A 57,671-nucleotide genomic window follows, 5' to 3' on the forward strand; every position below is an offset into this window, starting at 1 on the left:
AATGGCGTTGAGCGCCGACAGCGCGCCGACGCTGAAGGTCACGACGGCAGCCCCCGCGCCATTCGCGCGGGCATAGCCTTCGGCGCTGAAGCCGCAGTTGAGTTCGTTGCAGCANNATAGACCTGCCGCAGCCCGTCAATTTCCAGAAGCTGGTCCAGCAGGACGAGGTTGTAATCCCCCGCGACCGCGAAATGATCCTTCAGNTCCGATCTGGGCCAGTCGCGTGCCAAGGTACCGTCCGACGGTATAGGTCATGCTTCATGCTTTCTGTCTGCGTGTTCCAGAATTCGGGGAGGATGGCACCGTATGCCCGTAGGACGACAGCGTCAGGAAACCCGAAATATATATTTGTAAGTCGCAAGTATTTATAAAAAGGACAATGACGGAATACGCATCACTCTCTTTTCCTTTTTCTTTAGGTCACGAAGGCGTCAATCCCTTTTTCGTGTGTTGCTGAATCGAGAAATGCAATTTTAAAAGCCATTTTATGATTCGCCTTCTGAAAATAATGAAGCGCGCCTATATCAATGGATTATATGATTTATACAAAATAGGACTCATGGGTTCACTTATGAGTTCCTGTTTTGCCTATTCTCCATCGCTGGCGCAGCCGTCATTTGCGAACAGGAATGTTCAGAAACCTCTGCATGCCCGTGCCGGACTGCATGATGATGGACCTGTTGTCGCGCCGGCACAGGAACCGGAGCCGGAAGCGGAACAGAAACAGGCCTCCAGACATGCCTCGGTTTCGACGCGGCTCAATACGATTTTCAGGACGGAAGGCCTGTCGATCCTGCTGAACAATCGTGAGGACGCCCTGCGGGTACGCGACCTGTCGGCAGGATATTATGCCTCGTCCGAGGCACCGGGACACATCCTGCCGCAGATCAGCGCCTTTCGCTCCCGCCTGCAACGCTATGGCGTGACGTTCCAGTTTACGTACAAGGGCGAGGCTATGGCCGATGTGGGCGGCGGCATATCACGCGGCATGGATTATGTGCATGAACTGACATTGCAGACCCAGTTCGATCTCGGCCGCCTGTTCGGGCTGAATGGCTGGACGGTGCATACGTTGCTGATGGAACGGGTGGGACGCGAAGTGTCCCATGACCGGGTTGGCGATTACAATATCAGCCTGATGGAAGTGTACAGCCTGTCCGGTCATTCCGTCGCGCACCTGACGGACATGTACGCGCAGAAATCCTTTCTGGGGAACACGGTGGACCTGGCATTTGGGCGCATGGCGCTGACGCATGTGTTTTCCACGTCGCCACTGTTGTGCAGTTTCATGATGACCTGTTCCGCACCCGTCGCCATCAAGCTTGATACGGGATTCAGCGTCTATCCCAAGGCGACGTGGGGGGGCAGGGTGCGGCTGCGTCCCACGCGCGATACGCTGCTGCAGATGGGGGCATACAACGTCAGTCCCCTTGACGAGGACATCAGCGGCTGGGCATGGGCGGGCGAGAAAAGTACGGGCCTCATGCTGCCGGTTGAATTTACGTGGCAGCCCTTTCTGGGGCCGCGCCGGCTGCCCGGCCATTATGTCCTTGGGTTTGCGCACGATACGACCCGTTATGCCGACAATCTGGGAAGTGTACCCGCCGGTACCGCGCGGGCGCATGCAGGGGAGGCGCGCGACACGTTCTATCTGGAGGCCGACCAGATGATTTATCGAAAAGGTGGCACCAACCAGATGGCGGGCGGATACGTGCTGGGTGGATACATCCATAATACGCCTGACGTTTCCGTCATATCGGATGAATTCTATATCGGGTCGTCCCTGCTTGGCATCATTCCCTATCGTCCCCATGACCGTTTCGGGGTGATGTATTCCTATTACCAGATCAGCCCCCGCACCACGGAGGGACAGCGCCTGCGCATGGATGCGGGGCTGCTGCCGGGGGGGCATGCCAATGGCGCGCAGACACATGCCGCCGTGCTGGAGGCCTATTACGGTGTCCCGGTCTATCCCGGCATCCTGGTCCAGCCAGAGTTCCAATACATGATGCGCCCGGGGGAAACCTCGCACATTCCCAATGCAGAGGTCGTGGGCCTGAAAGTCATCGGCACCCTGTAGGCAGTCTGCCGTCCGTTTCCCGCAACAGAAAGAAGATCCCGCCATGTTCGGAGCCCTGATATCCCGCCTTTCCCGCGCCCGTCACTCCAGCGGTGCGGATACCCCCTTTGTGGCGCAACTGCGCCAGATCGTGGGGGATGCGCATGTCCTGACGGACCCGGCCCGGACACTGCCATTCCGGCGGGGATTCCGCTTCGGGCTGGGAAACGCGCTTGCCGTGGTGCATCCCGGCTCGCTTGTGGAACAATGGCGCGTCATCCAGGCCTGCATGAAGGCGGACAAGATCGTGCTGATGCAGGCGGCGAATACCGGCATTACCGGCGGTTCCACCCCTGATGGCAACGATTATGACCGCGATATCGTCATCATCAGCGGCATGCGGATGAAAAAGATATTCCTGATCGGTGGTGGACGTCAGGTTGTCTGCCTGCCCGGCGCCACGCTGGACCAGCTTGAACGCACGCTGGCGCCCATCGGGCGTGAACCGCATTCGGTCATCGGATCGTCATGTATCGGGGCCGCGGTATTCGGCGGCGTCAGCAACAATTCCGGCGGGGCCTTGGTGCAGCGCGGGCCGGCCTTTACACAGATGTCGATCTTCGCGCAGGCCGATGAACAGGGCAACCTGCACCTTGTCAATCATCTGGGCATTGAACTCGGCTCCACGCCGGAAGAGATACTGGGCAACCTCGACCGGGGTGTCATTGCCGAAAAGGCGATCAACTGGAAGGCGGGCAAGGGGCATGATGACGACTATGCCACGCATGTCCGTGATGTGGAGGCCGATACCCCCGCGCGTTACAATGCCGATCCGGCGCGCCTGTTCGAAGGGGCCGGGTGCGCGGGGCGTATGGCCCTGTTCGCGGTCCGGCTTGATACCTTTCCGGCGCAGCGCAATCCGGCAGTTTTCTATATCGGGACGAACAATCCCGATGAACTCGAGGAAATCCGGCGGCATATCCTGACGTCGTTTTCCGAACTGCCGATCGCGGGCGAATACATCCATCGTGACGCGTTCGATATTGCCGAGGAATATGGCAAGGACACGTTCCTGATCATTCGCGCGATCGGCACCCGCCGCCTGCCGATGCTGTTCGCGCTGAAAAACCGCTTCGACCGCCTGACGGAACGGGTTCCTTTCCTGCCGGGGAATATGAGTGACCGGATACTTCAGTTCCTCAGCAGGCTTTTCCCAAAACATCTTCCAAAACGCATGTATGAGTACCGGGACCGCTTTGAACATCATCTGATGCTGAAGGTCGGCGCGGAACTGACGGACGAGGCACGTGCGTTCCTCGACAGTTTCTGCGCGCGAAGCGGGACCCGCTATTTTGCCTGCACACCCGATGAAGGGGCGAAGGCCTTTTTGCACCGTTTCGCGGCGGCGGGGGCGGCGATCCGTTATCGCACGACGCATCATCGCACGGTGGAAAACATCGTCGCGCTGGATGTCGCGTTGCGGCGGAATGATCGAAACTGGTCCGAAACACTGCCGTCGGAGCTTGATCGCAGGCTGATCGTGAAGCTCTATTACGGGCATTTCCTGTGCCACGTCATGCATCAGGACTATATCGTGCGAAAGGGTAATGACTGCGCCGCGATCGAGACGCAGATGCTTGGGCTTCTTGACGCAAGGGGCGCGCGTTATCCGGCGGAACACAATTACGGTCACCTGTATGCCGCGCCGCCTGCGTTGCAGCAGCATTACCGCAGCCTTGACCCATGCAACTGCTTCAATCCCGGCATCGGCAAGACCACGAAGCGCAGGAACTGGAAGGCCGAAAGCGTGGCCTGACCGGGGCGGCCGTCACCGAACGGCGCTTGCGGCGCATGGGAAACGGCCCCCCATGCGCCGTCATGGCCCGGAACGGGACAAGTCAGGAATGCAGCTGTTCCGATGGGGCGGAGGTCGCCTTTGCCGTGGCATGAAGGCGTGTCGCATCCCTGGACTGAAAATATTGCGCCAGAAGCACCAGTCCGAAGCCGATGGCGGCAAAGCATGCCGCAAGGATGGGCAGGCCGGCATAAGACCAGCGGGTGCCCACCACCACGCCGCCGGCCCATGCCCCGATGGCATTGCCGAAATTGAAGGAACTCTGGTTCATGACGGCCGCGATATTGGGCGCCGATCCGGAACAGGTCACCACATAGGTCTGTAACGGGGCCATCGGGGCGTAGATGAACACCCCCCACAGGAACAGCAGTACAAGGCAGCTCCAGACATGCAGGCTGCCGGGTGCCAGGCAAAGCTGCACCAGCGCCACGGACGCCATCAGCCCGGCGCACGAAGGCAGCATCTTCCAGTCCGCCAGACGCCCACCCAGCAGGTTGCCAAGGCACAGCCCCCCGCCGATCATCAGCAGCACGCCATCGATCACATGCGGCGTCAGGCCAGTGCGGATCTGCAGGAAGGGCGAAATGTAGGTAAACAGGGAAAACATGCTGGAGGAGGTGCACATTGACACCAGCATCATCGTCACGACCAGCGGCTGCGTCATGGCGCGGAACTGTTCACGCAGCCTGATGGGCGTTGCGGATTTTCCATCCTGCGGGATCCATATCCACATCGTGCCCAATGCCACGACGCCGATGCCGCAGATCAGCCAGAACGCCATGCGCCACGTGGTCATCTGCGCCACCACCGTTCCCAACGGCACGCCGAGGATCATGGCAAGCGTCAGGCCGATATAGACGAGGGAGAGGGCCTCGGCCCGTTTTTCCGGCACGACAAGCTGGGCCGCCATGATGGAGGCCGCGCCATAGAACGTTCCATGCGAAAATGACGTCAGGACGCGCGCCGCCATCAGGAACCAGTATCCACCTGCGATGGCGCTGCAGGCATTGCCCGCGATGAAGATGGCCATCATCAGCAAAAGCGTATCGCGACGGGAAAAACTGTTGGTCAGCACCGCCACCAGCGGGGAGGCAATGGTCACGCCAATCGCATAGCCCGAGACCAGAAGGCCCGCCTGTGCGATCGTGACATGCAGGTCGCTTGATAACTGGGGCAGCAGCCCCATGACAATGGTTTCCGTGGTGCCAAGGCCAAAAGCCCCGATTGCAAGGGCCAGCAGAGCAACAGGCAAGAACTCCATCCTTTTCGATGAGGGGCATGCAGTACGGGCGATATCCGCGTTTCATCGTTTTTCATACCGGGCATGCCTGCGCCAGTGCCGCCATGGGGCTTCTGATCTTCCTGATTTACCATTGCTGTCTGGTAAAAAACCTGAATGAACCTGCATGGCGCATGAAAAGGGAGCGATCTGCGGTATTTCTGGTTAATTCATATATAAATTCGCCTGTTCCATTGATGTATTTTATAAATACCATGCCATCTGCGATGTCCCGCCATTCAGGACAGGTCTCCGATGCCGGGCGGTCTCCCGCTGAAAGGCAAGGGGCCAGCAGGTTCGTGTCGGGGAAGGGAAATGGATTTTTAAAAATTCCTGATAGCTGTAAAAGGACACGCGGCCGGGATGCCGGATGCGGCCCCCTGGCCGTTATCGCAGGAAGCGTGAGGCCTGGTGGAGGGACGACAGATTGATGGGAATTCCCTGCTTTTATGGATGGCGGTGGCATGGTGTCTGATCCCGCGCACGTGCTGCTTGAACTGCTGTCGGGGGGCGTCGTGGGGTTTACCCTTGGCCTGATCGGGGGCGGGGGATCCATTCTGGCCGTGCCGTTGATGGTCTATGTGGTGGGGGTGTCGAACCCGCATGTGGCAATCGGGACCAGCGCGGTCAGCGTGGCGGTCAATGCCCTGGCGGGACTGGTGCATCATGCGCGCGCGCAGACCGTGAAATGGCGGTGCGCGGCCATTTTTGCGTCATGCGGCATCGTGGGGGCATTGGTCGGTGCCTCCGTCGGCAAGGCGGTCGATGGCAGGCGGCTGCTGCTGTGTTTCGCCATCCTGATGATCGGGGTGGGATTCCTCATGCTGCGGGGGCGGCATGATCGTGGATGCGCCGATGCGCAGTGCAATCGCCAGAACGCGTCAAAGGTCATGACCTTTGGCGGTCTGACCGGGCTGCTGTCCGGTTTCTTCGGGATCGGCGGCGGTTTCCTGATCGTGCCGGGACTGATCGCATCGACCCATATGCCGATCCTTAACGCCGTGGGCACGTCGCTGGTGGCTGTTGCGGCTTTCGGCCTCAGCACCGCGATCAGTTACATGATTTCAGGCTATATCGACTGGGGGCTGGCGGCGCTGTTCATTATCGGAGGAACAGTGGGAAGCTATGCCGGGATGCGGGTTTCGCGCCGGATGGCGGGATCATCCGGCGCACTGACCATATTTTTTGCCGGGGTGATTTTCTGCGTGGCGACCTACATGATCTGGCGCTGCGAAGCGGGGGGATAGCCCCTGCCTGTAGGATCGGGCCGACAGGCAGGGCCGCCATTATCCCTGTGAATGCCAGCCCAGGCCCTGCCGTCCCAGTGTCCATGCCTGACCAAGCATCTGGCGTATGGAGTTCCTTTCCTCATCCGCCAGACCCTGCCGCCACAGGACGACATAAAATATCGTCAGGCCAACCGCCGCGATCAGACAACTGACAAGATGTGAAGTATGGGGCAGCGCCAGCAGCAGGGCCCCCACGCCCGCGATCGCCGTTGGCAGCAGATGGCGTATCACCTGCGTCAGCCAGGAATACAGCCGGATGCCCAGACGGATGCGCACCAGACAGTCCATGACACTGCGGCTGGCCCATGCGAAAGCCGCGCCATTGACGCCGAACCAGTGCAGAAACAGCAGCAGCAGCGGTATATAGACGATAACCTCCACCACCGACAGCATGGCGTTCATTTCCGCCCGTCCTATGCCGTCAAGGAAACCGGCAGCCACCGCATCCATGCCGAAGACGAAGACCCCGATGCTCAGGCATTTCATGATAAGCGTGCTGTGCCGTGCAAAATCCGCCCCGACCCACAACGCCAGAATATCATGGCTGAAGATGGAGCCGATCAGGCAGAAGGGAAACAGCAGCCCCACAACCGTCAGGATGCTGTTGCGATACAGGGCGACGGTGGCGGCGGTATCCGTCCGCCAGCATGCGGCCATGGCGGGATAGGCGGTGCTGGTCACAGCCATGGTAATCATCGAAAGGCGGGCCACCACGTCAAACGCGGTGGTGTAGTATCCCGTCACTGCGGCGGACAGCACCGTCGCGATCATGAAGCGGTCCATATAGGACAGGATCGGAAACATCAGGTTGGAAATGGTCATCCACCCGCCAATCCGGAACAGCGGCCGCAACAGTGCGAATGCGGGACGGGCATGCCGCAGGGAGGGCATGATGCGCAGGCACACAAGCCCGTATCCCACCGTCATCGCCAGCCGGCATAGCGCAAGCACCAGCATGACGCCCACCAAGCTGTCCCAGACCTGAAGGATCAGCAGGGGACCAAGGTAATACATGATGGAAATGGGAATGTTGATCAGGTTCGCCGTGCGGAACGCCTGATACGCGGACATGACCCCCCACATCGCGGCGTTGATCATCACCAGCGGCGCGGTCGCGCACAGCACCCACATGGACACCATCGTCTGGTACCGCAGGTCCGCGGGAATTTTCAGACCATGATAAACCCACAGCCGCACGCACAACGCGGCGATCAGTCCCCCCACCAGCCCGAACAGGCCGAGCGTGAGGATACCGGTCAATGTCAGGCTGGCGCTTTCTTCTTCGCAGCCATCGGTAATGCGTTCGGCAATGGCGCGGGTCAGTGCACGTCCCAGCCCGAAATCAAAGATGCCGAATGTCCCGACCAGGCTGAGCGCGATGGTCAGCACGCCCCACCGGGCAAGGCCCAGCCTGTCGATGAGGGGAGGAGTGACCAGCAGGGCAACCGCGACCGGCCCGATACGGCCCAGCATGTTCCATCCTGCATTGAACAGTACCGTCTGCATGCGGGTCAGCCGCGCATGTTGCGAAGATGTCATGGAGTTATGATCCTGCCCGTTCTGCGATGGTGTGATATCGGGTCATGACGGTTCCCCATACGAATGGACCGTGCCGTGAACGCGGAATTCCAAAATCCGCGTTACGACGGGGTGGGTCGGTACGCTTCGTCCGCGATGACGGGAATGGGGAAGTCCGCGATATGCGGCGGCAGGGGGATTTGCGGGGTTTCGTGGGAAAATGCGGGCTGGGGCACGGGGGCCGCATATCCTTCCGGATGGGTCAGGCGCCAGCGGTAGGCGGTTTCGACGATATCATCAAGGGAGGCGATGCGCGGCGTCCATCCCGTTTCCGTCCGCAGCCGTTGCGAACCCGCGATCAGGATGGCCGGGTCGCCCGGCCGGCGATCGGCCCAGGACCAGTTGATGCGTTGTCCCGTGACGCGCTCGACAGAGCGGATGACATCAAGGTTTGAAAACCCTGTTGTATTGCCGACATTGTATGTGACGCTGCGTGTCTCGATCTGTTCCAGCGCGACCAGATGCGCATGGGCAAGATCGGTGACATGGATGTAATCGCGCACGCATGTTCCGTCATGCGTGTCGTAATCCGCGCCAAAAAGGGAAAGGCGTTCCCGGCGTCCCAGCGCGGTATCGATCGCAAGCGGGATCAGGTGGGTTTCGGGACGGTGATCTTCGCCCGCGCGTCCCATGGGATCCGATCCGGCGGCGTTGAAGTAACGCAGGCATGCACTATGCAGTCCGTAAATCTTTTCCGACCAGTGCAGGACACGTTCAATCAGGAACTTGCTTTCCCCGTAAGGGGAGCCCGGATTGACGTCCGCATGTTCCATGATCGGCTGCTGTTCAGGCGTGCCGAACAGCGCGGCGGTGGAGGAAAAGACAAACCGGCGGATGGAATGATATACGCACAGTTCGATAAGTTGCAGGCTGTTAAGGTAATTTTGCCGCAGGTAGGTAAATGGCGAACGCATGCTGTCCCCGACAAGGGAGAGGGCGGCGAAATGCAGTACTCCGTCGAACCTTTCGTGCTCCATGATCCCGCCCAGAAGGGCCTGATCCGAAAGATCGCCGACAATCAGAGGAACATCCGCAGGAACGGCTGCCCTGTGGCCCGTGCTGAGATTATCGAACACCACGACGGAATGACCTGCATCGCGCAGGGCAAGTACTACATGGCTGCCGACGAAACCGGCCCCCCCTGTCACAAGGTAATGCATCGGAATCTTCCTGTAATGTTGGGATGCCATCTGAACCAACCTGCCGGAATGATCCCTCTGGCTGCTTGTCGCGAACGACCGGAAGATGCAGCGGGTTCCACGGGGATGCGAAAGTCATAAAGAATTTAATATTACATTTTTCATTATATATTTTCTGATTAATATATAATCAGAGTAATATTTCATGGATGAAATGGTCGCGGAAATGTGCCGGATGCTCCTGTCATGGGGACCATGTCATTGCGTCTTGTGCAGGGACACGGAATGGAAATGACCGAAAATATTTTCCATCTTCCAGAACCGTACCGCCCGCTGGCCTGTTTCATCCGACAGATCATGTGACGGGCGTGATCCAATCCAGCACAGGGAACGGGATATGGGGGCTCCAAGACATCATTATGCGGCTCTGGATGGCGTGCGTGGTTTTGCAGCCCTTTCCGTCATGATCTTTCACCTTGGCCATTGGCTGGATGTGCCGGAACTTGCGGTCAACAGCGGACTGGCCGTGGATCTGTTCTTCTGTCTCAGCGGATATGTGCTCACGCTTTCCTACGGCATGCGCATGATGGGGCAGGGATCGCTATCCACGGGACAGTTCCTTTTTCGTCGGCTTGTCCGCCTGATGCCGGTCATCGTCGTAGCGACCATCGTCGGGGCGGCATATGTGCTGTCACGCGGCCATCTGAATGGGGAGGTCGTGTCATACGGTGTATTCCTGACTGCGGTCATGCTGTCATTACTTGACATTCCCTATCTGTCGGCACCGCGCGAGGTCGGCGGTCCGCAGGTTTTTCCCCTTAATGGCCCGCAATATTCTCTTTTCCTGGAAATTTTCATCAACCTGTTCTGGTGGGCGACACGACGCCTTGACCAGCGTTACCTGTCGCTGGCGGTCATCGTCATCTGCCTGCCGCTGGTGGGGATATACGGACTGGGGGGAGATGTTCCCGCGACATTCCTGAGTGGCTTTCCACGGGTCGGGGCTTCGTTTTTTATCGGTGTGGCCCTGTACAGGTTTGCGCCAGTCATTCCCGCTGCCATTACCGGCAGGATGACATTCGTCACAAGCCTGTCTGTCATGGCGTTACTGTTTTTCTGGCCGTATGCCGTTCCGCGTGGGGTTGAGCTGGCATGGATCGCGGTATTTTCGCCACTTCTGGTTATTTCGGGCGCGCGCGTGCGTCTTTCGCCCGGCCTGTCGCGGATGTCCCTGCTGGGGGGGGAACTGTCGTACCCGCTGTATGCGTTGCATTATCCGGTTTTCTGCTGGGTCAATGGCCTGTTTCATGCAACGATGCATGCACGCATGGCCCAGATTGAAATACCCCTTGTCTTCGTCATGGCAATTGCGATATCATTCGGTGTGCTCAAGGGAATTGACGAACCGCTGCGGCAGGTCATCTCCAGACGTTATCCGGGGAAAATCGCTGCCGTCCGCGCTCCTGCCCCGGTGGTCTATCCAGTCGGGGAAACCTCCATTGCCATCCCCGCACGGCAGGAAAGGTAGCCTTTCATTCTTCCAAGGAATGTCATTACATAGTAACGGGAAATTAAAAAATCACCTTTGATCAGGTAAAGGATGCTGCCTGCGATCGGCCGCAGAAGGAATGAAACGACCGTGGCGGGATCAAGACAGTTCTTGCGCATGACCCGCCCCATCCCGGCGCCATAGCCATAGGCGCGCGTGACGTTAAGTGCCACGGGCTTGTCCGCGTGAATGATGCGCAGGGAGGGAATATACAGTCCGGCAAATCCTTTTTTGAGTAAGCGCAGCGCCAGGTCCTGTCCCTCTGCCGATCCGAAAGGCGTTCCGGGGCCAAGGCTTTCATCGAACCCGCCAACGGCGATGAATGCCGGGCGACGGATGAAGAAATTGAATTCGATCAGGCAGGTCCAGACGGTGTGGCTGTCGATGACCGTTTCCTGCGTCTGCCATCGTCCGGAACGCCCGGCATTCCCTTCGTGCGTGATGACAGATCCGGTGATGAATTCAGGCGAGCGGACATTGCTGAACATCCGGTCAACCGTTTTCAGAACATTTTCAGTATAGATGCAGTCATCATCAGGAAAGGTAAGGATGTCCCCACCCGCGTGACGGGCGCCGAGGTTGCGGGCGTGATTGCATTGCCGGATGTCGCTGCGCAGATGCAGGATGCTCAGCTTTTCCGTAAACCGGGCGACAAGGGGAACAAGGCGGTCATCGTCATTCTGATCGACAATGATGACCTCGAACGTTTTCAGGGACTGGCGGGTCAGGGAAAGCAGAAGGTCTTGCAGTTCCTCCACCCGGCCCAGTGTCGGAATGATCAGGGAAAAGAACATGAAAAAACCCTTTTTCCGTTAAAGTGTCAGCATTTTTTCTGGGGCGACGTGACCGCGCATGGCATCGCGCAGCGCCAGCCAGTTGCCGATGACGCGACCCCGTCGGTCGATATAGGGTTCAGGCCATACGCTGCGCACGATGTTCATCGCGATGTTGCGCCCGATGCTGCGCAGGGCATGGTCAAGGGGAAATGTTCCCTTGCGAAAAAGATAAAGCGGATTGACCACCTGCGAATATCCCAGGCGACGTCCTGGCGTGCGTCCCGATTTGCTGCCCAGATGGACGCCTTTCGCCCCGTTGACGCGTACGATGCGCCCGCGCTGTCCCAGCTGGCGGGAAAAATCGATGTCTTCGTACCATGCATAAAGCGGCAGGCGTTCGTCAAAGCGCAGCCCGGCCTCGCGAATGGTGGAAAGGCGATAGGCCATGTTGCATCCATATCCGTTCCACGCCGGTTGCACGGCCGGCAGGGATGATGTGTCGTTGACGCGTGAATCCTCCAGCATGGCGCGTCCCTCGTCCACCGGCAGGCCCGGCCCTTTCGCCCCGTCCGCCAGGACACGTCCGGTTGCCACCACGATTTCCGGATCCGCGGCAAACGCGTCCGCGCAGCGTGCCAGGTAATCGGGATCGGCCAGGAAATCATCATCGAAAAACACGATGACATCCGCATCCCTGGCATGATCCAGTAGGACATTGCGCTGATGCGCCAGTCCGCGCGGTCCCTGCAGCAGGGTCACCCCGGCGGAAGCTTCCAGACCTGCTATGTCCTGTGCCGTGGGGGCGCATATGAGGATCTGCTGCGCGGGATGGGTCTGGCGACGCAGCTGGGCGACGGTTTCACGCAGGATTTCGGGGCGCCCACTGGTGGCGATCGCGATCGTGATCTTCATGTCGTGGGTGGCGGGCGCGGTATTCTCCTTCGGACTGTCAGACGCAGGCGCCCCCTGCGACAGCAGTTCACGCGACAGGGCGACATGCCGCAGGGCATAGGCGTGGGAGTTCAGCCGTGTGTGGATCCGCGCGCGTGCGCGTTCGACCATCTCCGCGCATCGATCCGGATCGCAGGCCAGCGTGACGATGGCCTGCGCCAGCGCCTGCACGTCGCCGATGGGAACATAGAATACGCACTGTTCATCGAAATAGTGGCGCAGTCCCCCGGTGTCGGTGGCAATGACCGGCAACCCGCGTATGGTCGCTTCCTCGATGACCGTAATGCCGGAGGCATGCAGGTTGCGTGTAAGCGGCACGACCACCAGGTCGGCCTGATCGTACAATGCGAACAGCGTGTCATTGTTCGTGGGGGTGATACGCGTGACATGGGGCGGAACATCAATGCGGTTGGCCGTGGCGATGGTGACGTGACACGGCACGTCATCGGGCAGGCGCGATGTCGCGGTGATGAGGGTGGTCCAGTCGCGATGGCGGTCATTGCCCAGCGACAGGACCCTGATGGGATCGCCGGACTTATGCGCCATCGGCGCATGGGGCGTCATCTCGTCCGCGCGGATGCCGAATTCCACCCATGCCATCCTCTGCCCCGGAAAGATGGTGCGTGCCCGGGCCATGTTTTCCGGCGACAGGAACGTCAGCAGGTCCGCGCGCGACAGCAGCAGGCGCATCATCCATCTGCGCCACCATGCTTCCTGGTCCCAGCGATCCATCAGCCACACGCTCTGGGCAATCAGCGGGGGATGGCGGGCGCGGGGCGTCAGGCGATACAGCAGCAGGACAGCCATGGCCTGTGCCTCGGTATGGGTCCAGACGACATCGGACGACAGGATCCCCGCCCGATTGCGCCACGCATGCACGAAGTCAAAGCCGATGAGGAACCGCACCCCGTAACGGACAAGGCGGGAGAGTGGATTTTCCACCCTGTCTTCGGACTGTTCGATGATGACATCCGGTCCCGCCGCGCGGTAATAGCCATAGGCATAGGGCTCGTTTATGCCGGGGATGACGCCCTTTTCCCATCGTGCGTGCCAGCTTGTGGCTCCATACCCGTAACTCAGCTGGACAAAGGCGCGCAAAGGGACATGCGACGGTGTTGACATGAATGTTTCTCCTGCTGCGCGGGACCTAGAAAATACCGACCGAGATAATCTGGAAATCACGTGCGGCCTGGCGGCCGATCAGGTCCGCATGGGCCGTGGCGGCGCGATGCGGCGTTGAAAATCCGTGGCAATACGCGCCCTCCAGCACCAGATGCATGCCAAAGCGCAGGTTGACGGTGCGGGCGAACCTGCCGCCATAGGCGTAAAGCGCCATGCGTGATGTCATCGGCAGCTGATAGGGATGGCTGATGAACAGCCGCTGGCTGGCGGGGTCGCTGGCGCTGCACCAGACGGACTGCGTGGGGGGGGCTGCGCGGGCGAACGGCGTGACGACCGCCAGCATGCCCATGCCAGCGCCTGCAAAGGTCATCAGGCATCGCCGGCGACACATGCCCGTGGGGCGGGCGGGCGGGCGATACCCCGTCATGCCGTTATGTCCTGCGCGATCTGCAGCAGGGCCTGCGCGGCCCTGTCCCATGTGAAGGAGGCCGCCCGCATCGTGCCTGCCGCGCGCAGTTCCTGTGCCAGGGCGGGCGTGTCAAGGATGCGCACGACGCTGCGGGAAATGTCTTCGGGGTCGGTGGGATCGGCATAGAGCGCGGCGTCGGCGCAGACTTCGTGCAGCACGGGAATGTCGGCCGTTACCACCGGACAGCCACAGGCCATGGCTTCCAGCGGCGGAAGCCCGAAACCTTCGTAAAGCGACGGGAAGACGAAGCAGGCCGCCGCGTCATAAAGCGCGCGCAGTTCCGCGTCGCTGACGCGCCCGACATAGGTGGCGGGTTTCGGCAGGACCTGGGTGCCGTTGGAATTGAAGACGGCATTGTTCACGCTGCCGCTGATGACAAGGGGGATCCCGCGCAGCGACAGGGCGCGGGCAAGGGCGTCGAGCCGCGTCAGGTTCTTGTGCGGCGCAAGGTTGCCGACCGCCAAGACGAAGCGCTGGCTTTTCAGGTCATGGCGCGCAAGGATCGTGGTGTCGGGCGTGACACGCGCGATATGGTCCGCCCCTTCGCCAATGACCGTGATCCGCGAGGCCGGAATGCGGAGATAACGCGACAGTTCCGCGCGGGAAAATTCGGAAACGGTAACCAGTCGTGTGCGGGTCCGGCACAGGAAAAAATGTAAGAACCGATACCACAGGCGGAATTTCCAAGAATAGGATTCCGGATGGCCGAATACGCCCGCGTCATGAATGATCACGATCTGGCGCCGCCCCCACAGCGGGGCCGTATTGCCAAGGTTGATCAGCACGCCATGACGCGCCGCCAGCGGGAGTTCGCACTGTTCCCATATCTGCCCATGCCGCCTGCCAACGGTGCGTCGTGGCAGGTTGGGGGCATCCTGCTCGGTAATCTGTGCATCGGGGAGCAGGATAAGCGGGGCGGGCCGTCCCTGCGCGGAGCTGACGCGGGCGAGGGCATGACAGATTTCGATTGCAAAACGCTGCACGCCGCTCAATGGCTGGGTCATGAAGCGTCCGTTGACATAGATGACTGGTCTCACCAAAACACTCCACACGTCAGCCCGGGGGCAGCAATCCATAATGGCTGTAGATCCGGAAAGGATGTTTCTCCGCCTCGCCCAGGCTGTGCGGGGGGGCCTGCGTCAGCACCGCGCCCAGCGTGCGGGCGTCATAGGTATGCAGCGTGCGCATCGCCTGTACCAGGGTGGACGCACTCGTCCGGCCCCATTTGACCACCATCACCACGCCATCGGTCTGGCGCGACAGGACGGCTGCGTCCGGGAAGGCCAGCGCCGGCGGGGTATCGAGCAGGATCATGTCATACTGCGATCCCACCTGTGCGAGTATGCGTCCCAGTTCCTCGGGCAGCAGCATGGCCCGGCCGCCACGATGCATCATTCCCTCGGGCGTCAGGATATCGACACCGGGCAGCACGTCGCGTTCCAGCCCCGCCAGAAGGGGATCGACCGGCATGTGGTTGTTGCGCACGATGCTGACCGCGCCCATGACGCGCATGGCCGACGGGTTGCGCATGTCACAGTCGATCACCAGCGCGCGCTGGCCGCACCGTCCCGTATTGGCCGCCAGCGACAGGGCAAAGGTCGTCTTGCCCTCGGCCTGCTCGGCAGAGGTCACCAGCACCACCTTGGCGCGAAAACGGCTGTGGCCGAACGAAAGGACGCTGCGGATCGATTCCACGGTTTCCAGATAGGCCGAACGTTCCCTGCTGGCGTACTGGCGCGACAGGGTGCCGGCGAATGCCGGGACAAGTCCCAGCGCGAACAGCCCCGGAATGGCGTCGAGTTCCGCCGTGCTGCGCACCCCCTTGCGCATCCGGTCGATGATCAGGGCGGACCCCGCCCCCGCGATAAGGGAAAACAGGAGGGCGATGGCCATGTACTGCGTGCGCGGCGGGCCATAGGGGCCAATGGGGGTGTCGGCGCGCGAAATGAGGTCGGCCTCCGCCACCTGCAGTTCCGCCTGCGTGGATGTCTGGGCAAACCGCCCCAGATAGTCCTGGTATACCGTGCGTGCCGCCGTGGCTTCGCTCTGCAGCTGGCGCAGGGTCACATCCGCCTCGTTCTCGGCGGTGACCTGTCCCTGAAGCCGGTTGACCTCGGCCGACAGGGCCGACACGCGGGCTTCGGCGCTGGCCAGTTCCTTGGCGGCGCTGTTGGCGATGCGGTGGACCTCCGCGCCGATGCGGCTGCGGACCTGGGCAGCCGCCGCGCGCACGGACTGAAGGTCGGGATTGCCATCCATGACCGTCTGGCTCAGGCTGGCGGCGCGGCTGCTGATCTGGGCCTCCTGCGCCTGGAGCTGCTGGATGAGGGGCGAAGAGACAGCGTCGGGGATGCTGTCCACGCTGCCATTGTTCAGCGCATTCCTGATTTCTGCGTACCGCGCGCGCCGGCTTTCCAGATCGCCGCGCGCGGTAATGAGCTCACGGTTCATCTGGATCAGCTGCTGGTCGGTGACGGTTGTGCCGCCATTGTCGTTGCTGGTGCCGTTCGCACCCGGCGCACGTTCCAGTTCCGCGGCGATCAGGCCATTCTTTTCCCGAAAGGCCTGTACCGCCTGTTCCGCCTTGCGCAGCCGTTCCCGCAGGGGGGCAATCTGTTCGTCCAGCAACGCGTTCGCCTGCCACGTTGCCGATATCTTCATGTGACGCTTGAAGTCGAGATAGACGTCCGCATACGCATTGGCGATGCGCGCGCTGGTCTGCGCATTGTTCATGCTGGCGGTAATGGTGATGATATAGGAACGTCCGTCGTTAAGGATCGTCACCCACTGATCCAGCAGCAGGCTGGTCGCCTGCAGCCGCTCGTCCGGCGTCATGGGAAGCTGCGGCGGCGGGGTGACGAAAAGGCGCGATACGGCATTTATGATGCGTTTGGTCAGCGGGACATGATCCAGCGCCTCGCGCACGTCGGGATCATCCACCAGGTCGAGTTTTTTTACCACGGCGCGTGCGATCGCCGGGCTGCGCAGGATGCTGACCTCGCTATTGACGGCCACGGTATCGACCTCGGGCGAGGAAACGGTGGCCTGCAGGTCGCGAAACGGGGCCTGCCGGGTGCCGACGATCAGGATGGAGGACGCGCTGTAATAAGGCCTGAGGGAAAATATCCCGAACCCCGCCGGCACCGCGATCCCCAGCGTTACCAGCGCGATGGCCAGGCGGTGGCGGTTCATGATGCTGAAGGCATGCAAGGGTGAAACCTGTTGCGTCGCCATCGGGTCCGGCGCCGCCGGGCCGTTGAATGATGCGGGCAATTGAAGCGTATTCATCGCTTGCGTCCTCTCGAAAGGGGAGGGGGCGGATAAAGGGGGCACAGCGGCGTCCATGACGCGGCGCGGACAGGGGTCAGCGCGCGCCTTTCTGTGCCAGTACCGCCGGGACGGTTTTCAGCAGGATTATGATGTCACGCCACAGGCTCCAGTTACGTACGTACCAGTTATCCAGCTGGACACGCCGGGTGTAGGACGTATCGCTACGTCCGCTGACCTGCCACAGGCCGGTGATGCCGGGACGGGTCGCCATGTAATATTCCAGGTCGGCGCCGTAATGGACCTCTTCGGCCATGACGATGGGACGTGGACCGACAAGACTCATTTCAAGGCGCAGCACGTTGAAGACCTGCGGCAGTTCATCAAGGCTTGTCTTGCGCAGGATCTTTCCCACCCGCGTGATGCGTGGATCGGACGTCAGCTTGCGCGTCGCCGCCCATTCCGCAGCCGCCGCCGGGTCGCGGGCCAGCAGATCGGCAAGGATGCTGTCGGCATTGACCGCCATGGTCCTGAATTTCAGGCAGCGGAAGGGCCGGCCATTGCGCCCGATGCGCATGTGGCCGAAAATCGCCGGTCCCCCGTCCAGCCGCACGAAAGCATAGATCACCGCCAGCACTGGCAGGAGCGCCAGAAGAACCAGCGACGCAACAAATAGGTCAAGTGCGACCTTCGCCCCGCGATGGAGCGGACGTTCAAGATTGCTGCGGAAGGTCATCATCATGCCGTCATGGCTGAAATATGACTGGCATCCATGATCCAGCGGCAGGCCCCGCATCGGCGGCATCAGCGAAAAGGGCAGGCGCGTGCGGGTGACATGTTCCACCACGTTGCGACCGTCGCCATCATGGACATCCATCACCAGCAGCAGGCGGGCCGCCCCGTGCCGCGCCAGCAGCATGCGATGCAGATGGGTGCCCGACATCCGCAGCAGGCGCGAAGGGGGAATGCAGCCGACCGAACGCAGGCCGGGAAAGCGTTCGCTGGTAAGGATTTCGATGGCGCGCGCACAGTCCTCCGGCTCCCCCGCAAGCAGCACGGGAATGCGCCACAGCCCCATGCCGTGCAGGACCCGTTTGGTTGCCTGGCGCAGCATGATGTCGATGAAGGGGAAGGCAAGGAACGGAAACAGCGCCGCCATGTCATGCATGTCGCGCCATGAAAGGATGACGAGGGCCGCGGCCGCCAGTCCCGTCGTCATGATGATCTGGGCACTTTCGGTCCAGAACGGCAGGCGATCGGTATAATGCCGCAGATAGGCAAGGTATCCGATCATCACGATGAACAGGGCGCATGAAGTGAAGAAAATACTTTCCACGTAATAAATGTTTTTTGGAAATAATATTTCTTCCAGCGCCAGGGATACGGAAAATGCGGCGCAGTCCGTGGCAATCAGGGCTGTCGCACATGAAAAATGTATGTGGCGCAACTGTGTTGTCGGAATGATGATCTCATCCACGTCGCGCAGGGAGGCATCGTCAAGCGGGAGCGCCGAAGGAGCGGTTCCGGCCGTTGCGGCGGAAAGATGAGCATCCATGATATACTCCGCATTATTACAGAACATGAAGAGCCAGAATATTTGATGCCACTTTTTTTCATCTGGTTCGGCCATGTCGGGGGAGCATATCCACGATTGCTCGTCTGGCCGTAACAGGCCGTATACGTGGCAGCAGGGCGGCAAGTTCCGTGGAATGGTTAAAAATTTATTTCCAAGAATAACGTAAACGTGACAACCGTTCTGTACAAAAAACATGCAGATAAAAATGACGCTGAACGAATTTAATCTTGGATAGGGGATTAAATCTGTATGGTTACAAGCCGTGATAAGTTGAGAATTAAAAATAATATTTTCGGGGCCATTCCCAGATGACTCTAGTCCTTCCCCTCCTTCCTGTCATGAATCTCCAATAGGGTATCTGGTGCGCAAAATAATGGTCATCAGGCTGGGCTTGACCGCTGCCGCCCCTTTTCTTTCGGTCGACAGCGCGCTTGCCCAGGTTATCGACAACTATTTCCCGGCCATCGGCAGTGGCGCGGGTGATCTGTCGGAAGAGCCCGCGCAGGTGCGCGCGATGGGGGCGTACGCCCCGCTGGGCAAGCGTTATGGACCCCTGCGCATCGATGCGGAAGGTAGCGAATCGGAAGGCTATGCCAACAACGTTGACCGTAACGTTGGCGGTCATTCCAGTGCGGTCATCTCCACGCAGGGGAACCTGTCGGCCGTGTCGCGATGGGGAAAGCGCGATCAGGTCCATGGCAGCATCAGCGTGGACGACATTCGCTATCCCTCCCGCAGCATCCAGAACCGCACGAACTGGACGGCGAATGTCGGCGGGGTCCATGATTTCGGACATGATACGATCGGCGTGTCGTACACCCACCTTGCGCTGGTCCAGATGCCCACGGACCTTGGCGCGCTGATCGTCAATCATCCCGTTCCCTATCAGGTGGATGACGGAAGGCTGAGCTATACCGCGACGACCCACGGGCGTTTCAGCTTTATTCCGCAGGTGGACGTGCAGCGGTATTATTTCGACAATTTCGCCCCGACACCTTCGCAGCCGAGCCAGAGTTACCGCGACCGCGTCCTGATTACCGAAGGGGTGACGGCGCAGTATGAAATGCGTCAGGACAGTCATATCCTGCTGGTGATGCAGGGCACCGAAATCCGTTACCAGACCCAGCTTACGGGCGCGCCATCGCGTGATTCCAACGGGGCGTCGGTCATGGCGGGTTATGATTTCGGCATGCGCGGCCCCCTGCGTTTCCGTGCGCTGGTGGGGTATCAGACGCGTCGTTACAGCGCGAACGGGTATGGGACGATCAATTCCCCGATGGCGGAGGCGGAGCTGAGCTGGTCGCCAACGCGCCTGACGACCGCGACCCTGAGTGTCCGTCACGGCATTGAGGACAGCGCCTTTGAAAATGTCGTGGGTTATACTTTTACCGGCGCGCGCATCGGGGTTACCCACACCTATCAGCGCAATATTGTTTTTTCTGCGTACGGACAGATACAGAAAGCGAACTATCCGTCCGCTCCGGCCTTTTTACAGAACACGGTCCTGTATCAGGAGCGCAACAACCAGACGTACTACGGCGTGGGCGCCGAGGTGGATTGGCTGATCAACCGCCATATGCGCCTGGCGGCCAATTATGATTTCAGCAGTCAGAATACGGTGGGCAGTGGACAGTTTCCCATTCACACATTTCTGGTCGGATTTCATCTCTCGCTTTAGGGAACGCGCGCATCGGGGTCGTCTGGTTCGCCTGCCTGGACAGATATTATGACAGGAGCATACCACGCATGCCGACTACCTGTTCAAGAACCCGCCGCGCCGCCATCTGGCTGCCGGCATTTACGGGCATGATGGGGGGCCTGCTTGCAGGCTGCGCGCCCGGCTGGGATCTGAAGCATGTTCCCCCCTATGACCCGGCTCAGTACCGTCTGGGCGTGGATGATGAAATCCGCGTCATGACGTATGAGCAGGATCAGTTCACTTCGGATTTTCGCGTTGACAGCAGTGGAAAGGTTGCTTTCCCCGTCGCAGGCAGCCTGCAGGCCGCCGGACTGACGACGGAGGAATTCAGCGCGGAAGTCTCAAAGGCCCTGCAATCGGCCCGCATGCTGCGCGAACCGAATGTCTCGGTCGAGGTCTCGGCCTATCGTCTCGTCTCTGTCCTGGGGGAGGTGGCAAAGCCGGGACAGTATCCATACCAGCCCGGGATGACATTGCTTACGGCCGTGGCGGCGGGCGGGGGATTTACCTATCGCGCGCTGGAAACCCGTGCCTATGTCGCGCGGCAGATGGGGGACCGTACGGTCGTCGGGTACCTGAAACCCTACGACTATGTGAAGCCGGGTGATGTCATAAAAATTTATGAACGGCACTTTTAAGGTTCCATCTGCGTTCATCTGAGCAGGAGGACGCCTGCGATGATGACGCCCCATCCCACGGCGCCGAGTATCAGGCCAAGGACGATCCCGCGCGCAGGGCGCAGGCGGTCCGGCGTGGCGGGACGCGTCATGGGAGAAGGGAAAGGGGAAATGCTCGATGTTTTCCTGCGCGATTTCAGGGGCAAGGGTCATCTCCTGCGCGGTAACGCATCCGTTCGCGTTCATGAATGGACGGATGTTGCCTTTGGTATTGATATCTCGGGATATGGATAACGCCCACGTCTTTCATCTGTAAAGCATGCAGCTTCCCGTGCGGCGCGAAACCGTGGCCGCCGGGAAGCGGGAGGGTCCGTTCATGAATGTTCTTCATCCGGTGCAGCCGGAACAAAAGACGATGCGCGTCGCCATCGTCCATGAATGGCTGGAACATTATGCCGGTTCCGAACGCGTGCTGGAACAGCTTCTGATCATGTATCCGCAGGCGGCGCTGTTTGCCATCGTCGATTTCATGCCGGGCGCGGAACGCGTCATGCTGGGCGGGCGTCGCGTTCAGACCACATTCATCCAGAACCTGCCCCTCGCGCGGAAGTATTTCCGCTACTACCTCGGCCTGATGCCCATTGCGATCGAACAGCTGGACCTGTCGGGCTTCGACCTTGTGATTTCGAGTAATCATGCGGTGGCGAAAGGTGTTATTACGGGGCCGGATCAGGTGCATGTCTGTTACGTACATTTACCGATGCGATATGCCTGGGACATGCAGGCCGCGTATCTGCGCCAGGGGCGTATGGAGGGCGGGGCGCGGGGGCTGTATGCGCGCTGGCTGCTGCATCGCCTGCGCAATTGGGACGTACGGTCCGCGGCCGGGGTGGATGCCTTTGTCGCGAATTCCAGCTATATCGCGCGCCGGATCATGAAGGTTTACCGCCGTGAGGCGACGGTTGTGTACCCCCCGGTCGATATCGCGCGTTTTGACGGACCGGAACAGCCGCGGGATGACGCATATGTCGTGATATCGCGCATGGTGCCCTACAAGCGCATCGACCTTGTGGTGGAGGCATTCCGCCGCATGCCGCAGCGCATCCTGCATGTCGCGGGCGACGGGCCGGAGCGTGAGCGGATCCGCAAGGTCGCGGGGGATGCGCCGAACATCGTCTTTCGTGGTCGCGTCAGTGATGCCGAAGTCCTGGCGATGATGCGCAGGGCCCGTGCCTTTGTCTTTGCCGGGGAGGAGGATTTCGGCATCGCGATGGTGGAGGCACAGGCCTGCGGCACGCCCCTGATCGTTTTCGGGCGCGGCGGGGCATGCGACATCGTGCGGGGCGAGGATGCGCCCGATGGTCCGACAGGCGTTCTTTTCGCGCAACAGGATGCCGACGCCATCATTGATGCGGTCGAACGGTTTGAGGGCATGCAGGACAGGATCACCCCGCAGGCCTGCCGGATCAATGCCCGGCGCTTTTCACGCGAAGCTTTCCGGCAGGCCATGTTCAGGGTGGTGGAACGCGCCATGCAGGACGTCCATGCGCGGGGGATGCAGGCGGCGGAATAGGGGCGAAAGGGGACTGATGGGAAAGGCAGAGGTTACGCGCGATGACCATTCCACTTGTCGGGATAATCCTGTTCCCACTCTGTCTCCTGTTATGGATGCGTCCGATCTGGATGCTTCATATCCTGCTGCTGGCGGGGGTCCTTCCGGCTTCCGCGGCGCTGATTCTGGGCGGGCTGGGGGTTCAGCCCGCCATGGTGCCCGCCATGGCGTTCATGAGCTTCGTGCTCCTGCAATGGATAATGGGGGTCCATTATCCCGGGGAACGGACGGTCATGGCGCTGTGCCTTCCGTTCATTCTGGTGGTGGGGTGGACGCTGCTGGCCTCCATCATCATGCCGCGCCTGTTCATGAATCAGGTCATGGTCTGGCCGCAGAAAAGCGATTCCGTGGGCGGCAGGGTCCTGCTGGCCCCCAATTTCGGCAATATCTCACAGGATATGTATCTTGTGATCAATGCCGTCTTCCTTGTGATCGCCGCGCGTTTCATGACCCGCACGGACGTGCGGCTGGACCGGCTGTATCGCACCTTCCTGCTGTCGGGATGGTGTGTCGTGGGCATCTGCATGTGGCAGTTCGCCCATCGGGTCGCCGGGGTCCCGTTTCCTGACACGTTCTTTTATTCCAACCCCGGCTGGGCGGTGCTCAATACCCAGACGGCCGGGCCCGTGCCGCGTATCAACGCCTCATTTTCCGAACCCGCCGCCTGCGCCGCGTTTTTGAGCGAAATCCTGTTTTCAAGTGTCTGGATCGTCCTGCAGGGATATTCGGTGGCATCTGCGAAATGGCTGGTTCCGGCCTCGGCCATGGCGCTGGTCTGCACGACCTCGACCACCGGGTTCATTACCGTGGCCGTGGAAATATGCCTGCTGCCGGTCGCGGCCCTGGCGACGGGGGCGATGAAGCTGCTGGGCAACATAAGCCGGCTGATCGCGGTGGGGATCGCCCTGCTGGGGTGTGGGGTGCTGGTGCTGGTGACCGTCGCGCCCCAGGTCGTGCCGGCAGCGCAGTTCGTGTTCCAGTCCACGGCCGAAAAGAAGGACAGCCAGTCCTATCAGGACCGTTCGCAGGTTGACCGTGATTCCATGTCGCTGGTGGCCGAAACCTATGGCCTCGGGGTGGGGTGGGGCAGCAACCGGGCATCCAGCCTGCTGCCGGGCCTGTTGTCGACCATCGGCCTTGTGGGGGTGATGGGGTTGATGGTTTTCGACTGGAAGCTGTTGCGCGCGGCGATGGGCGCGCGCAAACGCGTCCCCCCCGGACCCGAGCGGCTGGTGATCGAGGGGGTGATCCCCGCGCTGGTCGCCCGCCTGATCGCCGCCAGCCTTTCAAGTCCGACGGTAGGCTTCCTCGATTTTTATCTGCTGATCGCAATGCTGATCGCCGCGATCGCCCGCATCGACCTGCTCTGCATGGCGGCCCGCGCGTCACGGCCCGCGCAGCTTGCATTGCCGGACATGTATGCGCAGGTGGCGCGGGGACACGCCATGACGGAGACGGACAGACCGCAGATTCATGCGTGAAACAGGGTGCCGCTGGATGCAGTTCATTACCAATGCCGGGGATCAGGCAGTCATCATTCCCATCGAAGCAGGTGTCTTTCTTGTTTTCCTGTTATGCCGCTGCTGGCGCATGGCCATGGCATGGGCCGTCATGATCGGGGCCGGTTCTGGGCTGGTCCTGCTGCTCAAGCTTTATCTGGAGGCATGTGGTCCCGGCCGTCACCGCGTCCTGTACAGCCCCAGCGGCCATACCATGGCGGCAACGATGGTCTATGGCGGGCTGCTGTCCCTGACCCGTGTGCGACGGTCCGTGCTGATGGGCGGCGCGCTGGCCATCGCGGTGTGCGAGGGCTGGACCCGCGTCGCGCTGGGCTATCATACCGTGACGGAGACGATTGTCGGCGGGACGGTGGGACTTGTCATGGTGCTGGGATTTCGCATCTGGACGGAGGATTTCCAGAAAAAATTCAGTCCCGTCGTATCGGTTCTGGCGCTGCTGCTGCTTGTCGCGATTTTTGTTCGTGGGTGGCACCCGGATGTCGAAGGCCACATACAGACCATATCCCGGTTGTATTTTTCGAAATGGGAATGTAAAGGTCCGTCCCTGTCGAAATAGAGCAAATATTGTCATAACATTCCAGATGATGCTTTCCGATACATATGCCCTGTCGTCAAGGATATGGGGGCATATTGCGGCGCTTTACATCATCGTCATGGCCTTTATGGTTCCATGCGGAAATGACAGCAGGAGCAGGATGGTTATGTCCCGTGATGGATGCGACATGTGTGCAGGATATGCCGTTATCCACGCATGGGGTGCAGGGGGATCTGTCCATACCGGCATAAGGTGACGTCATGAAGCCGTACAAATGCTGGAATATGACAGAAATATCCGGATGCGACCTGTCTTGAAACGACCTGTCCCCGCGCTGCCTGTCCTGTCGCGTCGTCATGTCTGGCTGTTGGCATGGGGGCTGGCGATCCTGGCGGTCCCTGTGCATGTTCAGGCGGCCACCGGAAACCCGCATCATGGCCGCCCGCGTCACCAGCGTCCGGCCGCGCCCGCGCGCCCCAAAGTGGAGGCCATCACGGTCAGTGCGCAGCGACGTGATTTTTCCTATCCCGAGGCCCAGAATGTCCCTGACGCGGATACGCGACTGACGGCCGCCCGCCTGATCGAACGTGGCGTGGTCTCCCTGCGTGGGCTGGAGCGGGTGGCGCCGAACCTGACCATCCAGAGCATCAATGGAACGGCCTCGACCAATTTTTATCTGCGTGGCGTTGGTTTCAATGACTTCACGCAGAACAATATGCCGACGGTCCTGTCCTATTTCGATGATGTGCCGTTCGCCTTTTCCACCATGACGGATGGGATGATGTTCGACATGGCGGGTGCGGAGGTGACGCCCGGCCCAGTGGGAACGCGCCATGGGCAGTCGGATACAGGCGGGGAAGTGCGCCTGCGTACCAATGATCCGACCGATACGTGGCATTATGGCGCCCGGCAGGACATCGCGTCGTATGCCCGCAGCCGGAGCGAGGCCTACGTTTCCGGACCGCTTGCGAAGGGGCTGAGCTTCCGCCTCGCGGGGCAGACACAGCAGGGTGGCGGCTGGCAGCGCGATCCCCTCAATGGGGATCATCTGGGGGATGCCAACCTATGGGCCCTGCGTGGCAAGCTGAAATGGACGCCCGACAGCCATACGACCCTGATGATATCGGGTCATTTCACGCAGGACGACAACGAGGTCGTCAACGGCATCCCCGTCCACCAGCTTGTCGGCACCTCCGGCCTGCCGGTGGAAGGCTGGCAGCAGACCGAATGGTCCATGCGCGACGCGTTCGCACACCTGATCGGGCGCAAGACCGGCCTCAAACCCAGCGAGCATGATCAGTTCTGGGGCGCGGACGTTCATTTTTCCCATGATTTCGGGCTCGTGACCTTCTCGTCTATCAGCGCGTTCGAGACCGAGCGTGAGGGGGAATATACCGATCAGGACGGCACGGCCCTGGCGCAGGCCGATACCTATCGCACCATCGATGCGAACGCCTTTACACAGGAGGTGCGGCTTCAGTCATCGCATCCCCATGACAGGTTCCAGTGGACGGTGGGCGCCTTTTACCAGCGCAGTCGCATGCAGCAGCGTTTCTTTTTCGATTATACCGATTACGTGCCACAACGCGGTTACATGATGGCGACCCATTTCGGCATGGATCAGGAAAGCACGTCGGAATTCGGGAACATCAGCTATCGCTTTCCCCATGGCGTCACCCTGTGGGCAGGGTTGCTGCATGAAATCGATGATCGTTCCATCTCCGGCCTTCAGTCGGTCATTTTCGGTGGAAGCCAGCAGGATTTCCATGGGGAGAGCACGGCCGCCGCGCAGTACGCGGGACAGGCGGGCGTGTCATGGCAGGCAGCCCAGCATGCGCTGGTCTATTTCAAGATCAGCAAGGGGTTCAAGCCCGGTGGCTTTACCGCCAACAATACCCAGGTCCAGGCGCAGCTTGATCCCTTCAGGCCGGAAACCGTGCTGACCTATGAACTTGGCCTGAAAAGCGATCCGTTCCCGAACAGGCTGCGTCTCAATGCGGCGGCATTTTATAACGATTATCATAACCAGCAGATTGTCGGGACCGTTCTGATCCCCAATTATGGTCCTTTGAGTGAAATTACCAATGCCCCCAAATCCGAAAGCTGGGGATTTGAGGCGACGCTGGATATCCATCCGTTCGCGCATCTGTTCGTGACGCAGAATCTGGGCTGGCAGCGTGGTAATTTCCAGAACTTTCCCACCGTGAACCGTGCTGCGACCAATGCCTATTACGCGCAGCATGGCGTGTGGAAGGCCATAGATGACAATTTCGCCGGGGTTGATAATGGACAGCCCAAGCTGACGCTGAATGGCAATGCGGAATGGCGGCAGCCACTGGGACCGCATTATGGTCTGGATGTGGGGCCTGACTGGCTCTATCGCGACAGTCAGGCGATAACCCCCGGGGGAACTGGTTTCTATCGTCTTCCGCCGTATTTCCTGCTGGGCGCGCATATGACGTTTCATCCCGCGTCCAGCCACTGGTCCGCGACCGTTTACGCCACCAACCTGCTGAACCGGCGTTATGCCGAAAGCGGAGGGATGGCGACCACGACATATTTCTATATTCCCGGGGCGCCGCGATTTGTGGGGGGACGTATTTCGTGTGATTTTTGAGGTCGCGATCTGTCACAAAAATGTGCGGCCTGTTGGGACTGCGTGGCTGCATGACCTGAAAACAATCATGTATGATACGGACAATTCATAAAAAGACAGAATTCGGAATCTGCCCTTCCCATTACGAAAACAAGAAAAATGCACGCGTGGCGTGAAAGGGGAAACTCATGAATGAAAACACGGCCGCTCCGTCAGGTGATCTGGCCATCCGTGTCGTGGCCATGCCCGCTGATACCAACCCGGCGGGAGATATTTTTGGCGGGTGGTTGATATCACAGATGGATATCGCCGCCAGCACCACGGCGGCCCTGCGGGCACGGGGACGGTGTGCCACGGTCGCGATTGACCGGGTTGTATTCCATCGTCCCGTATCGGTTGGTGACGAGGTCAGTATTTATACAAGCATCATAAAGGTTGGCCGTACCTCCATGACCATCGCGGTCGAGGCATGGCGGCGGGTGCGTCATACAAGCGAAATCCAGAAAGTGACAGAAGGACATTTCGTTTTTGTCGCCCTTGATGCGAACGGACGTCCGCGTTCGGTGCTGGATTCCTGAAGGGATTGTCTGAAAACGACCCACTGGTAAAATTGACAAAAGTTTCCGGGTGCCGCCTTTTTTCAAACAGGCCGCGTTCTTTTGGCATTTTAAAAAAGCGTCGGCAGAAACTTCCCATGTAAACAGTGCATGGCGGGCATTTTACATCAGGTCGGAGCGTTTTCGGGGACGATGGCAGGATCGTTCAGCATCGCCGCCATTTCCTCAAGCGTTGGCGGAATGTCCGGGGATGTCGCGGCGATGTCCGACCATGCCATGCGCTGCCTGATCGTATCCCACCGTGATGATGGCGGCGGGCGCATATCGGACGGCGCGCAGGAACGTTCCATCCAGTTGACACTTGCTGCGCCCGCGATGTGACGCAGGGAAAGCAGGATCTGTCCCGTCATCTCCAGACGGGGGGACCTGCGCAGTCCTTCCAGCCTGCTTTGCTGATAACGGATTTCGGCCCGCGTGCTGGCGGTGCCGGCCATGCGCCGGGCCTGTTCGATCCTGTCATGATCCGTGATTGGAAAGGTTGCTGCCATTATGGCGTAACGGATATTGGCGATGAAGGCGTCGGCCACCTGTGTCGTGAGCGGAGGGGAACCGCGTTCCGGCCAGAGTAGCAGGCATCCCGCAAATCCGACCAGACTGCCGATGATATTGTCCAGCGAACGCGCCAGACCGACATCCCAGCCCATCGCGGGACTGACCAGATCCGTGACCAGCACGAACAACTGCGTCATGAACAGGACAAGCAGCGTGTAATTGACCGCCCTGAATGCGATGGTCGCCGCCGCAAGCGGGAAAATCGTCGCCAGTATCAGCCACACGGGAAATATGACGCCCATGATGGCGGCGGCCATTCCGCCGGCGATGCTGCCGATGACACGTTCGATCGTACGCGGCAGCGTGGCCGTCGCCTGTGGCTGCATGACCACGATTACAGCCATCATGGCCCAGTAGGCATAGGGAAGGGCGAATTCCAGCGTAATGCCATAGGCGATCAGGACGGACACCGACAGGCGGGCGGAATGGCGCAGGACCACCTGCCATCCATGCCATTTCGACGCGGAAGGCCGGGGACGGCTTTCCATGGGCAGGGGCGCGTGGCGTGGCGTGCCCCGGAGGGTCGCGATGAAATTCCCCAATGCCTCCGCGCAGATTAGCGCACCTGATCCGAAAAGGGTGCTTTCGCCCCCGGATGACGCACGAAGCCGTACAACCTGCTGTTCCAGCCTCCGGGTATCGGGAAGGGGCTGCATCATCATCCGGGCGGTGCGTTCCATCACGCTCCTGATGCGCCGGATGATCCGCCGCTGTTCCGGGGAGCGCGGGCGGGACAGGACCGCATGTTCAAAGGCGATGAGGACCACGAAAATCCGGTCGGCTGTTTCCAGCGCCGATAGCAAAAGGGCGCGCGTCTGGTCGCTGGCGGTATAGGGGGAGAGCGTTTCGATACGTCCCCGCGCCAGTTCGATGCGCATGCGGATTTCGCGTCGATAGGCGCCAGTGTCGCGCGGGACATTCTGCGTCCTGTCGGGAAAATCCGGACGTGGCATCATCAACTGACGTGCCATCCGTCCTTCCTCCCGGAAAATCGCGGCACATGCCTGACGCAGGGGGGCATCGGCATCGACCGGCCATGCGACAATGCATATAGCAAGCGCCCATCCCGACCCCAGCGCGAACAGCCCCGCGATTGCCAGCGCGCCATGTGGCGGCATGGGATAACATACCGCCACCACGGCAACGATGGCCGCCAGCGCCCCGACCTGCGTCGCGATGGCACCGCGCATCCGCCCGACACCACAGGCGAATACGATTGCCCCCAGACATGGCGCGGCCACCATGGGGCCGTATCCCGCGGCCATGGACATGATGGCGGCAACGACCGTGCCGATCAGGCCAAACGCCAGCAGCGTGCGCAGCCTGACACGCAGCGGTCCCCCCGGATCGACCAGGCATGTCCAGAATGCGGCAAAGGCGGACCATGCCATCAACGGCATGCCCAGCGCCATGGCAAGCGCCATCATGATCCCCACCGCCAGCGCGGCGCGCAATCCTTCGCGCAGGGCGATCTGTTCCGGCGCCAGGCTGATGGCCCGCGCGCCCAGCCAGTGCGTCAGGCTGCTCGGCATCAGACGCAGGAACGCAGCATGCAGACTGTCGTCCCTGCGTGGGCGAAATCCTGTCTTCATGGACTACCGGATGGATAAGGGTAAAAGATGCAGGCGGAAACTGGTCCTGTTCTTCATGTTTTCCAGTTCTTTTCCCATATGTCCAGTAATGAAGGGACGATGCCATCGGATCATGCCGGGGGCATGTCATGCGAAGGATGGATATATACGATTGTCCTGATCGTTTCATGGAAAAAACATCCACCTGTCGCATCGCGCGGGTGGGGGGGGAAATATCCCTGCTGCCGGGATGGCGTGCGTGGGTAAAAGCACGGCTGCAATGGGCCTGCGCAGGTAAATTCCGGTGGAAAGGATATGGCGTATTATTGATGCATCGATGGGCGCGGACCATGGCCGCCTGCTGTTATGTTCTTTTCCCCACCGAAGATGGAGAACGCCGATGAAACCAGATATCCTGTTGATGGAACGCATGATGCCCCGGATCGAAAAGGCACTGAACGATGCCTATACGGTGCATTACCTTCCCGATGTTCCCGCGCTTCCGGCCATCGCGCCACGTATCCGCGCCGTGGTCACCGGCGGCGGGACCGGCGTTCCCCCCGATATCATGTCGGCCCTGCCCCAGCTGGGGCTGATTGCCATCAACGGGATCGGCACGGATGCGGTTGATCTCAACGTGGCGCGTCAACGCAATATCCATGTCACCACCACCCCGGGTGTCCTGACCGACGACGTGGCGGATATGGCGATTGCGCTGCTGCTGGCGGTCAGCAGGGGGATCGTCAAGGGCGATCGGTACGTGCGCGACGGGAAATGGCCCCAGGGGGCATCAATCCCGCTGGGACATCGGGTGACGGGACGCGTCATGGGGATCGTGGGGATGGGGCATGTCGGCCGCGCGATCGCCCGCAGGGCGGAGGCCTTTGGCATGCGCGTTGCCTATAATGACGTGCGGGAAATGACGGATGTCGGGTTCACCTTCCACGCAGGTCTGGAGGACCTTGCCCGTTCGAGCGAGATTCTGGTGGTCGCGGCGGCAGGCGGCGCGGGATCGCGCGGGATCGTCAATGCCAAAGTGCTGGAGGCGCTGGGACCGGAGGGGACACTGATCAACGTGGCGCGCGGCAGCATCGTGGACGAGGACGCCCTGGTCACGGCCCTGCAGCAGGGACGGATAGGGGCCGCCGGGCTGGATGTCTTTGCCCATGAACCCGATGTTCCGCCTGCCTTGCTGGGGATGGACAATGTGGTGCTTCAGCCCCATCGCGCCAGCGCCACGGTCGAGACACGGCTGGCGATGGGGGAGATGGTGCTGAAAAATGTCGCGGCCTTCTACGCCGGGGAAAAGCTGCTGTCGCCGGTCGTATAAGGAAGCGCCTGAAATAAGATGACTGACAGGAAGTAATGAAATTTCTGGATGCCGCCTTTTTGAAAAAGGCGGCGTTCATGTAATTTTTGTGAAATATACTGAAGGAATCACCGTGAATGACTGTTTCAAATGGTCATCGGGATTACATTCAGGCGATGCCGCCATCCGATCTGACCAGCAAGGGGCCATCAGGAACATCCGCAGCCGCCATGGCCGGAAAGTTTTCGCGTGCCGGAAGGTTATAGTGCCACCATTCCGGTTCGTAAGGTTCCCAGCCTGTCGCGGTCATGATGCCCAGCAACAGGGCGCGGTTACGTATGGCATCGGGTGAAAGCCCGTTCAGCGCGGCATGGGCGGACAGCGGCGTCATGGCATCGAAATCCGTGCCCATCGGCAGATCGCGTCCCGTCGCGCGGTCGAACAGGGTCAGGTCAATCGCGATACCACGCGGATGCGTGCCGCCAAGCGCGGGATCGGCCACAAAGGAGCTGTCCGATATCGCATCCCACAGGGTGGACTGTGCCTCCAGCGGCCGGAAGGCGTCGAATACCCTGAACCCCAGACCGATGGCCCGCGCGCGGGCGAGGGCACGATGAAATGCGGCATGGGCCTCGATCCTGAGAAGGGCGACCCCACGGTCATATATCGGGCGTCCCACGAAGTTGTTGCGGGAGGCATAGCGGATGTCGAGAATGACCTCCTCATTTTCATCAATGGGCAACAGCATTCGTGGCAGTCCCATGCGGGGGAATAAGAGGGGAGGGGGGCGGAAAAACCCTATTTTATCCCCATTTCATCCTTCATCTTGCGTATTTCGACTTCTTTTTCATACTGCGCCATCCTGTCCTTGAGATGTGCGAACAGGATATTGTCGTCATGGATCACAAGCTTGCGCAGGCGCCAGAACTGCTCGGCGTCCATGATCAGCGTGCGTGATATGCCATCCAGCGCATCGACCTGAATATATTTCCGGTGGTTTTCCAGATCATCATAGGTCTCTTCGGCGAAGATGGGCACGAAGCACAGCTTTACCGTGCAGGAAATCGGCTTGTAGGGGAAAATGTGAAGGCCGTCGAAAACCTTGACGCGGCTGACATCGAACTTCTGATATTCCTTCAGTAGCCAGGCCTTTTCCTGTTCCGTCGCCATCTGGTCGAAATCCGTCAGATGCACGTCAAGGAAGATGCTCTGGTCGCGCACGACGGTCTGGTTCGCGGTGTCGAGCTGACTGGCATAGGCAGCTTCTTCCTGCGAATGTTTTATCAGGACATTATGCTTGGCGAAGTCCTTGTCACTGTGGTCCGACCAGAGGAAATATCCCCCCAGGGACAGCAGGGCGGCAAGACCGATCACGCCCGCAGCGACCAGTAACAGGTTGCGCTTGATATACAACAAAATCCCCTATTGCGCACATTGCGTTACAACAGGGCGCATCGTATCCGTGAACATGTCATGCAGGCAATCTGTATTCCTCATCGCCCCTGACGGGGCGCATTGCCTGCGCGTCATGCCACGATGGTCCAGATGGGGCGACATGTCCATGCATGGCATTGCGGCGGCAGATGGGGTAACGACAGTGACATGAAGCGTTCGTCATCCTCCCCCAAGCCCCCGCGCGCAGGAAAGGGCGGACGGGACGGGACGGACCGGGCGCGCGGGCGGCATGACCGGCGCGCGCTGCTGGTCCTGTCCGGCGCGGTTGCCGTACTGCTATGCGCGGCCGCGGCGTTCCGGGCCCTGATCGTTGAAAGACCGGCCGAGGCGGTCGGGGGGCCGTACGCCCTTGTCGATGATCATGGCCATCCGGTCACGGAACGGTCGTTTCAGGGGCATTATACGCTGCTGTATTTTGGATATACCCATTGCCTTGATGTCTGTCCGCTGACGCTTGCGACCGTCACGGCGGCGTTGGACCGGCTGGGGGAACGTGGGCGGCAGGTCACGCCGGTTTTCATCTCCGTCGATCCGGTGCGCGATACCCCGGCACGGGTCCATGCCTATGTGGCGTCCTTTTCCCCCCGCATTGTCGGCCTGACCGGCGATCCGCAGGATATCCGCAGGGTGGCTGCGGAATTCCATGTCACGGTCCGTCCCCGCCAGATGACCGCCGCCACTGCCGGTAATTATCAGATTGATCACAGTTCGATGCTGTTCCTGATGGATGGGACCAACCATCTGGTATCGATGTTTCCCGTTGATTCCAGCGCGGACGAGATTGCAACCCGGCTGCGCAACCTCCTGCCGGGCGGGTGAGCGGCAGGGTGGGGGATGGCCCGTGCCCTAGAACCGGATCCTGACGCCGCCGAAAAAGGCACGGGGGGAGCCTGCGTAAATCGACCCCGTGCGCGTCGCCAGCGTTGATGCCCCGGCATCGTGGCCATTGGCGCCCAGTACATCGGTAATGTTGGTCGCCCCGGCGATATAGGTCTGGTTGGCAAGGTTCTGTATCTCGAAAAAGCCATGCAGGCGGTGGGCGAAGCCGAAGCGTTCGGGCGGATCGTAATGCAGTTCGAGATTGAGCAGGTCATAGCCCGGCGCCTTGAGGATATTGGCATTGTCCAGCCAGTAATCGCTGCGCCATGTGACCTCGACAAAGCCGCCGACACCCTCCAGCGGGCCATCCGGCTGGTCATAAAGAAAGCGGGCATTCAGAAAATGGGGAATGACGCCGGGGATGCTTCTGCCCGACCGGTCAAGGGCACGTAATATCGTGGTGTTGGACAGTACTTCGGTATAACTGGTGTAAATCTGGTTGTCATAGGTATAGCTCAGCATGATGCGTCCCCCCGGCAGGGCACGGGGCAGCGGCGTCCATGTCGCCCCGATTTCCACGCCGCGATGCTGTGACGCCGGTGCGTTGAAGGTATAGGATCCCACGGTGTTCACGCCTGCCGACTGACTGACCAGTTCGTTATGGTAGAACTCATAAAAACCCGTCGCCTGAAGATTCAGGGTGGGCAACGGGCGCCAGTCCGCCCCCAGGTCGAACCCCAGGCTTGTCTCGCTGCGAAGTCGCGTATTGTTGCCATAGGTGCCCTGTGGCGTGATGAACAGGTTGGAGGTGGTGGGCGTGGCATAGGCCGTGCCCACGCGCGTATGCAGTGTCCACGCCCGCGATGGCGTATAAATAAGCGATGCCTCTGGCGCGAGGTTGAAGAAGTGCCTGTCCGCCGTCACGACCTTCTGGCTGGTGCCAGCCGTGCTGCCGGTAAACAGGGTTTCCGCCGCGTGCAGCCCGGAATATGTCCCCCCAAGACCCACGACAAGATGCCATGCCGGGGCAAAGTGCAGGTCTTCGTGGAACCGCAGGCCCGCGTTCCACTGATGGCTCCAGCTTGACTGGCTCAGCGCGCCCTGATGGGCATGACCGGCGGGCGTGACGTTATAGACCATGGACAGGGCATCCATGTCGTCAAAGCTGATCCCCCCGAAACTGGTCAGATCCATCCCGCCGACATGTGATCTGTTGGTGACGTCGCTGCTGCCCGCGTAGGAATCGTACGGCCCGGTATAGGCATAGGGGGAGGTGGGCTGATCGATATGCCTCTGGTCATAGGTGAACTGGGTCCGCACGGTCGTGCTGGCGTTGACGTCATGTTCCCACCGCAGCCCCGCGACCGTGCGCCGGTCAAACCGGCCGAGACCCGCCGCCTGCGGGCTGACCGCGACACGGGTCCCGTAACTGCCATTTTCCAGCAGGCTGACACTGGCGCATCCGGCGGCGGCATGGCTGGCATCGCTGCACCCGGACTGAAAGGGATTGGCCCTGTACTGTGCCAGTGACAGGCGCACCGGCAGATAGGTGTCGGTGATATTGTTGACGAATTTGACGATCAGGCGGTCCGCAGACGTCAGGTTGACCCGCAGGCGCAGGTTTTCGGTCGATGTCTGGTATCCGCTGTTGGCGATGAAGCCGTTGCCGCGCACGTCGCTGCCGAAGATGGCAAGGTCATATTTCTTTCCCGCCAGGCCCAGCGTCGCGTAATTGTTGATCATGCCAAAGCTGCCGAAATCCGATCCGATTTCGACCCCGTGGATATCGGCCCCCTGGCGCGTCCGGAAATTGATCGCGCCATTGATGGCGTAATTGCCATAAACGGTGGAGGCCGGTCCCTGAAACACGTCGATACCGTCATAGGCATGGGGATCAATCAGGTCGGAGCGGGCCGTGCCATCGGGCTGGGTCATGGGAAATCCGTCCTCCAGCACCTGAATGTTCTTCATGCCATATGCCTGCCGGTCGCCCGATCCGCGCACCGAGACCACGACATCGCGGGGGCCGTTCCCCGCGACGAAACTGACGCCCGGGATGGTCACCACCATGTCGGCGACGCTCTGGCCCACATGCGTGCCGAAAGCATCGCGTGACGCGCTGTAGGTCGTCTGACCGGCGGGATGCACGTTCACGGCCGCGGGGTGGGACGATGTGCCGACAACCATGATCGTCTCGTGCGGTGGCTGCTGGACTGTCCGTCGGGGGGATGCGTCGCGGCGGGAGGAGGGCTTGCGGGGATGATGGAAGCGGGAGGGCGACGATACTGAAGGGGCGTCGCCAGCGCGGGCCGGCATGGTCGTCGCGCCAGCCAGGAGGGCCAGTGCGCAGCCAGCCATGCCCGCGTGGCGGAACACCGCACTGAATGCAGGATACATGTTGGGATGACCTGAAAGATGAATCGGGTACGCCCGCGCAAAGGCGGGGCGGGAAACACGTGATTCAGCTCAGGTGGGGAGGTCCCTGCGGGCAGAGCGCGCAGTAACGGGCGCGCGGCGGTCCGCGCACGGGTGGAAAGATCCACAGGCCCGAGAGCAGGACCCCGGAATCCAGCGCGGAAAAGACAGTTTCCCCTGACAGGGGACTGTCCAGTCCGTGTGCTTCTGTCAGAAGGGTCGCTGTATCGCCCACGGGCAGGTGATGGTCATGATGGCCGTCATCCGGGGGCATGTCCCCCTGACACAGGATCGACAGCAGCGACAGGCGTTCCGTTTCCGGATGCAGCACGTCGTCTGGCGCGGCCATGCCGCCAAAGGCGATGCGACTGATCAACGCCAGCAGGATCAGCGGCCATGCGATGATGACCCGGCCCCCCTGCTGTCGTGCGATTGTCATGGCAATGCCTTCATGAAATCCCGTTGACTGTCAGGAAGGACAGGGCTGCGGGAATGACGGACAATCGTTAGCAGGCGAAAGGTGGAAGGGCAATTCCCGCATGCGGGGAGGGAAGGTGTGGTGCAGTGTTTTCGGCAGCAAATATAAATCACGAATTTAATTTGTGGATTTTAAAAAACATATTCATATCATATTGCATTGCATGTGAATTAAATCTACATATCATTCGTGTTTATGATAAATTACACTGACGAAAATGATATATGGGATCGAATGCCCTCACATACCGGACGATAGTATCGCAATGGTCGATGTCGCATGACGCGGCAATGATCTGATGTGCCCGGTCGTCCGTGTTTTTTGCAGCGCAGCCTCTGTTCACCTCATGGTGCGGGATTTCAATCGATGTCAAAGCTGATATCCAGTCCGTCATTCCGTTCACCGTCAGGGCGGTGGGGCGGGTGGCGTTCCGGCCGCATGGGAAAGGCCATGACTTCCCTGCGATATGAGGACGTAGGGGCAGGCATTGTCGGACTGTCCCTGCTTGCCCTTCTTTCCTATGCCGCGTGGAACGGGACATTCGGACTGTCCGATCTGTCGGATGCGACTGCCAGCATCCTGAAATACTGAATGATGATGGACGGACCATGCGGGGGCAGAGGCCATTCCCGATATCCGCGCTGCGATCGGGCATGAGGCCCTGTCCGCCCTCGGCATGACGAAAGACGATGCGGACCAACCGCGTCATGCGGCGCAGGTCAGGATTGCACCTGGCAACAGTGCGCAACACTTCTCTGTTCTGGTGGGAGGGGTATAAAGGCGATCTCCGTTATAACAACGGATGCAAGAGTTTCCTCCAGTCAAGACGGAAAATATTAATGTCAGTTCGCGATATCCTTCGTGATGCAATCCAGAAAAAAGTCGTTGTCGGCTTTACCTTTGACGGCAAGAACTACATCGGCTCCCCCCATGCGCTGGGGGAAGGCGACGGGGGCGAGCTGGTGCTGATCTCTCGCGGTGAAGACGCGCATGAAAAAGGCGTCCCGCCCACGGGACAGTGGAGCTGCCTGCGTCTGGCGGACATCTCTGACGCCAAACTGCTGCCCGAAGAGCCGTTCCATGTCGGGCATCCGGATGCCCATGCCCTCAAGGCGCTGCATAAAATCGACATCCGCGTCGCCTGATGCCGCGTCTCCCCTGTCCGGTGCCGGACGGGGGAGGTTGCCGCTTACAAAACGGCCTGTCACTGCCTGCCCATGCACGTCGCGGGGCAGGCATTATTTTTATGCCTCCGCGTGTGGTGACGCGGCGTGCGGACCTGGCGAGACGGGGGCGGGGCCGGCATATTTTATGTCCAGACCGGATGCGCCCGGAACATTCCCAAGGAAGCTGATGCTGCTGGGGACGGGGAATTTGACCCCTTCCTTGGTCATCCGCACCGCAAGCCTGCTGTAATACGCGCGATAGACCGTCCATTTCGAACCCGGCACCGTCCGGAACGCGCCAAGGAAATTGGCGCCATTGCCGTCGGCCTGTTCAATCCCGAGGAACGAGAATTCCGACAGGATCAGATGACCATAGCGCGTGGTCTTGCGAAGTTTTTCCAGTTCGTCATGCAGGATCGCCGCGACACGCTGGGGATCCTCGCTCAGGTCGATCATGAAATTGGTGACGACGAGGTTGTAATCGCGCGAGGTATTGGCGATGGATGACACCTCGGAAAACGGGATGATATGAAGGTCCCCGTTGACCGAGCGCAGGCGCAGCGTGCGGATCGACAGATGCTCCACCGTGCCGGAAATGCCGCTGGCGGTGACCCAGTCGCCAACCTGGATGGCATTTTCCGCCAGCATGAAAAAGCCGGTGATGAAATCCTTGACCAGGCTCTGCGCACCAAAGGCGATGGCCGCACCCATGATGCCCGCGCCCGTCAGCAGCGGTGCGACATTGATCCCGATTTGCGACAGGGTGGTCACCGCCACGATAATGACGATGATCGCCAGCAGGACGGTCTTGATGATGGGCAGGACCGTTCGCAGGCGGCTGGCGCGTCCTTCCTGCGATGTGCTTTCAAAATGGCTGATCTGGCGCTGCAGGGCGGCGTTGACGCTTTCCCACACGATGATGGCAATCGTATAGGCCACGAGGACCGTCAGGATCGCCCCGACGATTTTTGTGCCTAGCCGACCATATATGAAGAAATGGATTGCCGGCAGGCCAAGGGACTGCAGGAACAGGACGGCAGTGATAAAATACAGCAGGAAGGCAAGGATCCTGCGGGAGATGGGATAGTAATAATCCACGCGCGCCTGCAGGCCGGGATAACGCGCCTCCAGCGCGGGGGACATGTGGAACAGGCGGTTCTGCAGGTTGTAGGCCAGCACTGAAAAGAGGCGCGACAATATCACGACCAGCGTCGTCAGGATGACGGTCCGTATGATCCATTCGTACCCGCCGCTGATATGCGTGGCCCAGATCAGCCACAGGGCGAAGTTGAAGAACATCGCCGGAACCCACCACAGATAGACCAGACGTCCCATGAACATCCAGAACGGCTGTTTTTTCAGCCGGGCGGATGGCTGCAGGGCGGCCGCCACATGCATGCGTACACGCCATGTGAAGATGGCCACCAGGATATGTTCCACCAGGACCACGGTGCGTATGATCGCTTCCGTCCCGCGGGCAGGCATGTCAAATACCCCGCCCAGCGTAGACAGGCAGACCACGACCGAAGGCGCGGCCACAAGGAAGTTGAGCCAGCGTGTCACCATGAAGGCGGTCTGGTCACTGGCATTGCACAGGCGGATGGCCGGGGAATGGGGAACGAACAGGGTTTCCATCAGCAGGTACACGACGCGCGCGACGACATAGGCATTGGTCAGCGTGATCGTGACGAGGGCTGCCTGATGGGTTGTCGTCAGCATGTAGGCGAAACTGTAACCCAGTGCCAGAAACAGCCCCACCGGCAGAAGCTTTATCAGCAGGTGCAGCAGGGAATAGGGAACCCGGGCCAGCAGGCGCAGTGTCGCATGCTGCGCCTGCGCGTCGCGTTGCTGCGTCTGCTGGGTATCCGCACTGTCGTCTGCCTGTTCCGTGGCGGTTGAAGCAGTTGAGGCGGTCGCGGCGGCGGACGGGACCAGACGGCGCTCGGTCGCGATCGCGCGCGCGGTCACGTTTGCCAGGGGCTTGCGCAACAGAAGTGAGAAGACATGTTCCGCCGCAAGGGCGATCAGCAGGATGGCGGTTGCGCGTCCCACCGCATCCAGCATGATTCCGCGTGACTGCGGGTTCGTGAAGACGGTGTGCGTCCAGTGCACGACAAAGACGAGATCACCGAACAGCGCGACAAAATGCTGCGCCTGTATCAGCAGGCGCCCACGCAGTGACGACATGTCCTGCACAAAGTCGCTGCCCAGACTGTCGGGTTGGACGGAAACCTCGTCCTGTGCATGCCCCTTTGGCGGCGCGGCAGCAGGGGCAGGGGCTTTTGCCGGCGTTGCGGGCAGGGTGGACGCGATGGCAGAAAGTGTTTCCTCGAACGCCTGCCGTTTTTCAGGATCGTTCATGACCGACAGGACCTGCTGTGCCTGTTCAGGGGTCATGGCGGGGGTGGCGGACGCCGTGTCCGCCGCATGCGCCCGGAGCGTAAAGCCGGAAAGTGAAAGAAGCAGCAGGGTAAAGGCAGCCGCGCGCAGGCATGTCGCCATGAAGGCATGGTGCCTGTGTTTTTGGGGAGAGAAACAGAAGGGCGATATCGCGCCCTGAAAAGAAGTGTCCCTCGAATGGCGCATGTCCACATTCCGTCCCGACTGCATGGTCCATGCCTGTCCGTGACGTAGATGCGGGGTTTCATTCAGCATGCCACACAGGCGGCATGGGTTATTACAGACATGGATGGGAAACCACATGTCGGAAAATGCCGATCTGATATGCGATAAATTATTCTATCCGCCAGAATTGTTCTGGTATTCATTAAAGGGTTTACAAGGGGATATTTCGTACGCCAAAGATACCATGAATATGTATTATATAATATATATTGAAGTGGCCGTGTGACAAAACATTATTCTGTTTTGAATTGTATTCATGGGACATTTCCCCTGACGGCGGGGGGGATGCGCCACGCCCTAATCCTGCCGTTCAAACGCGCCCGCGATGCGCAGCGTCACCGTATCGCCAATCATCGGAAGATAGGCCGTGATGCCGTAATCGCTGCGCCGCAGCGTGCCGGTCGCATCAAAGCCTACCGTATATTTCCTGTTCAGCGGGTTGGTCCCGGCACCCACGAAATGCACCTGCAGGGTCAGGGGATGCGTGATCCCATGAAGCGAAAGCAGTCCGTTCAGCGTGGCCGCATCCGCTCCCGTCTGGCGCAGGCTGATGGATACGAATGTCGCATCCGCGAACCGGGCGGTATCGAACCATTCGGGACCGCGCAGTTCATTATCCAGCTTCATGCTGGGCGTCTGGATGGACGCGATGGGAATGATGACGTGTAAATTCGTTGCCGAAAGATGGCGGGGATCAAGCGTCAGGGTGCCCGAAATATTTGAAAACACACCGCTGTAATGACTGAACCCCATGTGGAGCACCGAAAATCCTGCCTCTGTATGCGCGGGATCGACCTGATAGGTGCCGGCCCTGACATCGCGCGGGGCGACTGTGGCCTGGGCGTGGGCGGACATGCCGCCCACGGGGGACAGCACGCCCGCACATAGCAGGATCGCGAGAGGAAGAGAAAAATTTGTCCCTGTCATTTCCTTGCTCCCGATCCGATGTGGGGCCATTGATGTTTAAAGTGATATCTGGCCCGACAGTTTTGTCGCCAGTTCCGCGACGTGCCGGCCCAGAAAACGCGCGCCCTCGCGTTCATTGTCGCTGACCTGACGTGAACCGTCGCCCGCAGCGATGGTTGTCGCGCCATACGGGGCGCCGCCGGTGATTTCATCCAGCCGCATCTGCCCTGCGAAGCTGTAGGGAAGTCCGCTGACCACCATGCCGTGGTGGATAAGGTTGGTCAGGATTGAAAACAGCGTCGTTTCCTGCCCCCCATGCTGCACCGCGGTCGAGGTAAAGGCCGCGCCCAGTTTGCCGATCAATGCACCCTTGGCCCACAGTCCGCCCGTCCGGTCCCAGAAACTGGCCATCTGCGACGGCAGGCGGCCGAAACGGGTCGGCGCGCCAACAATAATGGCGTCATAATCCGGAAGTTCCTCTGGCGTTGCGATGGGGGCGGCCTGATCCAGCTTGAAATGGCTGGTGCGGGCGATTTCCTCGGGAACCGTTTCCGGCACGCGTTTGACATCGACCGTAACACCCGCCTGGCGCGCACCTTCCGCCACGGCATGCGCCATGACTTCTACATGACCATAAGTGGAATAATAAAGTACGAGAACCTTCGTCATCACGACGCTCCTGTCAGGACAATATTCAGAATGCGCAAGGCATCGGTGGGGATGCCATCACGTAATGGAGAACAGGCATGTCGGGTGCCGCGACATGTGGGGCAGGGTGCGATCCCATGCCCGCAGGCAGCGACAGGCTGTCATGCCGGAAAGAAAAGTACAGAATTCCGTAAAAATATAAATGGGGGAAAACCGCCCGTTTCAGGCGATATCCGTTCATTCATCTGTGTGAAGGGTACCATTGTTCGGGGGGCAGAATGATAAAAACCGTGCATTCGAACATGGTTTGATTTATATACGACCCACGGCTGAACTTTTCTGCCACGGTAAAACTATCAGGTGCCTGATTGGCACGCTCACGTTTCTCCGCAAATGAAGGGTTTTAATCCATGCAAGGTCGCATGGCTGCCGGGTTATATAGGAGTCCTGTCATGGCTACAGGCACAGTTAAATGGTTCAACGCCCAGAAGGGTTTCGGCTTTCTTGAAGCGGACGATGGCACGGCAGACGTGTTCGTTCACATCAGCGCCGTGGAGCGCGCAGGCATGCATGGCCTGAACGAAGGCCAGAAAGTATCTTACGATCTGGAAACGGGTCGTAATGGCAAGACGTCGGCTGCAAACCTGCAGGCCGCCTGAGTGCCATTGAAGAAAGGGGTGCTTGCGCCCCTTTTTTTGCAATAAAACTAATAAAAATCAAAAATATTGGAAATTCTGGTTTGAGGTCGCTTTGGTTCAAATGCGCTTCCTCTCAAGAATTGCCTTTGCCGTCGCCAGTGGTATCCTGATCCTGCTGGCCATGGCGTTGATGGCCTATGGTCTTTCCGGACCGGTCATCGCGATGCGGAATTCGTGGCTGGGCATGCGTGATGCCGTCATTCAGGCGGTCAGTTACGTCGTAATCGCCATTGCCGTCTTCGACGTCGCAAAATATTTCCTCGAAGAAGAAGTCGTGCAGATCAAGGGAAAGCAGACCCTGTCCGAAGCGCGGATCAGCCTGACACGCTTCATCACCACCATCATTATTGCTGTATTTATCGAGGGCCTTGTCGGGGTTTTCGAAGTCAGCAACAAAAAGCCCACCGAAATGGTCTATCCGGTTTTCCTGCTGTTGACGGCAACGTTGATGGTGCTGGTGCTTGGCATGTATCAACGCATGAGCATAGGGGCGGAAAAGGAACGGAAAGAAAAAGACCTGCCTGAATAAGCGGTTTCTGGATATTTCTTCCAGATGGCGGGAGAGGGGCTTCTCCCGCCTTTGTGGTGGAATGTTATTCTCCCTGCTGCTCTGCGGGAACCGTCAGGCGGGATGCGGATGGAAACAGGCCCCGCATCATGAGTGAACACCCCAGTGTCACGACAATATTGATCCCCAGCGCCAGAAGCCCGGTCGAGATCGCGACGGAAAACCCGCCTGAGCCGACGCTGTGCAGCGGTTTCAGCCCATCCATCCAGCAGAGCCACAATCCTGAAACCGATCCGATGACCCAGCCAAGAAGCAGGGCCGGGGCGGGCATGCGCAACGGCAGGAGACCCATGACCAGGGCCGGGAATGTCTGCAGGATGATCACCCCGCCCAGCAGCTGCAGGTCGATGGCGAATTTCGCATTCAGGAACAGGACGCATAACAGTGCCCCCACCTTGATGCCGAACCCCGCGATGCGCGCCCCGCTGGCGGAATTCTTGTGGCTGGGCAGGATGTTATGCATGATCAGGTTGGCCGCGCCGATGGCCATGACGGATGCGGGTACCAGCGCCCCGATCGCAATGGCGGCGAAACAGAATCCTGCGAACCATGACGGGAAAATCGCAAGGAAAAGCTGCGGCACGACCTGTGATGAGGACGAGGTCACGATGCCCGCGGCATGGGCCATCAGGCCCAGCATCGCGATCAGGCCCAGCACGATGGTGTAAATCGGCAGGAAAACCGCGTTCTGCCGAATGGTATCCGCTGATTTCGCCGCCAGGATTCCCGTCAGGGTATGGGGATAGAGAAACGCGGCAAAGGCGGAAGACAGCGCCAGCGTGGCATAGGGAATAACCTGCGCGTCACCAAGGGGATGTCCGGACCCTGTGGGTGGCAGGTGGCGGGCTGCAACCGAAAACATCGCACCATATCCACCCAGATGGATCGGCACGATCGTGACCGCCGCCAGGACCGCGATATAGATCATGACATCCTTGATGAACGCCGTAAGGGCCGGGGCATGCAGTCCGCCCAGCCATGTATAGGCCGCCAGCGAGACGAATGCGAAAACCAGTGGCAGCGTGCCGGAAAATCCAAGTGCCTCGATCACGGTGCGGATGCCGATCAGCTGAAGCGCGATATAAGGCAGCACGGCGACAAGTCCGCTCAGGGCAATGGCCAGTTCCAGCGTGCGGCTGTTGAAACGCGCCCGGACGATATCCGCCGCGGTGGAATGGCCGCCATTACGGGCGATCGTCCACAGGCGCGGCATGACCGCGAAAATGAACGGATAGACGATAATGGTATAGGGCAGGGCAAAAAATCCATAGGCGCCCGTGGAATAGACAAGGGCCGGGACCGCGATCACGGTATAGGCGGTATAGAAATCCCCACCCACCAGGAACCATGTGATCCACGCCCCGAACTGACGTCCCCCCAGGCCCCATTCATCATTTTTGTCGGTAGCGGAAGTGACCTGTCCCCGCTGGAAAAGCGGGCGCCAGAAACGAACGGTTGTTCCCAGGAATATGGTGGCGAAAAAGAAGAAAAGGAACACGCCAATGCCGATGGCGTTTGATGCGGGAGCGGAGTTCATGAGCGTTTCCCCGTTTTCCAGGCACACCAGATCAGGACCGAAGTGACCGGCACCCAGGCCAGCTGGTACCAGTAGAAAAAGGGGAATCCGAACAGGCTCGGATCCATCCGGTTATACAGGGGGACCCATAACAGCCCCGCGAAAGGAAGGAGGAGCAGGCAGGCTTGTTTCATTGCTGAGCGTCTTTTTTTGTTTTTGGTAGCCTGCGACAAACATCTGAAACGGGATGCGCCATGTCAAGTATTTATGGTAATTATACAATAATAAAATTCGTATTTCTGTTTTAATTGTGCATCGCACAATATATTTGACAATTCTGTATTCGGGAATCGTACGCCTATGTACGGTTTTCCCACCCACTGCCCAGCGCCACATGAAGGTCCACCGTGCGATAAAGCCAGTCGATATGGGCGCATAATTCGGTATTTTCCGCCCGCAGGGCCGACTGTTCTGTCTCCAGCACGTTAAGGAGATCGGAAATGCCGGCCTCGTACAGCCTGCGGCTGCGCAGGTTTGCCAGCCTGCTTTCCTGCGCGGCCTGATGCAGCAGACGCACATGCGTCTTCTTGCCGTTCCACGCCACGATGGCGTCTTCCACTTCCCGCAACGCGATCAGGATCTGCTGATGGTATTTCAGCCGTTCGGCTTCGGCGATCGCCTGCGCGGAACGGACGCGCGCCTGCTGCTGTCCCCCATGCCCCAGCGGCAGGGAGGTCAGGGCCAGCATGCGCCATGCCTGCGCGCCGGTCTCGAACAGTTGCGAAAAGGTGGAGGCGTTGGGATTGTAAGTCAGCGGCAGGGTAAGGTCAGGATACATGCGCGCGACTTCGGTGCCGATGCCGTCCATGGCCTGCGCATACATGCGTTCGGCCCTGCGTATGTCCGGACGATGGCGCAGCAGCCGTCCCGGAAGCGTCCGTGGCGCAGGCGGAACCCTCGGCAGTGGAGAGGGTGACGTCAGTTCCGCGCGCAGCGATCCCGGAAGCTGCCCCACCAGAATGTCAAGCGCATGCAGGCTCTGTGCAATCGTCTTGTGCAGGACGGCACGCTGTGACTGTTGCGTGCGCAGCAGGGAGGACGTCTGGGCAACATGCAGGGTGTTTCCAACCCCCGCGCGTTGCAGGCGCACGGCACGGTCATGCAGGCGCGCTGTCGTGGCGATATGGCGGCTGATGATGCCCATGCGCTGCTGCGCGCCCCGTAACGTCACGTAATTGCGCGCGACCTCGGCCAGGACGGTCAGCATGATGGCGTGCCGGTTTTCCTGTGCCTGCTCAATCACCCTGTCACTCGCATCGACCTGATGGCGAATGCGCCCGAACAGGTCGATCTGCCAGCTTGCGCCAAAGCCATAGGACAGCAGCGAGGCATGTGGGTCCCGTGGCAGGTCGTCCACATGGGGCATCGCATTCGCCAGGGAGGTGGATTTCATCAGGTCGCCATTCAGGCTGCCGAAATCCACCTGTGGGTACCATTGCGAGGCTTCGATATCACGCATGGCATGGGCGACGAGGACCCGCTGTGCCGTCGCCCGGATGTCGTGGTTGTGGTCGAATGCCACCTCGACCAGCCTGTTCAGGATCGGGTCGTGAAACTGGTGCCACCATTGCACCAGTTCCGCCGGCCGGAAATCCGCGTCATCGTCCTTTTCCTCCCGATAATGATCGGGCAGGGCAACATGTTCCGGCTGGTAATGCGGTCCGACGGAACATGCGCCTGTCAGAAGGGGAAAGGCGAGCATGCAGATCAGGCCCAGACAGGAACGGATATGCCGGACGTTTATTTCGCTGCCTTTCCAACCGATCATGAAACAGTTGTATTAAAAAATGCGTTTCGCGTCCCTTTCAGGGATATTTCAAATATTTATTATTCCATTTCTTATTGTGTTCGCGATGTGACAGAATATTCCTGCCTACAGATTGGCGATGACCTTCAGGCCCACCAGCGCCGCGTTGGGGATGTGCCGCGTTTCGCCCGGATAAATCATGTATTCGAATTCAGGCTGGACCAGCACGCCGGGTGCCGCGTCGATGGCGTAATAGGCCTCGATGATATGGGAACTGGTCTGGGGGGCCCGGACCGCCGTACCCAGTGAATATCCGGCATCCTGGATAAGGATCTGTCCTTCTTCCTTGCGGTGGCTGACATGATACCATGAATACATGATCCCCAGCCGATCCGTGAGGCGCGAGGGAATGACGGCGGCAAAGGACAGGCCACCATATGCCTGATCCGCGATCGAGGTGACATGGGGCGTGTTATGGATATACCCGGCCATCAGGTATCCACCCGCCATCTGGTTGCGCCCACCCCGGCGGTACACCATCTGGTCGCCTTCGAACCAGAACATGTCCATTGGCGCGGAACGCTGACGCCCCGCGCTGGCACGCAGGGCGGCCGGCAGGCTTACGCCGATCTGATCGGGATAACGGGTCGTATCGTGCGCATAGCCCAGCACGTAATGGCCCGGCAGGCGGTTGCGCGTCAGGAAGGGCTGCCACGTGAATTCGACCGGCAGCATGAGGCCCGTCGCCGGTTCGCTGCCCCATGCCCAGCCGCTGGGATTGCTCAGCAGGGGGCTGACTTCGTACGCGCCGAACTGGATGGCGGTATCGCGCGTGGGACGCAGGCGCAGGCGGCTGCCCCACGTGGCCTTGGGATAGACGCTGAAGCCGGGATCAAGCTTCAGCGCGACCGGGGCCGAGCACGTCACCATGAAGGAACACAGTAACGGTGAGGTCGCGAACACATGCGTCAGCGCCATGCGGCCGAACGTGATGTCGAGGTGGTTGTTCAGCAGCTTTTTTTCCGCATAGAAGTCAACCAGATGCGCGACCACATGACCCGACAGCCCATAAACTTCCTGCAGGTTGACGTAATATTCCCCCACGCGGTCATGGCTGACGGCGCGTCCGGCGCGTTCCATGACCAGCGTATGCACGGACCAGCCCGTCAGGTTCGCCATTTTTTCAAGGTCGAAATTGACCTGCGCGGTAAGTTCATGGACATAACTCATGCCCCGCTCCACCCCGCCATTAATGACGCCCATCGCCTCCCCCTTGTAGGTAAAGGCGAAGCTGACGCCGTGATCCAGCAGCATTGACCGAAATCCCTTGAGCTGCGGCACGAGATGGCCTGTGCCGGCGGTTGGAACGTAATAGGGATCTTCCAGATCGGTATCGCGCAGCGCATCGAGGGAGGCAGGCAGCATGCCCGAAAATCCCTCATGCCTGCTCAGGGCGTCGAGTTCGATCTTGTGGAACGAGGTCCGGTCGCCCGGACTGCTGATTGGCGCGACGCTCAGCGGGGCAAGGCCAGCCGTCGGAAGGACCGGGACGCCGCTGGGGGGAATGGGCGTATTGGGCGGACGCTGGATGCTGCGTCGTGTCGGGCCGACTTCCTCGGCGTTCTTGGGCTTTCCCTTGGCGAGCGTCGTTACGGAGGATGTTGTCATGGGCGGGGATGGCACGGCGGTGCCGGGGGGTGTGCCCTGGGCGTGCGCGCAGGGCACGACGGATGCCGTCGTTATGACCAGAAAAAAGCATATGAACGCAGGAATCACGGCATGCGGCACGGATGCCGGGCACAAGGTGGATATTCTGTTTTTCATGACCTTGGCAGTTCTTTTTATTATTGGATCAGGTTTTTTGCCGGGATCAGGATGTCATGTCTGCCGGATGGATCTTATTGATAAGGCATCGGAAGGTCATGAACCTGTAAGGATGCGAACCGGCTCCCTGTCGCGAAAGGACGTGTTTCGGCAAGGTATAGGGAAAGAGATGGGATGTCTGACATAGTATTGTTTTTCTTTTTTGCGAGACATATGGAACGTAGCAAAAAAAATATTCCAGTCAAACAATTTAAATTTCAGGAATATTTTTGCGATGCACAAAAACACCTGCAAATATTTTCTATGGCAGGACAATATAAAGAAAATGAATAGTAAAGGATTTCCCCGGTTGTGTCGGGGGCAGGGCAGCCTGTTCCCCGCCGTGGCGGACGCAGGGATATGGGCGGCAACTGTTCGCGCCATTGGAGGTTAGGGGAATCGTGAAATCCGAAAGACCTGAGGAATGGCAATGGTCCCGCAGTTAAATCCGCGTCTGCGTGAAGGCTCCCCTTATCCACGTGGGGCGACATGGGACGGCAAGGGCGTCAATTTTTCCCTCTTTTCTGCCCATGCGACAAAGGTCGAGGTCTGCCTGTTCGATAGGCAGGGACAGGTCGAAATGGAACGGATCACACTGCCTGAATATACGGACCAGATCTTTCATGGCTGGATCGCCGATGTCCAGCCCGGACAGTTTTACGGGTATCGTGTCTATGGCCCCTATGAGCCTGACGCGGGCCATCGCTTCAATCCCAACAAGCTGCTGCTGGATCCCTATGCCCGTGCGCATGCGGGGGATCTGCAATGGAATGATGCGGTGTTCGGATACACCATCGGGCACAAGGACGGGGACCTCAGCTTCGACACGCGCGACAGCGCGCCGTATGTGCCGAAATGCGTGGTCATAGATCCCAATTTCGACTGGCGGGGACAGTCGGGGCGCAATCCGCTCCCCTGGGATCAGTCCATCATCTATGAAGCGCACGTCAAGGGATATACACAGAAGAACCCCCTTGTTCCCGAAGGATTGCGGGGAACCTATGCCGGGATGGCAAGGCGGGAAGTGCTTGAATATATCCGGCTCCTCGGCGTGACATCCATCGAGCTTCTGCCGGTCCACAGTTTCCTGAGTGACAATCATCTCCTGCAGAAGGGGCTGAAGAATTACTGGGGGTACAACACGATCGGTTTTTTTGCCCCCACTCCCCAATATGCCTCCGACCGTGCGGAAACCCTGCGTGAGTTCAAGGAAATGGTGTCCGCGATACATGATGCCGGGCTCGAGGTCATTCTGGATGTCGTGTACAACCACACGGCGGAAGGTAATGAATGTGGCCCCACATTGTCATTCAGGGGAATAGACAATCAGTCCTATTACCGTCTCGTCCCGGACCGGCCGCGTTATTACATCAATGATACCGGCACGGGGAATACGGTCAACCTGTCCCACCGGCGGGTGATCCAGATGGTGACCGACAGCCTGCGCTACTGGGCTGATGAAATGCACGTTGACGGGTTCCGGTTCGACCTGGGCACCATACTGGCGCGTGAACCCAACGGATTTGACAACCAGTCCGGATTTCTCAAGGCATGTTCGCAGGACCCGACGCTGGAGACGGTCAAGATGATCGCCGAACCGTGGGATTGCGGGCCGGGCGGATATCAGGTGGGGGCCTTTCCGCCGGGCTGGGCTGAATGGAATGACCGGTTCCGCGATAATGTGCGGGGATACTGGAAGGGAAATTTGTTCGCCCACGATATGGCAGCACGTCTGCTGGGCAGTCCCGACCTGTTCGATCATCAGGGGCGCAAGCCATGGTCATGCGTCAATTTCATAACGGCGCATGACGGCTTTACCCTGAATGATTGTGTTTCGTACAATGCAAAACACAACCAGGCCAATGGGGAAGACAACAGGGACGGATCTTCGGACAACGGTTCATACAATTATGGTGTCGAGGGACCGACCGACAATCCGGAAATCGTAAAGATCAGAAACCGTCAGATGCGCAACATGCTGGCGACGCTGCTGCTGTCGCAGGGGACGCCGATGCTGCTGGCGGGGGACGAGTTCGCGCGGACGCAGCGCGGAAACAATAATGCCTATTGTCAGGATAACGATATTTCATGGCTGGACTGGTCCCTTCTGGAACGTAATCAGGAACTGGTCCAGTTCGTCACCCGCCTGACCACGCTGCGTCGGCAGTTTCCGATCCTGCGTCGCGGGCGTTTCCTGACCGAGGCGTATAATAGCGAACTGGACATAAAGGAACTGACGTGGGTCAACCCCACCGGCAATGAAATGGAAAGCGCCGACTGGGATACGGCGCGGTGTTTTGGCCTGATGCTTGATGGGCGGGCGCGTCCGACCGGCCTCATGAAACGTGGGGAGGACGCGACGTTGCTGCTGGTGTTCAATGCATGGCATGACGTTGTGGAGTTCACACTGCCTTCAGTCTCCGATCAGCACTGGTGCCTGCTGCTTGATACGGAGTTCGAGGGGGCGGACCTCAAGAAACAGCTTTTCGCGCCCTGCCAGCGTCTTGCGGTGACGGGACGTTCCTTTCTGCTATTTCATCTGCTGCCGGATTGAAGAACTGAAAATTTCCGGGACGGCAGAGACTGTTTGGAAAGACAGTCCCGGTAACACACTGAAATTATGAAAAGCTTTAGAAGGCGCCACCCGGGAATTATTATTTGCTCTCAACAGGTTATTTTCAAAAAGTCTCTCAATTTCCCTTCCCGATGGGACCTGTGCCTGTTTCATGACGGAAGAACAGGCTGCCAAGCGGCGGCAGGGAAAGGCTGAGCGAATGGTCGCGGCCATGCGCGGGCAGGGGGGATGTCCGCACGGCCCCGTAATTGCCGACATTCGACCCGCCGTAAACACTGCTGTCGGTATTGAGGATTTCCTGCCACGTGCCGTCATGGGGGACGCCGATGCGGTAATCGTGCCGGGGAACAGGCGTCATGTTGCACACGACCATGATCGTGGGGGCGCCTTCGGTCTGGCGGATCCATGCAAAGACCGAGTTTTCACGGTCATCGCCAATCAGCCACGAAAAGTCCTCTGCCCGGCTGTCGGAACGGTGGAGCGCGGCATGGGCGCGATAAAGGCGGTTCAGGTCACTCACCAGTCGTCTGACGCCCCCGCCTTCCACGGTATCAAGGCCATGCCATGAAAGCTGCGTTTCATGGCTCCATTCCTCGGGCTGTGCGAATTCCCCGCCCATGAACAGCAGTTTCTTGCCCGGATGTCCCCACATGAAGGCCAGATAGGCACGCAGGTTGGCATGTTTCTGCCACGTGTCGCCGGGCATGCGCCGGATCAGCGATCCTTTGCCATGAACGACCTCGTCATGTGAAAGGGGCAGGATGAAATGTTCCGAAAACCCGTAAAGAAGGCCGAATGTCATCTCGTCATGATGAAAGCGGCGATGGATCGGGTCATGTCCCATGTAATCCAGCGTGTCGTGCATCCATCCCATGTTCCATTTGAAGGAAAAGCCAAGGCCCCCTTCGCTGACGGCGCGCGTGACGCCGGGCCATGCGGTTGATTCCTCCGCCACCATGATCGCGCCGGGAGAGCGCACGGCCACCGTTGCGTTCAGATGGCGGAGGAACGCGATGGATTCCAGATTTTCCCGGCCGCCGTGGATATTGGGGATCCACGCGTCAGCCTTGCGGCTGTAATCGCGATACAGCATTGACGCGACCGCATCCACGCGCAGGCCGTCAATATGATACTGGTGCAGCCAGAACAGGGCGCTTGCGATCAGGAACCCGCTGACCTCGCGACGTCCGATATTGTAAATCAGCGTGTTCCAGTCAGGATGATACCCCTCACGCGGGTCGAGATGTTCATATAACGCGCTTCCGTCAAAGCGGGCCAGACCGTGCGGGTCCGTCGGAAAATGGGCGGGCACCCAGTCCAGGATGATGCCGATACCCGCCCGGTGGCAGGCATTGACAAACCGGGCGAAGGCATCCGGCGCCCCAAACCGGGCGGAGGGCGCGAACAGGCCAAGTGGCTGATACCCCCATGATCCCCCGAACGGATATTCCATGATGGGCATCAGTTCGATGTGGCTGAAGCCCGTTTCAATGACATAGGGCAGTAATGTCGCGGTCAGTTCGTCCCAGTTCACCGTTTTGCCGTCCGCATGCCGCCAGGAACCGGCATGGATTTCATAAATGCTGATCGGGGCTGCGATGTCCTGTCGCGTGCCGCGCGTCTGCATCCAGTCGTCGTCCGACCATTCGAAATCCGTTGTCGCCACCACGACCGATGCCGTCGCGGGGGACAGTTCCGCCGCGAATGCAAGCGGATCGGCCTTCAGCGGCAACAGATGGCCCTGCCTGTCCACGATTTCGAATTTGTAGGTTTCGCCTGCGCCAAGACGCGGAATGAACAGTTCCCATATGCCATGTTCATGACGCAGCCGCATGGTGTGGCGACGGCCGTCCCACTGGTTGAAGTTTCCCACGACCGAAACACGGCTGGCATTGGGTGCCCATACGGCGAAGCGCACGCCCCTGACCCCCTCGACCTCCATGACATGGGCGCCCAGCACGCGGTACAGGTCCTGATGTTCCCCATGGGAAATCAGGTGCAGGTCGAAATCCCCCAGCAACAGACCGAAAGCATAGGCATCTTCGGTTTCCTGCGTGGCGTTGTCCCATTCAACCCGCAGCCGGTATGGCATGCCGGTCGGGATGGCGCCGGTGAACACGCCATCGGGATGAAGCGGCGTCATCGCCCATTCCCTGGCGCGCCTGCGCCGGCCCGGACGCGGGGGGAGGGTTTCGACGATCGTGACCTTATGCGCGCCGGGCATGAAGACGCGGATCGTGTCTTCCTTTCCATCGGGATGACGGCCAAGGAAGGAAAACGGGTTGTCCAGCCGTCCATGCAGGAGGGCTTCGACCCGGCTGTCGATATCCTGTCCGGCACGAAGAATGGGAAGATGTTCCGTCACTGCCGCTCTCCTGACGCTGATGGTCCTGATGCCGGGGGGAATGTCATGAGGTCATGCAGCCCCGCCAGCGCCGTTCCGATCCACGCGGGACGGTTGGTGGCCTCATAACGTATTTCGTAGGCCGCCTTTTCCATCAAGAAGAGATGCAAAAGCGCGGCCTGTGCCTGCGGTGTGCCAATGGCTGTTGCGGTGGTCCCGATGCCTGCACTCCATCCGTCCTGGAAATTCCGCGATGCCTCGGCATGGAAGGCGGAAATGTATTCCGTTGCGCGGACCGCCGACTGTTCGGCGGCGGGATGGCTGGCCGTATCACTGTCTGCAATACGTGCGGTATCGGCGACATAGGCGATGGAGCGCAGCATGCCCGCCACGTCGCGCAGGGGGCTGGCCTTGCCCCTGCGTTCGGGCAGGGGGGTCATGGGCTGTCCCTCGAAGTCGATGATGACGGCATCGTTTTCCACCACCAGCACCTGCCCGAGGTGAAAGTCACCATGAATGCGGGTCTTCAGCGTGCCCGGCGCCGATGCCGCCAGCGTCGTGACAAGCCGCAGCAGGTCCTCACGCGCGGCAAGCAGGGCGGTGGCGTGCGCCTGGTCACCCGCATGCGGCCAGTCGGTGATGCCCGCCACGATGTCGAGCGCGCGCGTGATTTCATCACGCACCGTGGCCGACAGGGCGGCAACGTCGTTTTCCGATACCTGTTCGGGGGCAAAGGCCGCGTTGTCGCTGCCGCGTGCCAGGATGGCGTGCATTTCACCCAGCCGTTGTCCCATGATGCGGAAAAACGCGATATGTTCGGCCCGCATGCCGGCCTGTTCCTCGCCACTCAGGGCGAGGTCCGTCGCGATGCCGCGCAGGTACCCCAGCGTCCATCCCCAGCCATCCCCCTGATTGCCGACATACCCTTCCATGATGGCAAGGGTATATGTCTCCCCCCGCGCATCCACCCGCATGACTTCGCCCAGGAAGGGGGCGATGCCATGCGCGCCGTGTTGTGTCAGGAATTCTGTCATTTCGACTTCCGGGTGGATGCCCGCATGCGGCTGGCGGATCAGTTTGAGGATCAGCCTGTCCCCCACGCTCAGCGAACTGTTGCTCTGTTCGGAGGAAAGCCAGTGGATGGGGGCATCCGACGGGATATCGAGGTGGCGGAACGCGTCGGAGGCACGAAAGACGATTTCCCCTTCACCCGCGGCAAGATGGCTGCCATCGGCCATGGCCTTGATGAATGCGTTTGTCAGTGCGGGCAGGGCGAACGCATCGGTCAGGTAGCCCGTCTGCCGTCCACGCCGCACACGCGACAGGGCCAGCTGCTGTGGCAGCGCGGGGAGCGTATCGGTGTCCCATGCGATGCCCAGCGGCAGGAAATACGAATCCTCCCGTCCTTCCGACTGCGCACGGATTTCACACAGCAGCAGCTGCGTGCCCACAGGTGTTGCCTGAACGATGCGGGCCAGGGTGATCCGCCGTCCCCGCGCGGAAGCCCAGCGTCGCATTGGAAGGTAGGCCGGCAGGATCTCCTCCTCCATGACTTTTCGCACGGGCGCGTCCATCAGGTCACGCAGGTCGCGGCGCAGGACTATGGTGCGGAATTCCGGCAGGGCTTCCGGCGCGGGGACATGCCAGGCCGGATTTTCCGACAGGGTGCACAGCCGGAACCATATGAAGCCATAGGGCGGCAGCGTCAGAAGGTAGGGAAGCTGTCCGATCGGGGGAAAGACGCTTTCGGCCGTCATTTCCACCGGCACCCGACCGATGAAGAGGGAAAGGTCAAGTTCGACCGCCTGTGCGGAGCGGGCAAGATTGGCCACGCACAGGATGGTGTCGGCCTCGTATTCCCGCAGATAGGCCAGGATCTTGCGATTGCCGGGGGAAAGGAACGTCAGCGTCCCGCGGCCAAACGCGTGGGAACGCGCCCGCACCGCCAGCATGCGCCGTGTCCAGTTGAGGAGGGAGAACGGGTCGCGTCGCTGCGTTTCCGCATTGACCGCGGCATATCCATAAAGCGGGTCCATGATGACCGGCAGGACAAGGCGTTCAGGGTCGGCGCGGGAAAAGCCGCCATTGCGGTCCGGCGACCACTGCATCGGGGTGCGAACCCCGTCGCGATCGCCAAGCTGGATATTGTCGCCCATGCCGATTTCGTCGCCGTAATACAGCACGGGCGTTCCCGGCATGGACAGAAGCAGGCTGTTGAGGAGTTCGATCCGCCGCCGGTCACGTTCCAGCAGGGGGGAGAGGCGCCTGCGGATGCCAAGGTTCAGTCGCGCCCGGCGATCGGCGGCATAGGCATTCCACATGAAATCCCGCTCGCTGTCGGTGACCATCTCCAGCGTCAGTTCGTCATGATTGCGCAGGAAAATCGCCCACTGGCAGGTGGGGGGAATATCGGGCGTCTGGCGCATGATGTCGGTGATGGGAAAACGGTCCTCCCGCGCCATGGCCAGATACATCCGTGGCATCAGCGGGAAATGGAAGGCCATGTGACATTCATCGCCATGACCGAAATATTCCTGCGTGTCTTCGGGCCACTGGTTGGCTTCGGCCAGCAGCATGCGGTTGGAAAAACGCGCATCCAGCGCCGCGCGGATACGGCGCAGGACCTCATGCGTTTCCGGCAGGTTCTCATTGCTGGTGCCGTCGCGTTCCACAAGGTAGGGAATGGCGTCGAGCCGCAGCCCGTCGACACCCAGTTTCAGCCAGAAGGACATGATGCCCAGAATGGCCCGCAGGACATGGGGATTGTCGAAATTGAGGTCGGGCTGGTGGGAATAGAAACGATGCCAGAAAAACGCCCCCGCCACGGGATCGCGCGTCCAGTTGGAAATTTCCGTATCGCAGAAGATGATGCGCGTGCCGGCATATTCGGTGCCGGTGTCGGACCAGACATAGAAATTGCGCGCGACCGAACCGGGTTTTGCCTTGCGTGCCCGCTGGAACCACGGATGCTGGTCCGATGTGTGATTGATCACCAGTTCGGTAATCACGCGTATGTTGCGGGCATGCGCGGTATTGATGAAATGCCGCACATCGGCCAGCGTGCCATAATCGGGATGCACGTCGCGATAGGCGGAAATGTCGTATCCATCGTCCTTGCGGGGGGAGGGATAGAATGGCAGCAGCCAGATCGTGTTGACGCCAAGATCCGCGATATAGTCAAGTTTCGACGTCAGGCCCTGAAAATCCCCGATGCCATCATTGTCCGAATCAAAAAAGGATTTCACGTGCACCTGATAGATGACCGCGTCCTTGTACCATAACGGATCGGCGGGTGGGGCCGGATTGCGTTTCGTCATGGCCTGCCGCCTTCCACCGGACGGACGTGCCATATCGCAAAGGGCAGGTCGCCCGGATCAAGGCGGACATGCTGGATCTTTCCTGTCCAGATTTCGTGCCGGTCGCGCATCAGGTCATGAACGCGCAGGGAGGCACTGTCCGGCAGTCCCCATTCCCATAACGGGATTTCGAAAGTGGACTGCTGCACATTTACGGGATCCAGACTGATCGCCACCAGTACGACATCGGACATATCGGTCATGCCCTTTGCGAAATAGATGATGGAATCATTGAACATGTTGTAAAACCGTAATCCCAGATGGGTCTGCAGGGACCTGTGGCGCCGTCGTATCGCATTGATCCTGCCTGTTTCCGATATGATGTTGCCCGGACGGTCATCATCCCATTTGCGGATCTGGTATTTTTCGGAATCCATGTATTCCTCCCGCCCCGGCAGCGGGGTGGATTCACACAGTTCGAAACCCTGATACATGCCCCATAATCCGGACAGCGTGGCAGCCAGCGCCATGCGGATCAGGTGGGCGGCCCTGCCACCGTTTTGCAGGAAAAAAGGGTTGATGTCGGGCGTATTGACAAAAAGATGCGGGCGAAAGAAATCACGGACCGGCCGGCTGGTGATTTCCGTCATGTAGGATGTCAGTTCCTGCTTCGTATTGCGCCACGTGAAGTATGTATAGGATTGGGAAAACCCTGCTTTTGCCAGCCGATACATCATCTTGGGATGGGTAAACGCCTCGGACAGGAAGATGACGTCCGGATGCTGCGCGCGGATATCGGCAATCAGCCATTCCCAGAACGGCAGTGGTTTTGTGTGGGGATTGTCCACGCGGAAAATCCTGATGCCCTCGGCAATCCAGAACAGCACGACATCGCGCAGGGCATGCCACAGGTCGGGAATGGCGCCGGGGGCATAGAAATCCACATTGACAATAT

45 protein-coding genes and 1 pseudogene (1 of these 46 cut by a window edge) are annotated in these 57,671 nt (G+C 59.8%); 20 read left to right on the plus strand and 26 right to left on the minus strand.

What is annotated here, in order from left to right; genetic code table 11:
- A pseudogene (locus tag NJLHNGOC_RS16755) lies at positions 1–60 on the minus strand (hypothetical protein); the annotation flags it as partial.
- Positions 61–571: 511 nt separating this feature from the next.
- Here NJLHNGOC_RS16755 and NJLHNGOC_RS07470 point away from each other — a divergent pair.
- Positions 572–2,080 (plus strand): carbohydrate porin, encoded by a 1,509-nt coding sequence (locus tag NJLHNGOC_RS07470; protein ID WP_113595817.1) that lies wholly within the window; start codon positions 572–574, stop codon positions 2,078–2,080.
- A 43-nt stretch (positions 2,081–2,123) separates the two neighbouring features.
- Positions 2,124–3,875, plus strand: a complete 1,752-nt coding sequence (gene dld / locus NJLHNGOC_RS07475) for a D-lactate dehydrogenase (RefSeq protein ID WP_113595818.1) — start codon at positions 2,124–2,126, stop codon at positions 3,873–3,875.
- An 82-nt stretch (positions 3,876–3,957) separates the two neighbouring features.
- Here the strand turns inward: dld and NJLHNGOC_RS07480 are convergent, their stop codons facing one another.
- Positions 3,958–5,175 (minus strand): MFS transporter, encoded by a 1,218-nt coding sequence (locus tag NJLHNGOC_RS07480; RefSeq protein ID WP_239021397.1) that lies wholly within the window; start codon positions 5,173–5,175, stop codon positions 3,958–3,960.
- 482 nt (positions 5,176–5,657) lie between these two features.
- On the opposite strand from NJLHNGOC_RS07480, the gene NJLHNGOC_RS07485 reads away from it, so the two are divergent.
- Positions 5,658–6,440, plus strand: coding sequence for a sulfite exporter TauE/SafE family protein (locus tag NJLHNGOC_RS07485; RefSeq protein WP_113595870.1), 783 nt, complete (start codon positions 5,658–5,660; stop codon positions 6,438–6,440).
- A 39-nt stretch (positions 6,441–6,479) separates the two neighbouring features.
- Here the strand turns inward: NJLHNGOC_RS07485 and NJLHNGOC_RS07490 are convergent, their stop codons facing one another.
- On the minus strand, positions 6,480–8,021 hold the full coding sequence (locus NJLHNGOC_RS07490; RefSeq protein ID WP_113595819.1) for a flippase: 1,542 nt from the start codon (positions 8,019–8,021) through the stop codon (positions 6,480–6,482).
- Positions 8,022–8,122: 101 nt separating this feature from the next.
- Positions 8,123–9,220: a UDP-glucose 4-epimerase GalE gene (galE, locus tag NJLHNGOC_RS07495; protein WP_113595820.1), complete on the minus strand. Its 1,098-nt coding sequence runs from the start codon at positions 9,218–9,220 to the stop codon at positions 8,123–8,125.
- A gap of 376 nt (positions 9,221–9,596) precedes the next feature.
- Between galE and NJLHNGOC_RS07500 the strand changes: the two genes are divergently transcribed.
- Positions 9,597–10,727: an acyltransferase family protein gene (locus tag NJLHNGOC_RS07500; protein WP_113595821.1), complete on the plus strand. Its 1,131-nt coding sequence runs from the start codon at positions 9,597–9,599 to the stop codon at positions 10,725–10,727.
- Here NJLHNGOC_RS07500 and NJLHNGOC_RS07505 read toward each other — a convergent pair.
- The 6 genes from NJLHNGOC_RS07505 to NJLHNGOC_RS07530 all read right to left on the minus strand — a co-directional run bounded on the left by NJLHNGOC_RS07505 (position 10,676) and on the right by NJLHNGOC_RS07530 (position 18,888).
- A complete protein-coding gene (locus NJLHNGOC_RS07505; RefSeq protein WP_113595822.1) occupies positions 10,676–11,542 on the minus strand; it encodes a glycosyltransferase family 2 protein in 867 nt (288 codons plus the stop codon). The two genes, NJLHNGOC_RS07500 and NJLHNGOC_RS07505, sit on opposite strands and share 52 nt — an antisense overlap.
- 18 nt (positions 11,543–11,560) lie before the next feature.
- Positions 11,561–13,597: a glycosyltransferase gene (locus NJLHNGOC_RS07510; RefSeq protein WP_113595823.1), complete on the minus strand. Its 2,037-nt coding sequence runs from the start codon at positions 13,595–13,597 to the stop codon at positions 11,561–11,563.
- A gap of 25 nt (positions 13,598–13,622) precedes the next feature.
- Positions 13,623–14,024, minus strand: coding sequence for a hypothetical protein (locus NJLHNGOC_RS07515; protein WP_113595824.1), 402 nt, complete (start codon positions 14,022–14,024; stop codon positions 13,623–13,625).
- Positions 14,021–15,070 carry a glycosyltransferase family 4 protein gene (locus NJLHNGOC_RS07520; protein ID WP_239021398.1) on the minus strand — a complete coding sequence of 350 codons (1,050 nt, stop codon included), beginning with the start codon at positions 15,068–15,070 and terminating at the stop codon, positions 14,021–14,023. The genes NJLHNGOC_RS07515 and NJLHNGOC_RS07520 overlap by 4 nt, the downstream gene beginning before the upstream one ends.
- 49 nt (positions 15,071–15,119) lie before the next feature.
- Positions 15,120–17,354 carry a GumC family protein gene (locus NJLHNGOC_RS07525; protein WP_113595826.1) on the minus strand — a complete coding sequence of 745 codons (2,235 nt, stop codon included), beginning with the start codon at positions 17,352–17,354 and terminating at the stop codon, positions 15,120–15,122.
- Between the two features lie 76 nt (positions 17,355–17,430).
- Entirely contained in the window at positions 17,431–18,888 is a 1,458-nt protein-coding gene (locus tag NJLHNGOC_RS07530; protein ID WP_113595871.1) for an exopolysaccharide biosynthesis polyprenyl glycosylphosphotransferase, read from the minus strand.
- Positions 18,889–19,300: 412 nt separating this feature from the next.
- Between NJLHNGOC_RS07530 and NJLHNGOC_RS07535 the strand changes: the two genes are divergently transcribed.
- The gene (locus NJLHNGOC_RS07535; protein WP_239021399.1) at positions 19,301–20,587 is read left to right on the plus strand and encodes an outer membrane beta-barrel protein; all 1,287 of its coding nucleotides are present in this window, start codon (positions 19,301–19,303) and stop codon (positions 20,585–20,587) included.
- A gap of 68 nt (positions 20,588–20,655) precedes the next feature.
- Entirely contained in the window at positions 20,656–21,246 is a 591-nt protein-coding gene (locus tag NJLHNGOC_RS07540) for a polysaccharide biosynthesis/export family protein (protein ID WP_110530461.1), read from the plus strand.
- Between the two features lie 14 nt (positions 21,247–21,260).
- Here NJLHNGOC_RS07540 and NJLHNGOC_RS15905 read toward each other — a convergent pair whose 3' ends face one another.
- Positions 21,261–21,431 (minus strand): hypothetical protein, encoded by a 171-nt coding sequence (locus NJLHNGOC_RS15905; RefSeq protein ID WP_165837869.1) that lies wholly within the window; start codon positions 21,429–21,431, stop codon positions 21,261–21,263.
- A gap of 170 nt (positions 21,432–21,601) precedes the next feature.
- Here NJLHNGOC_RS15905 and NJLHNGOC_RS07545 point away from each other — a divergent pair, with 170 nt between their 5' ends.
- The 5 genes from NJLHNGOC_RS07545 to NJLHNGOC_RS07565 all read left to right on the plus strand — a co-directional run bounded on the left by NJLHNGOC_RS07545 (position 21,602) and on the right by NJLHNGOC_RS07565 (position 28,066).
- A complete protein-coding gene (locus NJLHNGOC_RS07545; RefSeq protein ID WP_113595872.1) occupies positions 21,602–22,798 on the plus strand; it encodes a glycosyltransferase in 1,197 nt (398 codons plus the stop codon).
- 41 nt (positions 22,799–22,839) lie between these two features.
- Positions 22,840–24,318, plus strand: a complete 1,479-nt coding sequence (locus NJLHNGOC_RS07550) for a hypothetical protein (protein ID WP_113595828.1) — start codon at positions 22,840–22,842, stop codon at positions 24,316–24,318.
- Positions 24,311–24,913: a phosphatase PAP2 family protein gene (locus NJLHNGOC_RS07555; RefSeq protein WP_239021400.1), complete on the plus strand. Its 603-nt coding sequence runs from the start codon at positions 24,311–24,313 to the stop codon at positions 24,911–24,913. The genes NJLHNGOC_RS07550 and NJLHNGOC_RS07555 overlap by 8 nt, the downstream gene beginning before the upstream one ends.
- A 343-nt stretch (positions 24,914–25,256) precedes the next feature.
- Positions 25,257–27,509, plus strand: coding sequence for a TonB-dependent receptor (locus tag NJLHNGOC_RS07560; protein ID WP_408890685.1), 2,253 nt, complete (start codon positions 25,257–25,259; stop codon positions 27,507–27,509).
- A gap of 167 nt (positions 27,510–27,676) precedes the next feature.
- Positions 27,677–28,066, plus strand: a complete 390-nt coding sequence (locus NJLHNGOC_RS07565) for an acyl-CoA thioesterase (protein WP_113595829.1) — start codon at positions 27,677–27,679, stop codon at positions 28,064–28,066.
- A gap of 146 nt (positions 28,067–28,212) precedes the next feature.
- On the opposite strand, the gene NJLHNGOC_RS07570 is transcribed toward NJLHNGOC_RS07565, so the two are convergent.
- Complete coding sequence (locus NJLHNGOC_RS07570) at positions 28,213–30,249, minus strand: FUSC family protein (protein WP_113595830.1); 2,037 nt, start codon at positions 30,247–30,249, stop codon at positions 28,213–28,215.
- A 379-nt stretch (positions 30,250–30,628) separates the two neighbouring features.
- Between NJLHNGOC_RS07570 and NJLHNGOC_RS07580 the strand changes: the two genes are divergently transcribed.
- Positions 30,629–31,558, plus strand: a complete 930-nt coding sequence (locus NJLHNGOC_RS07580) for a 2-hydroxyacid dehydrogenase (RefSeq protein ID WP_113595832.1) — start codon at positions 30,629–30,631, stop codon at positions 31,556–31,558.
- Positions 31,559–31,706: 148 nt separating this feature from the next.
- On the opposite strand, the gene ddpX is transcribed toward NJLHNGOC_RS07580, so the two are convergent.
- Together ddpX and NJLHNGOC_RS07590 are read right to left on the minus strand one after the other, a co-directional pair.
- Positions 31,707–32,285 (minus strand): D-alanyl-D-alanine dipeptidase, encoded by a 579-nt coding sequence (gene ddpX, locus NJLHNGOC_RS07585; RefSeq protein ID WP_113595833.1) that lies wholly within the window; start codon positions 32,283–32,285, stop codon positions 31,707–31,709.
- Positions 32,286–32,335: 50 nt separating this feature from the next.
- Positions 32,336–32,950 (minus strand): hypothetical protein, encoded by a 615-nt coding sequence (locus tag NJLHNGOC_RS07590; protein WP_113595834.1) that lies wholly within the window; start codon positions 32,948–32,950, stop codon positions 32,336–32,338.
- Between the two features lie 189 nt (positions 32,951–33,139).
- Between NJLHNGOC_RS07590 and NJLHNGOC_RS07595 the strand changes: the two genes are divergently transcribed.
- Entirely contained in the window at positions 33,140–33,811 is a 672-nt protein-coding gene (locus tag NJLHNGOC_RS07595) for an SCO family protein (RefSeq protein ID WP_113595835.1), read from the plus strand.
- A 27-nt stretch (positions 33,812–33,838) separates the two neighbouring features.
- Here the strand turns inward: NJLHNGOC_RS07595 and NJLHNGOC_RS07600 are convergent, their stop codons facing one another.
- Together NJLHNGOC_RS07600 and NJLHNGOC_RS07605 are read right to left on the minus strand one after the other, a co-directional pair.
- Positions 33,839–36,127, minus strand: coding sequence for a TonB-dependent receptor family protein (locus NJLHNGOC_RS07600; RefSeq protein ID WP_165837883.1), 2,289 nt, complete (start codon positions 36,125–36,127; stop codon positions 33,839–33,841).
- A gap of 145 nt (positions 36,128–36,272) precedes the next feature.
- The gene (locus NJLHNGOC_RS07605) at positions 36,273–36,665 is read right to left on the minus strand and encodes a hypothetical protein (RefSeq protein WP_113595836.1); all 393 of its coding nucleotides are present in this window, start codon (positions 36,663–36,665) and stop codon (positions 36,273–36,275) included.
- A 489-nt stretch (positions 36,666–37,154) separates the two neighbouring features.
- Between NJLHNGOC_RS07605 and NJLHNGOC_RS15910 the strand changes: the two genes are divergently transcribed.
- Entirely contained in the window at positions 37,155–37,295 is a 141-nt protein-coding gene (locus NJLHNGOC_RS15910) for a hypothetical protein (protein ID WP_165837877.1), read from the plus strand.
- A gap of 248 nt (positions 37,296–37,543) precedes the next feature.
- Positions 37,544–37,849, plus strand: a complete 306-nt coding sequence (locus tag NJLHNGOC_RS07610; RefSeq protein WP_113595837.1) for a hypothetical protein — start codon at positions 37,544–37,546, stop codon at positions 37,847–37,849.
- 99 nt (positions 37,850–37,948) lie between these two features.
- Here NJLHNGOC_RS07610 and NJLHNGOC_RS07615 read toward each other — a convergent pair whose 3' ends face one another.
- The 3 genes from NJLHNGOC_RS07615 to wrbA all read right to left on the minus strand — a co-directional run bounded on the left by NJLHNGOC_RS07615 (position 37,949) and on the right by wrbA (position 42,070).
- Entirely contained in the window at positions 37,949–40,372 is a 2,424-nt protein-coding gene (locus tag NJLHNGOC_RS07615; RefSeq protein WP_239021402.1) for a mechanosensitive ion channel family protein, read from the minus strand.
- Positions 40,373–40,792: 420 nt separating this feature from the next.
- Entirely contained in the window at positions 40,793–41,422 is a 630-nt protein-coding gene (locus NJLHNGOC_RS07620; protein WP_206059734.1) for a YceI family protein, read from the minus strand.
- Positions 41,423–41,458: 36 nt separating this feature from the next.
- Positions 41,459–42,070: an NAD(P)H:quinone oxidoreductase gene (gene wrbA / locus NJLHNGOC_RS07625; RefSeq protein WP_113595838.1), complete on the minus strand. Its 612-nt coding sequence runs from the start codon at positions 42,068–42,070 to the stop codon at positions 41,459–41,461.
- 431 nt (positions 42,071–42,501) lie between these two features.
- On the opposite strand from wrbA, the gene NJLHNGOC_RS07630 reads away from it, so the two are divergent.
- Together NJLHNGOC_RS07630 and NJLHNGOC_RS07635 are read left to right on the plus strand one after the other, a co-directional pair.
- Positions 42,502–42,708: a cold-shock protein gene (locus NJLHNGOC_RS07630; protein ID WP_110530512.1), complete on the plus strand. Its 207-nt coding sequence runs from the start codon at positions 42,502–42,504 to the stop codon at positions 42,706–42,708.
- 100 nt (positions 42,709–42,808) lie between these two features.
- Positions 42,809–43,276 (plus strand): hypothetical protein, encoded by a 468-nt coding sequence (locus NJLHNGOC_RS07635; RefSeq protein WP_113595839.1) that lies wholly within the window; start codon positions 42,809–42,811, stop codon positions 43,274–43,276.
- 64 nt (positions 43,277–43,340) lie between these two features.
- Here the strand turns inward: NJLHNGOC_RS07635 and NJLHNGOC_RS07640 are convergent, their stop codons facing one another.
- From NJLHNGOC_RS07640 to NJLHNGOC_RS07655, 4 genes are all read right to left on the minus strand, one after another.
- Positions 43,341–44,852, minus strand: coding sequence for a sodium:solute symporter family protein (locus tag NJLHNGOC_RS07640; protein ID WP_113595840.1), 1,512 nt, complete (start codon positions 44,850–44,852; stop codon positions 43,341–43,343).
- Positions 44,849–45,025 carry a DUF3311 domain-containing protein gene (locus NJLHNGOC_RS07645; protein ID WP_113595841.1) on the minus strand — a complete coding sequence of 59 codons (177 nt, stop codon included), beginning with the start codon at positions 45,023–45,025 and terminating at the stop codon, positions 44,849–44,851. Before NJLHNGOC_RS07645 ends, NJLHNGOC_RS07640 begins: the two co-directional genes overlap by 4 nt.
- A gap of 164 nt (positions 45,026–45,189) precedes the next feature.
- On the minus strand, positions 45,190–46,593 hold the full coding sequence (locus tag NJLHNGOC_RS07650; RefSeq protein ID WP_165837878.1) for an efflux transporter outer membrane subunit: 1,404 nt from the start codon (positions 46,591–46,593) through the stop codon (positions 45,190–45,192).
- Positions 46,594–46,764: 171 nt separating this feature from the next.
- A complete protein-coding gene (locus NJLHNGOC_RS07655; protein ID WP_239021403.1) occupies positions 46,765–48,306 on the minus strand; it encodes a carbohydrate porin in 1,542 nt (513 codons plus the stop codon).
- Between NJLHNGOC_RS07655 and NJLHNGOC_RS15650 the strand changes: the two genes are divergently transcribed.
- From NJLHNGOC_RS15650 to glgX, 3 genes are all read left to right on the plus strand, one after another.
- Positions 48,305–48,649 carry a hypothetical protein gene (locus tag NJLHNGOC_RS15650; protein ID WP_133258702.1) on the plus strand — a complete coding sequence of 115 codons (345 nt, stop codon included), beginning with the start codon at positions 48,305–48,307 and terminating at the stop codon, positions 48,647–48,649. The genes NJLHNGOC_RS07655 and NJLHNGOC_RS15650 overlap by 2 nt on opposite strands.
- Positions 48,637–48,795, plus strand: coding sequence for a hypothetical protein (locus NJLHNGOC_RS15915; RefSeq protein WP_165837879.1), 159 nt, complete (start codon positions 48,637–48,639; stop codon positions 48,793–48,795). The genes NJLHNGOC_RS15650 and NJLHNGOC_RS15915 overlap by 13 nt, the downstream gene beginning before the upstream one ends.
- A gap of 136 nt (positions 48,796–48,931) precedes the next feature.
- A complete protein-coding gene (gene glgX / locus NJLHNGOC_RS07660) occupies positions 48,932–51,055 on the plus strand; it encodes a glycogen debranching protein GlgX (RefSeq protein ID WP_113595843.1) in 2,124 nt (707 codons plus the stop codon).
- A 136-nt stretch (positions 51,056–51,191) separates the two neighbouring features.
- Here glgX and glgB read toward each other — a convergent pair whose 3' ends face one another.
- The 3 genes in view from glgB to NJLHNGOC_RS07675 are tightly spaced (each overlapping or abutting the next) and all read right to left on the minus strand, a layout consistent with a single transcriptional unit that may run on beyond the window.
- Complete coding sequence (glgB, locus tag NJLHNGOC_RS07665; RefSeq protein WP_206059735.1) at positions 51,192–53,441, minus strand: 1,4-alpha-glucan branching protein GlgB; 2,250 nt, start codon at positions 53,439–53,441, stop codon at positions 51,192–51,194.
- The gene (gene treS / locus NJLHNGOC_RS07670) at positions 53,438–56,737 is read right to left on the minus strand and encodes a maltose alpha-D-glucosyltransferase (protein ID WP_113595880.1); all 3,300 of its coding nucleotides are present in this window, start codon (positions 56,735–56,737) and stop codon (positions 53,438–53,440) included. The genes glgB and treS overlap by 4 nt, the downstream gene beginning before the upstream one ends.
- On the minus strand, positions 56,734–57,671 hold the 3' portion of the coding sequence (locus tag NJLHNGOC_RS07675) for a maltotransferase domain-containing protein (protein ID WP_113595844.1). 2,272 nt of this gene lie beyond the right edge of the window; only the last 938 of its 3,210 coding nucleotides appear in the window; the start codon falls outside the window, past its right edge; it ends in the stop codon at positions 56,734–56,736. Before NJLHNGOC_RS07675 ends, treS begins: the two co-directional genes overlap by 4 nt.

The sequence above is a fragment of the Novacetimonas cocois genome (assembly GCF_003311635.1).
GTDB classification, from domain to species: Bacteria; Pseudomonadota; Alphaproteobacteria; order Acetobacterales; family Acetobacteraceae; genus Novacetimonas; species Novacetimonas cocois.

Bases quoted from the DNA above. Each gene is read 5' to 3' on its own strand.
- NJLHNGOC_RS07510 (WP_113595823.1), bottom strand. From the start codon at position 13,597: ATGTCAACACCGTCGCATGTCCCTTTGCGCGCCTTTGTCCAGCTGAGT.
- NJLHNGOC_RS07565 (WP_113595829.1), top strand. From the start codon at position 27,677: ATGAATGAAAACACGGCCGCTCCGTCAGGTGATCTGGCCATCCGTGTC.
- dld (WP_113595818.1), top strand. From the start codon at position 2,124: ATGTTCGGAGCCCTGATATCCCGCCTTTCCCGCGCCCGTCACTCCAGC.
- glgX (WP_113595843.1), top strand. From the start codon at position 48,932: ATGGTCCCGCAGTTAAATCCGCGTCTGCGTGAAGGCTCCCCTTATCCA.
- NJLHNGOC_RS07570 (WP_113595830.1), bottom strand. From the start codon at position 30,249: ATGAAGACAGGATTTCGCCCACGCAGGGACGACAGTCTGCATGCTGCG.
- NJLHNGOC_RS07550 (WP_113595828.1), top strand. From the start codon at position 22,840: ATGACCATTCCACTTGTCGGGATAATCCTGTTCCCACTCTGTCTCCTG.
- wrbA (WP_113595838.1), bottom strand. From the start codon at position 42,070: ATGACGAAGGTTCTCGTACTTTATTATTCCACTTATGGTCATGTAGAA.
- NJLHNGOC_RS07630 (WP_110530512.1), top strand. From the start codon at position 42,502: ATGGCTACAGGCACAGTTAAATGGTTCAACGCCCAGAAGGGTTTCGGC.
- NJLHNGOC_RS15910 (WP_165837877.1), top strand. From the start codon at position 37,155: ATGACTTCCCTGCGATATGAGGACGTAGGGGCAGGCATTGTCGGACTG.
- NJLHNGOC_RS07490 (WP_113595819.1), bottom strand. From the start codon at position 8,021: ATGACATCTTCGCAACATGCGCGGCTGACCCGCATGCAGACGGTACTG.
- NJLHNGOC_RS07655 (WP_239021403.1), bottom strand. From the start codon at position 48,306: ATGACAACATCCTCCGTAACGACGCTCGCCAAGGGAAAGCCCAAGAAC.
- NJLHNGOC_RS07620 (WP_206059734.1), bottom strand. From the start codon at position 41,422: ATGACAGGGACAAATTTTTCTCTTCCTCTCGCGATCCTGCTATGTGCG.
- NJLHNGOC_RS07610 (WP_113595837.1), top strand. From the start codon at position 37,544: ATGTCAGTTCGCGATATCCTTCGTGATGCAATCCAGAAAAAAGTCGTT.
- NJLHNGOC_RS07600 (WP_165837883.1), bottom strand. From the start codon at position 36,127: ATGCCGGCCCGCGCTGGCGACGCCCCTTCAGTATCGTCGCCCTCCCGC.
- NJLHNGOC_RS07540 (WP_110530461.1), top strand. From the start codon at position 20,656: ATGCCGACTACCTGTTCAAGAACCCGCCGCGCCGCCATCTGGCTGCCG.
- treS (WP_113595880.1), bottom strand. From the start codon at position 56,737: ATGACGAAACGCAATCCGGCCCCACCCGCCGATCCGTTATGGTACAAG.
- NJLHNGOC_RS15915 (WP_165837879.1), top strand. From the start codon at position 48,637: ATGTCTGACATAGTATTGTTTTTCTTTTTTGCGAGACATATGGAACGT.
- NJLHNGOC_RS07525 (WP_113595826.1), bottom strand. From the start codon at position 17,354: ATGAATACGCTTCAATTGCCCGCATCATTCAACGGCCCGGCGGCGCCG.
- NJLHNGOC_RS07605 (WP_113595836.1), bottom strand. From the start codon at position 36,665: ATGACAATCGCACGACAGCAGGGGGGCCGGGTCATCATCGCATGGCCG.
- NJLHNGOC_RS07500 (WP_113595821.1), top strand. From the start codon at position 9,597: ATGGGGGCTCCAAGACATCATTATGCGGCTCTGGATGGCGTGCGTGGT.
- ddpX (WP_113595833.1), bottom strand. From the start codon at position 32,285: ATGCTGTTGCCCATTGATGAAAATGAGGAGGTCATTCTCGACATCCGC.
- NJLHNGOC_RS07505 (WP_113595822.1), bottom strand. From the start codon at position 11,542: ATGTTCTTTTCCCTGATCATTCCGACACTGGGCCGGGTGGAGGAACTG.
- NJLHNGOC_RS07635 (WP_113595839.1), top strand. From the start codon at position 42,809: ATGCGCTTCCTCTCAAGAATTGCCTTTGCCGTCGCCAGTGGTATCCTG.
- NJLHNGOC_RS07595 (WP_113595835.1), top strand. From the start codon at position 33,140: ATGAAGCGTTCGTCATCCTCCCCCAAGCCCCCGCGCGCAGGAAAGGGC.
- NJLHNGOC_RS07470 (WP_113595817.1), top strand. From the start codon at position 572: ATGAGTTCCTGTTTTGCCTATTCTCCATCGCTGGCGCAGCCGTCATTT.
- NJLHNGOC_RS07485 (WP_113595870.1), top strand. From the start codon at position 5,658: ATGGTGTCTGATCCCGCGCACGTGCTGCTTGAACTGCTGTCGGGGGGC.
- NJLHNGOC_RS07555 (WP_239021400.1), top strand. From the start codon at position 24,311: ATGCGTGAAACAGGGTGCCGCTGGATGCAGTTCATTACCAATGCCGGG.
- NJLHNGOC_RS15650 (WP_133258702.1), top strand. From the start codon at position 48,305: ATGGGCGGGGATGGCACGGCGGTGCCGGGGGGTGTGCCCTGGGCGTGC.
- NJLHNGOC_RS07520 (WP_239021398.1), bottom strand. From the start codon at position 15,070: ATGACCCAGCCATTGAGCGGCGTGCAGCGTTTTGCAATCGAAATCTGT.
- NJLHNGOC_RS07545 (WP_113595872.1), top strand. From the start codon at position 21,602: ATGAATGTTCTTCATCCGGTGCAGCCGGAACAAAAGACGATGCGCGTC.
- NJLHNGOC_RS07580 (WP_113595832.1), top strand. From the start codon at position 30,629: ATGAAACCAGATATCCTGTTGATGGAACGCATGATGCCCCGGATCGAA.
- galE (WP_113595820.1), bottom strand. From the start codon at position 9,220: ATGCATTACCTTGTGACAGGGGGGGCCGGTTTCGTCGGCAGCCATGTA.
- NJLHNGOC_RS07515 (WP_113595824.1), bottom strand. From the start codon at position 14,024: ATGACGGGGTATCGCCCGCCCGCCCGCCCCACGGGCATGTGTCGCCGG.
- NJLHNGOC_RS07615 (WP_239021402.1), bottom strand. From the start codon at position 40,372: ATGGCGACATGCCTGCGCGCGGCTGCCTTTACCCTGCTGCTTCTTTCA.
- NJLHNGOC_RS07530 (WP_113595871.1), bottom strand. From the start codon at position 18,888: ATGGATGCTCATCTTTCCGCCGCAACGGCCGGAACCGCTCCTTCGGCG.
- NJLHNGOC_RS07650 (WP_165837878.1), bottom strand. From the start codon at position 46,593: ATGCTCGCCTTTCCCCTTCTGACAGGCGCATGTTCCGTCGGACCGCAT.
- NJLHNGOC_RS07645 (WP_113595841.1), bottom strand. From the start codon at position 45,025: ATGAAACAAGCCTGCCTGCTCCTCCTTCCTTTCGCGGGGCTGTTATGG.
- NJLHNGOC_RS07640 (WP_113595840.1), bottom strand. From the start codon at position 44,852: ATGAACTCCGCTCCCGCATCAAACGCCATCGGCATTGGCGTGTTCCTT.
- NJLHNGOC_RS07480 (WP_239021397.1), bottom strand. From the start codon at position 5,175: ATGGAGTTCTTGCCTGTTGCTCTGCTGGCCCTTGCAATCGGGGCTTTT.